Source organism: Arthrobacter sp. NPDC058127 (genome assembly GCF_042884555.1).
GTDB lineage: Bacteria > Actinomycetota > Actinomycetes > Actinomycetales > Micrococcaceae > Arthrobacter.
Genome location: NZ_JBHVTT010000013.1, coordinates 1 through 56,829 on the forward strand (window position 1 = coordinate 1; position 56,829 = coordinate 56,829).

General features: G+C 65.0%; 47 protein-coding genes, 1 tRNA gene and 2 pseudogenes (1 of these 50 only partly in view). 16 read left to right on the top strand and 34 right to left on the bottom strand.

Going from position 1 to position 56,829, the window contains the following annotated elements:
- Positions 1–204 (top strand): annotated as a pseudogene (locus tag ACFVTG_RS16435) (hypothetical protein); the annotation flags it as partial.
- Positions 205–445: 241 nt separating this feature from the next.
- Here ACFVTG_RS16435 and ACFVTG_RS16440 read toward each other — a convergent pair.
- The 4 genes and pseudogenes from ACFVTG_RS16440 to ACFVTG_RS16455 all read right to left on the bottom strand — a co-directional run.
- Positions 446–668 (bottom strand): annotated as a pseudogene (locus ACFVTG_RS16440) (IS3 family transposase); the annotation flags it as partial.
- Positions 669–1,040: 372 nt separating this feature from the next.
- A tRNA-Trp gene (locus ACFVTG_RS16445) sits at positions 1,041–1,105 on the bottom strand.
- Positions 1,106–1,620: 515 nt separating this feature from the next.
- On the bottom strand, positions 1,621–2,049 hold the full coding sequence (locus ACFVTG_RS16450; RefSeq protein WP_390281983.1) for a heme-binding protein: 429 nt from the start codon (positions 2,047–2,049) through the stop codon (positions 1,621–1,623).
- On the bottom strand, positions 2,046–4,220 hold the full coding sequence (locus tag ACFVTG_RS16455) for a malate synthase G (RefSeq protein ID WP_390281984.1): 2,175 nt from the start codon (positions 4,218–4,220) through the stop codon (positions 2,046–2,048). Before ACFVTG_RS16455 ends, ACFVTG_RS16450 begins: the two co-directional genes overlap by 4 nt.
- A gap of 512 nt (positions 4,221–4,732) precedes the next feature.
- Between ACFVTG_RS16455 and ACFVTG_RS16460 the strand changes: the two genes are divergently transcribed.
- The 8 genes from ACFVTG_RS16460 to ACFVTG_RS16495 are packed head-to-tail and all read left to right on the top strand — an operon-like array spanning position 4,733 to position 12,968.
- On the top strand, positions 4,733–5,656 hold the full coding sequence (locus ACFVTG_RS16460; protein ID WP_390281986.1) for a MaoC/PaaZ C-terminal domain-containing protein: 924 nt from the start codon (positions 4,733–4,735) through the stop codon (positions 5,654–5,656).
- Positions 5,649–7,118 (top strand): 3-oxoacyl-[acyl-carrier-protein] synthase III C-terminal domain-containing protein, encoded by a 1,470-nt coding sequence (locus ACFVTG_RS16465; RefSeq protein ID WP_390281987.1) that lies wholly within the window; start codon positions 5,649–5,651, stop codon positions 7,116–7,118. Before ACFVTG_RS16460 ends, ACFVTG_RS16465 begins: the two co-directional genes overlap by 8 nt.
- Positions 7,118–8,323 carry an acetyl-CoA acetyltransferase gene (locus ACFVTG_RS16470; RefSeq protein WP_390281988.1) on the top strand — a complete coding sequence of 402 codons (1,206 nt, stop codon included), beginning with the start codon at positions 7,118–7,120 and terminating at the stop codon, positions 8,321–8,323. The genes ACFVTG_RS16465 and ACFVTG_RS16470 overlap by 1 nt, the downstream gene beginning before the upstream one ends.
- A gap of 12 nt (positions 8,324–8,335) precedes the next feature.
- Positions 8,336–9,139 (top strand): enoyl-CoA hydratase/isomerase family protein, encoded by an 804-nt coding sequence (locus tag ACFVTG_RS16475; RefSeq protein WP_390281989.1) that lies wholly within the window; start codon positions 8,336–8,338, stop codon positions 9,137–9,139.
- A 42-nt stretch (positions 9,140–9,181) separates the two neighbouring features.
- The gene (locus ACFVTG_RS16480; RefSeq protein WP_390281991.1) at positions 9,182–9,958 is read left to right on the top strand and encodes an electron transfer flavoprotein subunit beta/FixA family protein; all 777 of its coding nucleotides are present in this window, start codon (positions 9,182–9,184) and stop codon (positions 9,956–9,958) included.
- A gap of 50 nt (positions 9,959–10,008) precedes the next feature.
- Positions 10,009–10,989: an electron transfer flavoprotein subunit alpha/FixB family protein gene (locus tag ACFVTG_RS16485; protein ID WP_390281992.1), complete on the top strand. Its 981-nt coding sequence runs from the start codon at positions 10,009–10,011 to the stop codon at positions 10,987–10,989.
- A gap of 28 nt (positions 10,990–11,017) precedes the next feature.
- Positions 11,018–12,082 carry a cytochrome b/b6 domain-containing protein gene (locus ACFVTG_RS16490; RefSeq protein ID WP_390281993.1) on the top strand — a complete coding sequence of 355 codons (1,065 nt, stop codon included), beginning with the start codon at positions 11,018–11,020 and terminating at the stop codon, positions 12,080–12,082.
- A 55-nt stretch (positions 12,083–12,137) separates the two neighbouring features.
- Complete coding sequence (locus tag ACFVTG_RS16495; RefSeq protein ID WP_390281994.1) at positions 12,138–12,968, top strand: SDR family oxidoreductase; 831 nt, start codon at positions 12,138–12,140, stop codon at positions 12,966–12,968.
- A 124-nt stretch (positions 12,969–13,092) separates the two neighbouring features.
- On the opposite strand, the gene ACFVTG_RS16500 is transcribed toward ACFVTG_RS16495, so the two are convergent.
- The 7 genes from ACFVTG_RS16500 to ACFVTG_RS16530 form a co-directional block, all read right to left on the bottom strand.
- Positions 13,093–14,220: an Mrp/NBP35 family ATP-binding protein gene (locus tag ACFVTG_RS16500; protein ID WP_390281995.1), complete on the bottom strand. Its 1,128-nt coding sequence runs from the start codon at positions 14,218–14,220 to the stop codon at positions 13,093–13,095.
- A 195-nt stretch (positions 14,221–14,415) separates the two neighbouring features.
- Complete coding sequence (locus ACFVTG_RS16505; RefSeq protein ID WP_390281996.1) at positions 14,416–16,071, bottom strand: thiamine pyrophosphate-requiring protein; 1,656 nt, start codon at positions 16,069–16,071, stop codon at positions 14,416–14,418.
- A 147-nt stretch (positions 16,072–16,218) separates the two neighbouring features.
- Complete coding sequence (locus ACFVTG_RS16510) at positions 16,219–17,823, bottom strand: ATP-binding cassette domain-containing protein (protein ID WP_390281997.1); 1,605 nt, start codon at positions 17,821–17,823, stop codon at positions 16,219–16,221.
- On the bottom strand, positions 17,823–19,808 hold the full coding sequence (locus ACFVTG_RS16515) for an ABC transporter permease (RefSeq protein ID WP_390281999.1): 1,986 nt from the start codon (positions 19,806–19,808) through the stop codon (positions 17,823–17,825). The genes ACFVTG_RS16510 and ACFVTG_RS16515 overlap by 1 nt, the downstream gene beginning before the upstream one ends.
- Positions 19,809–19,810: 2 nt before the next feature.
- Positions 19,811–21,109 (bottom strand): cytochrome P450, encoded by a 1,299-nt coding sequence (locus ACFVTG_RS16520; RefSeq protein WP_390282000.1) that lies wholly within the window; start codon positions 21,107–21,109, stop codon positions 19,811–19,813.
- Positions 21,106–21,936 (bottom strand): mycofactocin-coupled SDR family oxidoreductase, encoded by an 831-nt coding sequence (locus ACFVTG_RS16525; RefSeq protein WP_390282001.1) that lies wholly within the window; start codon positions 21,934–21,936, stop codon positions 21,106–21,108. The genes ACFVTG_RS16520 and ACFVTG_RS16525 overlap by 4 nt, the downstream gene beginning before the upstream one ends.
- A 28-nt stretch (positions 21,937–21,964) precedes the next feature.
- Positions 21,965–23,209 carry an ABC transporter substrate-binding protein gene (locus tag ACFVTG_RS16530; protein WP_390282105.1) on the bottom strand — a complete coding sequence of 415 codons (1,245 nt, stop codon included), beginning with the start codon at positions 23,207–23,209 and terminating at the stop codon, positions 21,965–21,967.
- 248 nt (positions 23,210–23,457) lie between these two features.
- Between ACFVTG_RS16530 and ACFVTG_RS16535 the strand changes: the two genes are divergently transcribed.
- Positions 23,458–23,655, top strand: coding sequence for a ferredoxin (locus ACFVTG_RS16535; protein WP_390282002.1), 198 nt, complete (start codon positions 23,458–23,460; stop codon positions 23,653–23,655).
- A 104-nt stretch (positions 23,656–23,759) separates the two neighbouring features.
- Here the strand turns inward: ACFVTG_RS16535 and ACFVTG_RS16540 are convergent, their stop codons facing one another.
- The 5 genes from ACFVTG_RS16540 to ACFVTG_RS16560 all read right to left on the bottom strand — a co-directional run bounded on the left by ACFVTG_RS16540 (position 23,760) and on the right by ACFVTG_RS16560 (position 29,525).
- Positions 23,760–24,998: a cytochrome P450 gene (locus ACFVTG_RS16540; RefSeq protein ID WP_390282004.1), complete on the bottom strand. Its 1,239-nt coding sequence runs from the start codon at positions 24,996–24,998 to the stop codon at positions 23,760–23,762.
- A 9-nt stretch (positions 24,999–25,007) separates the two neighbouring features.
- Complete coding sequence (locus ACFVTG_RS16545) at positions 25,008–26,492, bottom strand: aldehyde dehydrogenase (RefSeq protein ID WP_390282005.1); 1,485 nt, start codon at positions 26,490–26,492, stop codon at positions 25,008–25,010.
- 93 nt (positions 26,493–26,585) lie between these two features.
- Positions 26,586–27,422, bottom strand: a complete 837-nt coding sequence (locus ACFVTG_RS16550; RefSeq protein ID WP_390282007.1) for a hypothetical protein — start codon at positions 27,420–27,422, stop codon at positions 26,586–26,588.
- A 46-nt stretch (positions 27,423–27,468) separates the two neighbouring features.
- Positions 27,469–28,704, bottom strand: coding sequence for a cytochrome P450 (locus tag ACFVTG_RS16555; RefSeq protein WP_390282008.1), 1,236 nt, complete (start codon positions 28,702–28,704; stop codon positions 27,469–27,471).
- An 11-nt stretch (positions 28,705–28,715) separates the two neighbouring features.
- Positions 28,716–29,525: an SDR family NAD(P)-dependent oxidoreductase gene (locus ACFVTG_RS16560; protein WP_390282009.1), complete on the bottom strand. Its 810-nt coding sequence runs from the start codon at positions 29,523–29,525 to the stop codon at positions 28,716–28,718.
- 119 nt (positions 29,526–29,644) lie between these two features.
- Here ACFVTG_RS16560 and ACFVTG_RS16565 point away from each other — a divergent pair, with 119 nt between their 5' ends.
- Complete coding sequence (locus ACFVTG_RS16565) at positions 29,645–30,436, top strand: HpcH/HpaI aldolase/citrate lyase family protein (RefSeq protein WP_390282010.1); 792 nt, start codon at positions 29,645–29,647, stop codon at positions 30,434–30,436.
- Between the two features lie 100 nt (positions 30,437–30,536).
- Here the strand turns inward: ACFVTG_RS16565 and ACFVTG_RS16570 are convergent, their stop codons facing one another.
- From ACFVTG_RS16570 to ACFVTG_RS16590, 5 genes are all read right to left on the bottom strand, one after another.
- Positions 30,537–31,856 (bottom strand): FAD-dependent oxidoreductase, encoded by a 1,320-nt coding sequence (locus ACFVTG_RS16570; RefSeq protein ID WP_390282012.1) that lies wholly within the window; start codon positions 31,854–31,856, stop codon positions 30,537–30,539.
- Positions 31,853–32,179, bottom strand: a complete 327-nt coding sequence (gene fdxA / locus ACFVTG_RS16575; RefSeq protein WP_390282014.1) for a ferredoxin — start codon at positions 32,177–32,179, stop codon at positions 31,853–31,855. Before fdxA ends, ACFVTG_RS16570 begins: the two co-directional genes overlap by 4 nt.
- A 36-nt stretch (positions 32,180–32,215) precedes the next feature.
- Positions 32,216–34,387: an acetate--CoA ligase family protein gene (locus ACFVTG_RS16580; protein ID WP_390282015.1), complete on the bottom strand. Its 2,172-nt coding sequence runs from the start codon at positions 34,385–34,387 to the stop codon at positions 32,216–32,218.
- 65 nt (positions 34,388–34,452) lie between these two features.
- Complete coding sequence (locus tag ACFVTG_RS16585; protein ID WP_390282016.1) at positions 34,453–35,208, bottom strand: SDR family NAD(P)-dependent oxidoreductase; 756 nt, start codon at positions 35,206–35,208, stop codon at positions 34,453–34,455.
- A 30-nt stretch (positions 35,209–35,238) separates the two neighbouring features.
- Positions 35,239–36,384, bottom strand: a complete 1,146-nt coding sequence (locus ACFVTG_RS16590; protein ID WP_390282018.1) for an acyl-CoA dehydrogenase family protein — start codon at positions 36,382–36,384, stop codon at positions 35,239–35,241.
- 302 nt (positions 36,385–36,686) lie between these two features.
- Between ACFVTG_RS16590 and ACFVTG_RS16595 the strand changes: the two genes are divergently transcribed.
- From ACFVTG_RS16595 to ACFVTG_RS16605, 3 genes are all read left to right on the top strand, one after another.
- A complete protein-coding gene (locus ACFVTG_RS16595) occupies positions 36,687–37,859 on the top strand; it encodes a CaiB/BaiF CoA transferase family protein (protein WP_390282019.1) in 1,173 nt (390 codons plus the stop codon).
- 79 nt (positions 37,860–37,938) lie between these two features.
- Positions 37,939–38,751 (top strand): enoyl-CoA hydratase/isomerase family protein, encoded by an 813-nt coding sequence (locus tag ACFVTG_RS16600; protein WP_390282020.1) that lies wholly within the window; start codon positions 37,939–37,941, stop codon positions 38,749–38,751.
- Complete coding sequence (locus ACFVTG_RS16605; protein WP_390282021.1) at positions 38,748–39,254, top strand: MaoC/PaaZ C-terminal domain-containing protein; 507 nt, start codon at positions 38,748–38,750, stop codon at positions 39,252–39,254. Before ACFVTG_RS16600 ends, ACFVTG_RS16605 begins: the two co-directional genes overlap by 4 nt.
- Before the next feature lie 74 nt (positions 39,255–39,328).
- Here ACFVTG_RS16605 and ACFVTG_RS16610 read toward each other — a convergent pair whose 3' ends face one another.
- The 9 genes from ACFVTG_RS16610 to ACFVTG_RS16650 form a co-directional block, all read right to left on the bottom strand.
- Complete coding sequence (locus ACFVTG_RS16610) at positions 39,329–40,519, bottom strand: CaiB/BaiF CoA transferase family protein (RefSeq protein WP_390282022.1); 1,191 nt, start codon at positions 40,517–40,519, stop codon at positions 39,329–39,331.
- Positions 40,520–40,536: 17 nt separating this feature from the next.
- A complete protein-coding gene (locus ACFVTG_RS16615) occupies positions 40,537–41,295 on the bottom strand; it encodes an SDR family NAD(P)-dependent oxidoreductase (RefSeq protein WP_390282023.1) in 759 nt (252 codons plus the stop codon).
- Positions 41,296–41,416: 121 nt separating this feature from the next.
- Positions 41,417–43,666: an acyl-CoA dehydrogenase gene (locus ACFVTG_RS16620; RefSeq protein ID WP_390282024.1), complete on the bottom strand. Its 2,250-nt coding sequence runs from the start codon at positions 43,664–43,666 to the stop codon at positions 41,417–41,419.
- A 51-nt stretch (positions 43,667–43,717) separates the two neighbouring features.
- On the bottom strand, positions 43,718–44,464 hold the full coding sequence (locus tag ACFVTG_RS16625; RefSeq protein ID WP_390282025.1) for a hypothetical protein: 747 nt from the start codon (positions 44,462–44,464) through the stop codon (positions 43,718–43,720).
- Positions 44,461–45,315, bottom strand: a complete 855-nt coding sequence (locus ACFVTG_RS16630) for a CoA transferase subunit A (protein ID WP_390282026.1) — start codon at positions 45,313–45,315, stop codon at positions 44,461–44,463. The genes ACFVTG_RS16625 and ACFVTG_RS16630 overlap by 4 nt, the downstream gene beginning before the upstream one ends.
- A gap of 479 nt (positions 45,316–45,794) precedes the next feature.
- Positions 45,795–46,769 carry a PfkB family carbohydrate kinase gene (locus tag ACFVTG_RS16635; protein WP_390282027.1) on the bottom strand — a complete coding sequence of 325 codons (975 nt, stop codon included), beginning with the start codon at positions 46,767–46,769 and terminating at the stop codon, positions 45,795–45,797.
- Positions 46,766–48,229 (bottom strand): purine-cytosine permease family protein, encoded by a 1,464-nt coding sequence (locus tag ACFVTG_RS16640; RefSeq protein WP_390282029.1) that lies wholly within the window; start codon positions 48,227–48,229, stop codon positions 46,766–46,768. Before ACFVTG_RS16640 ends, ACFVTG_RS16635 begins: the two co-directional genes overlap by 4 nt.
- 116 nt (positions 48,230–48,345) lie before the next feature.
- Positions 48,346–49,356, bottom strand: a complete 1,011-nt coding sequence (locus ACFVTG_RS16645) for an ADP-ribosylglycohydrolase family protein (RefSeq protein ID WP_390282030.1) — start codon at positions 49,354–49,356, stop codon at positions 48,346–48,348.
- Positions 49,353–50,084 (bottom strand): GntR family transcriptional regulator, encoded by a 732-nt coding sequence (locus tag ACFVTG_RS16650; protein ID WP_390282031.1) that lies wholly within the window; start codon positions 50,082–50,084, stop codon positions 49,353–49,355. Before ACFVTG_RS16650 ends, ACFVTG_RS16645 begins: the two co-directional genes overlap by 4 nt.
- Before the next feature lie 640 nt (positions 50,085–50,724).
- Here ACFVTG_RS16650 and ACFVTG_RS16655 point away from each other — a divergent pair.
- Together ACFVTG_RS16655 and ACFVTG_RS16660 are read left to right on the top strand one after the other, a co-directional pair.
- On the top strand, positions 50,725–51,315 hold the full coding sequence (locus ACFVTG_RS16655; protein ID WP_390282032.1) for a TetR/AcrR family transcriptional regulator: 591 nt from the start codon (positions 50,725–50,727) through the stop codon (positions 51,313–51,315).
- Positions 51,316–51,336: 21 nt separating this feature from the next.
- Entirely contained in the window at positions 51,337–51,894 is a 558-nt protein-coding gene (locus tag ACFVTG_RS16660; RefSeq protein ID WP_390282033.1) for an NAD(P)H-dependent oxidoreductase, read from the top strand.
- A gap of 254 nt (positions 51,895–52,148) precedes the next feature.
- Here ACFVTG_RS16660 and ACFVTG_RS16665 read toward each other — a convergent pair whose 3' ends face one another.
- The 4 genes in view from ACFVTG_RS16665 to ACFVTG_RS16680 are tightly spaced (at most 34 nt apart) and all read right to left on the bottom strand, a layout consistent with a single transcriptional unit that may run on beyond the window.
- Entirely contained in the window at positions 52,149–52,967 is an 819-nt protein-coding gene (locus ACFVTG_RS16665; protein WP_390282107.1) for an HpcH/HpaI aldolase/citrate lyase family protein, read from the bottom strand.
- Position 52,968: 1 nt separating this feature from the next.
- Positions 52,969–53,496: a MaoC family dehydratase gene (locus tag ACFVTG_RS16670; protein WP_390282034.1), complete on the bottom strand. Its 528-nt coding sequence runs from the start codon at positions 53,494–53,496 to the stop codon at positions 52,969–52,971.
- Between the two features lie 4 nt (positions 53,497–53,500).
- Complete coding sequence (locus ACFVTG_RS16675) at positions 53,501–55,588, bottom strand: acetyl/propionyl/methylcrotonyl-CoA carboxylase subunit alpha (protein ID WP_390282035.1); 2,088 nt, start codon at positions 55,586–55,588, stop codon at positions 53,501–53,503.
- 34 nt (positions 55,589–55,622) lie between these two features.
- Positions 55,623–56,829, bottom strand: the 3' portion of a protein-coding gene (locus ACFVTG_RS16680; protein ID WP_390282037.1) for a carboxyl transferase domain-containing protein. 404 nt of this gene lie beyond the right edge of the window; the window shows 1,207 of its 1,611 coding nt (coding positions 405–1,611); its start codon lies beyond the right edge, outside the window — the gene reads right to left on this strand; its stop codon occupies positions 55,623–55,625.

Consider the following 56,829-nt stretch of genomic DNA (forward strand, 5'->3'; position numbering starts at 1 on the left):
CTCGCCCCGCAGCTCGCCCTGAGTGCCCTCCGCCCCGACATCATCGCCGTTCCGCTCACCGGCTCCCCGACGAGGAGGATCCTCCTCGCCCACCTTGCAAACCGCAGGCTCAGCCCGGCCGGACAACAGGCCGCGTCCGTATTCCTGTCGACGGCGAAGCATTTGCAAACCCCAACACTCGCCGCAAGCAACCCCAGTTCCTGAGTCCTATGAATCGCAGCGGATTATGGCCGTCTTTCCCCAGCGCGAAATGGCCGCAGTGTGCTGCCTTGATGCCTCACTGCCGGGCAACGTCTCCGCGGAATTTATCAAGCTGAACGGTACCAAGGGGAGTTAGGCGGCTAGCTGTTCGGTGTTTTCCCTGGGCTGTTGATCCACGCGGGTCCTGGGAGCGCGAGAATTTGGGGTCTCTGGTGGTGGTGAAGCGTTCGGGGAATTCCGGACCGTATTTGTCGACCATCACGTAGCAGTCGAAATACTTGCCCATGACCGTGCCGGCAAGCTTGGTGATATCCCACGTGAACACCTGCCCCGGGGCCGTGGCGACCAGTTCAGGAACGGCCCGGGACAGGTGCTTGGCCAGGCGGGCGGCGTTCCTTGACCTGTTTGTTTTCCTCCAGCACCCGATAAACGGTCGACAAGGACCCCCGGTAGATTCCCTGGTCCAGCGTATCGGTTGCGGATAACTTGGCTCGTGCCCTTGAGCATCTTGCCCATCTCAACCGTGAAGCTCCGAGCTCGGGACTGCCTCCGGTAAGACACGTTTGGAGCCCATTAGGTGAGATAAAGGTGAGTCCGGCACATGAAAATTCAAGAAACGGGTAACCGCGCGACCAAAGCCGCAGGTCGGGGCCACATTGAAACCACCGTTGAATTTGAACCGAAGAACGCCGGCCAGCCACAGCCCACACGGCCCGCCGTTTTGGTCACTAAACCCGCAGGTCAGGGCCGATACTGTTGGATCCGGACCGAGGAAACCGGCAGGAATACATCCCCGGCCGCCAGTCATCGAAAACAAACCCGCAGCTCAAACCCAAAACTGGAGCCCCCTGTCGGATTCGAACCGACGACCCCCGCTTTGGGGCCGGACGCCTACCGGCAGGCCGATAGAGTACTGTTTTGGCCGGAATCTAGGGGTTTCTGCGCTCGACGACAACTGATGAATAGTTATCGTTTGCCGTTGATTCAGATGAGTTAAAGGTGAGTCGGTTGCAAGGGCCGGCTCACTGTCGGCCCCAAAACGACACAGTGTCCGCCTAGCTTCTTCCTGCCTTCTGCGAGCTGACCTAGATGGGTCCATCTGGTCCTTTATTGCGAAGGGCGTGCGGGAGTTCATGATTTGCCCCCGACGTCACCGCAAAAGGAAGGACCGGAGAACGCGGCATCCGTGTATTGAGCATCCGCGGAGAGCCCGGCCGCGTCATGTGGAACAAGGGCCACGCTCTGTGGTCACGGCGCCACAGAAGGATTTCACGTCATTTGATTCCACTTGAACCCCCGAGTTGCTGCAACTTCACCACGGCGTTGCTGATGGTCTGGCAGTTCTTTCCAAACTTCTCGCGCGGCTGTCCCCAGCCCTCGGAGGCTTGACCTTCGAGGGCTGGGGAATCTGTCTGGGGGTCAGGCTATTTGGGCCTTGAGGCCTGCGCCATGGATGGCCTTCGACGCTGCGGTCTCGTCGTTGTCGGAGCTGTCACCGCTGATGCCGACGGCACCTTGGAGCGTGTCGTCTTGGTCCCGGATAAGCACGCCGCCGGGGACGGGAATCAGCCGGCCGCCGAGAGCTGCGGTCGCCGCGGCAATGAAGTATGCCTGGTCCTCGGCGCGCTGCATCAGAGCCCGCGAGCCCATTCCGAGGGCGAGGGCCCCGTAGGCCTTGCCGTGGGCGATCTCGAAGCGGTTGTTCGAGGCGCCGTCCTGGCGCGCGGCGGCGACGAGATGGCCGCCCGCGTCGAGCACGACGACGGTAAGTGGTTTGAAGCCCTGCTCATGTCCGGCCGTGAGGGCTTCGGTGACGATGGATTGTGCGGTGGTCAGGTCAATGCTCATGTTGCGCTCCTCGCGAGGCGGTCGGTGTGTTTCTGGTCTGCACGGTGGCGGTGCAGGACGGGCTCGGTGTACCCGGAGGGCCGAACGGCGCCTTCGAGCACGAGTTCGCGGGCCGCGAAAAAGGCCTCGGTGTCGAATCCGGGGGACATCGGCAGGTAGTCCGGGTCCGAGGCGTTCTGCTCGTCAACGACCGCCGCCATCCTCCGCAGCGAGTCCTCCACCTGCTCTTCGGTGATGACGCCGTGCAGGAGCCAGTTTGAGACATGCTGGGAACTGATGCGGCAGGTGGCCCGGTCCTCCATCAGGGCCGTGCCGTCGATGTCGGGAACCTTGGAGCAGCCAACGCCGGCGTTCACCCAACGCACGACATAGCCCAGGGTGCCTTGGATGTTGTTGTCCAACTCGTTGCCGCGGGCTTCGGCGTCCCAACCGGCTGGGTCGCCAACCGGGATGGTAAGCAACTGACGCAGGGTGGAGCGGCGCGACGCCCCGAGCCCGGCTTGCCTTTCGTCCACGTCTACCTGGTGGTAGTGGATCGCGTGCAGGGTCGCTGCGGTCGGGGAAGGAACCCAGGCACAGTTGGCACCGGCGAGGGGATGGGCGACCTTCTGGTCGAGCATGTCCGCCAGGTTGTCCGGGGCCGCCCACATGCCCTTGCCGATCTGGGCCCGACCTCGGAATCCACACTCCAGTCCGATATCGACGTTGGCGTCCTCATACGCGGCGATCCAGCTGGCGGAGCGCATGGCGGCCTTACGAACCATGGGGCCGGCGAGCATCGAGGTATGGATCTCGTCACCAGTGCGGTCCAGGAAACCGGTGTTGATGAACACCACCCGGTCGCGGGCCTCCCAGATGCACGCCTTGAGGTTGACCGAGGTCCGGCGCTCCTCATCCATGATCCCTATCTTCAGCGTCAGCGGGTCCAGGCCCAGCACGGACTCGGTTCCGGCCAGGAGGGCACAGGCCACGGCGACCTCGCGGGGACCGTGCATCTTCGGTTTCACGATGTACACCGACCCTGTCCGGGAGTTGCCACCGGCGTGCGGCCCGCGGAGGTCGTGCACGGAGCCGAGGCCGGTGAAGAGGGCGTCGAGGATCTCCTCCGGGACCGGGTTCCCGGCCGGATCGAGGACGGCGTCGCTCGTCATGAGATGGCCCACTTGACGGATAAGCAGCAGCGAACGCCCTGGCAGGGTCAACTCGCCGCCGTCGGGGGCGGTGTAGACGCGGTCGGGGTTGAGCCCTCGGATGTAGGTTCGGCCGCCCTTGCCGACCTCGGCGGTCAGGGTGCCCTGCATGAGCTGGAGCCAGTTGCGATAGCCGACCACCTTGTCCTCGGCGTCGATGGCTGCAACCGAGTCTTCGAGGTCCATGATCGTGGTGATCGCGGACTCGAGCACCAGGTCCTTTACGCCAGCGGCGTCTGCTGCGCCTATGGGGTGGGCCCGGTCGATCTGGATCTCCACGTGCAGCCCGTGGTGCACCAGCAGCACGGCCTCGGGCTCCGCGGCGGAACCGCGGTAGCCTGCCAGCTGAGCGGCCTTGTTCAGCCCGGCCACTCCGGCGGCGGTAACTGCGACCAGTGCGCCGCCATCGATCCGGTAGGCCGTGACATCCGCGTGCGAGGCGCCCACGAGAGGCAGGTGCTCGTCAAGGAACGCCCGTGCGCGGGCGACCACGGCGGCACCACGGACGGGGTTATACCCGCCCGTGCGCCCGCGCCCCTCCGCCTCGTCGATGACGTCAGTGCCGTACAGCGCGTCGTACAGTGAGCCCCAGCGGGCGTTGGCAGCGTTGGCCGCGAAGCGGGCATTCAGCAGCGGCACCACCAGCTGCGGCCCGGAGACCGTGGCGATCTCCCGATCGACGCGGTCGGTCGTGATGGTGAAGTCCCCGGGCTCCTCGACGAGGTAGCCGATCGAGCGCATGAAGTCCTCGTAGGCTTCCGGGTCCAAATGCCCCGCACCCGCAGAGCGGTGGAACTCGTCGATCTGTTCCTGCAGACGCTCACGGATGTCCAGCAGCTCACTCACCTGCGGGGAGAACTCCGCGATGAGCGCAGCGGCACCAGCCCAGAACGCGTCCTCTCCGATCTCCGTGCCCGGCAGCGCTTCGTCCCGGACGAAGGCAAAAAGCTCTTCGGCGACTGTGAGCCCGTTCGTCTTCACGCGATTCCGCATGCTTGCCCAACCCTTCATTTTTCCGCAATGCGGAATTAAGATGTCGAATAGTAAAAAAACCTAACGGGACTGCGGGCGCCTGTCAAGACTGCCATTCCACGGGATCTGCGAGGGCGCCTGGGCTTGACCATGGACTCAAGGCTGCACCATAAGGACCCACTCGGTCCCGCAGAAGCCGTACGAGATCCTCACCGCCAAGTACCTCAAGCCCGGCGCCGACGTGATCCACGATGACCGCAGCCTCGCCCTCCCCGCGCGGTGGCGGCACCCGCGCAAGTCTCCTGTGGCGGATGGAAGTGCAGCATCTGCTCCATCGTGAGCGTCTTGACGATCGGTTCAATAGTATGCTCAAATGCATACAAAACTGTGGTCAAAATGAGGTCGTGATGGCTCCGTGACGGTGCGGAGTCGCTCATCGGCCGCGCCACATCATTCTTGACCTTCCTACCGAGGGATCGTCCCCAAGGTTCGAAGATCGTCAAAGTCGACGGAGTGAGCAGATGAAAACCGAGAAGCTTCGTGATACGGGGCAAGGTAAGAGCACGGCTGGACCCGGCATGGGGACTCCCCTCGACCTCGAGAAGCTCGAAAGCCACATGCCGCTCGTCACCGAGCACACCTACACCCCGCACGACACGATCCTCTACGCACTGAGCGTCGGCGCGGGGTCCACCGGTGATGAGAGTGACCTTCAGTATGTGTACGAGGTGAACCTGGAGGCTCTGCCGACGATGGCGGTGGTGCTGGCCTATCCCGGGTTCTGGCAGCAGCGGCCGGAGTTCGGCATGGACTGGCAACGCATCCTGCACGCTGAGCAGCAGGTGTTCTTCCACAAGCCGCTCGCGCCGGAGGGCCGGGTCCGCGGAGTCACGTCCGTTGACCGCATCTACGACAAAGGTCCGGACAAAGGCGCCTTGCTGTACGTCAAAAGGGAAATTCGAAATTGCGACACCGACGAGTTGCTGGCCACGGTTGTCCAAGGATCGTTCCTGCGGGGCAACGGCGGCTTCAGCGGAACCACGCAGTCCAGTCCGAAGCCGACACCTGTCCCGGATCGCACCCCGGATGACAGCCTCGATATGCCCACGTCCGCCGCGCAGGCCATGCTCTTCCGACTGAACGGCGACATGAACCCGATCCACATCGATCCCGAAGTTGCGAGAGCAGGCGGTCTGGAACGGCCGATCCTGCACGGCCTCTGCACCTTCGGCGTCGCCTCACGGGCCGTCCTCCGACTGCTGTGCGGGGACCGTTCCGCGCGACTGCGCAGCATCGGCGGACGATTCACGGCCCCCGTGTTCCCCGGAGACTCGATCGTCACCGAGGTGTGGCGCACCGGCGTCGGCACAGGAGCATTCCGCTGCTGGGTGAAGGAGCGAGAATCGCTCGTCATCGATTCAGGGACGGTGACCTTCGATGAGTAACACCGTTGGTATCACTGCCTTCGGCAGCTACATCCCCTGGCGGCGTTTCGATCGCCGGGAAATGGCGCAGCACACTTCCTGGTACCAGAACGCCGCCGGAGCCGCCGGTGAACGTGCATGGTGTGGGTGGGACGAGGACGTGCTCACGATGGCCGTCGAGGCCGCCAGGGACTGCCTGCCCCAACCGGAGACACGGCGGGAAGTCTCCGCGGTCCTGCTCGCGTCGACAACCGCACCGTTCGCCGACCGCTCAGGAGCTGCGGTTCTCCGCCAAGCGATCAATGCTTCCGGCGACTCACTGTGTTTGGACGTCGGCGGCAGCTATCGCGCCGGCACCTCGGCCCTACTGACGGCCCTTCGGATGTCAGCTGGCCAGGGCGGCCGGACACTGTGCGTCGCCTCCGAACGGGTCACCTCTGAGCCCTCGTCCGCCGAGGAACTCCAGTCGGGAGACGCCGCCGCGGCCTTCGCCGTCGGAGTCGGAGACACGGTCATTGCCGAGTACCTCGGATCGCACTCCATCGCGACCGATTTCATTGATCATTTCCGACCTCGCAACAGCGTAGTCAACTACGCATGGGAATCGCGGTGGGCCCGCGACGAGGGCGTGCTGTCGCTGGTACCCGCAGCGGTTCAGGAGGCTTTGAAGCAGAGCGACCTCACCGCCGCCGACATCGACCGGTTCATCCTTCCCGTCCCCATGAAGGGCGCGTCGGCCTCCGTCGCCAAGAAGCTCGGGATCCGGGCGGATGCTGTAGCCGGCGGTCTGGACAACGTCGTGGGCCACTCCGGAACCGCAGCCCCGCTGCTTGAGCTGGCCCACGCCCTCGAGAGCCTCCGCCCAGGGCAATGCGTAGTGGTCGCATCATTCGGCTCCGGCTGCGACGCGCTCGTCCTGCGACGGACGCAGGCTCCGCTCCGGGCGCCTCGCCGAGGCGTCTCCGGATGGCTGGCCAGAAGGACGAGCGACAATACCTATCTGAAGTTCCTGGCAGCGCGAGAGATGGTGACCCTCAGTGGCGGCATGAGGGCGGAATTCGACGAGAAGCAGTCGATGCCTGCGCTGTGGCGCAACCAAAGCGCCCTTCTATCGCTGACCGGGGCAAGGGACGAGGCCACCGGCGAGGTGGTCTTCCCGCCACCGGCCGGGAGCCGGCCGGCGGAGGACAGCTTCTCGGGCGTCTCCCTTGCCGATCATCCAGCCACGGTGACAACCCTGACCGCCGACCGGCTCGCCTACTCACTCGATCCGCCTACCTACTACGGAGTCATCGACTTCGCCGGCGGAGGCCGGATGACAGCCGAGTACTGCGATGTCGAGCCCGGCACGCTCGCAGTGGGCTCGACAGTCCGGATGATGTTCCGCATCAAGACGCTCGACAGCCGCCGAGGGTTCCGCAGCTACTTCTGGAAGGCTGCACCGGAACCGGACGTAAGCACACAAGAGGAGGAGGACGACTAATGCCCAAAGGAATCAAGGACACGGTCGCCATCGTCGGGATGGGCTGTGTCCGCTTTGGAGAACGCTGGGACATGAGCGCCGAGGACCTCATGGTGGAGGCTTTTGAGGAGAGCCTCACCGATGCCGGGATCAGCCGCGACGACATTGACGCGGCGTGGCTCTCCGTGGGATTCGACTCAATCAACGTCGGTCCCTCCGGGATCCCAGCCGCGATGGCCCTGCAACTGGACTCAATACCTGTGACGAAAGTGGAGAACTACTGCGCATCAGGAACGGACGCCTTCCGCGGGGCCGTCTACGCCGTTGCGAGCGGCGCGAGCGACATCGCTCTGGCAATCGGGGTCGAAAAACTCAAGGACACCGGATACGGCGGCCTGCCTGTGCGCTCTCGCGGCACGAACTACGACCTCTTCGGGGTCACCGGATCGGCGCCGGGAAACTTCGCACAGCTCGCAATGGCCTACGAGTCGAAGAACGGCGTGTCGCGCCGCGACCTCAAGGAAGCCATGGCTCACATATCCGTCAAGAGCCACGACAACGCCTTGAAAAACCCTAAGGCTCACCTCAGGAAGGCCATCTCAGTCGAAACCGTACTGAACGCTCCGCTCATCGCCGACCCCCTGGGGCTCTACGACTGCTGTGGCGTATCCGACGGAGCGGCGTGTGCGATCGTGACCACGCCCGAGAAGGCCAAGGAACTCGGGCTCGACAACATCGTGACGGTCAAGGCGCTGCAACTGGCGACGTCTAACGGCTGGGAGACGCGCTCCTCCGACTGGGACGGAAGCTACGTGAACACCACGAGAGTGGCGGCCAAACGCGCATACGCCGAGGCCGGCATTGTGAACCCGAGAGAGAGCCTCGATCTCATGGAGGTACACGATTGCTTCTCCATCACCGAACTCGTCACCATGGAGGACCTGGGCGTCAGTGAACAGGGCTCGGCCTACCGCGACGTTCTGGATGGCCTGTTTGACGCGGACGGACGCCTGCCCGTTCAAATCGACGGTGGACTCAAATGTTTCGGACATCCGATCGGCGCATCGGGCCTCAGGATGATCTACGAGATGTACCTCCAGCTCCTGGGCCGTGCAGGGGAAAGGCAGCGAACGGGTCGGGTACGTCTCGGCCTGACCCACAATCTCGGAGGGATGCCGAGCCAGAGTGTTGCCGCGGTATCGATCATCGGCAGACTGGGCGATTAGGGATGGGCCGCCATGACCAATGCACATTTGGGAAAGGGAACGATGATGGAGCCTAAATACTTTGAGGTCGCCGTCGACGCCGGAATCGCGACTGTCACAATGTGCCGTGAGCCGGTGAACGCCCAGAACACCGCGTTCCGCCAACGCTGCATCGAGGTGTTCGACAATCTCAGCGACCGCGACGACGTGCGTGTAATCATCCTCACGGGACAAGGCAAGGCCTTTTCGGCCGGAGCCGACCTCACTGACCGCCCTGACCTGGAGACGCCGGGCGCGTATCGCCGGCACAACCGGACGATCAGAGACTGCTTCGACGCGATCCTCACGTGTCCGAAACCGGTCATTGCGGCAATCAATGGTCCCGCGATCGCAGCCGGATTCGTTTTGGCCTCGGTGTGCGACATCATGATCTGCTCAGAATCCTCCTGGATCTCGATGCCCGAGGTCGCCGTCGGGCTGGCCGGCGGAGTCCGTCACGTCCTGCGGCATTTCAGCCAGTCGGATGCCCGTCTCGCAATGTTCACGGGCCGCCGCATCAGCGGACCGGAACTGTTGCGGATGAACGTGGCGTCGGCCTGTGTACCCGATGCCGAACTTCTGCCTGCAGCGACTTCGCTAGCCGCCGAAATCGCAAAGAATGCGCCGCTCGCGGTCGCTGCAGCGAAGCGGTCATTCGCCGTCTCCGAAGAAATGTCAGTACACACAGGCTACAGCTTCGAGCAGAGCCAGACCGCCAATCTCGCCCGGTCCGAGGACTGCGCGGAGGCGGTCGCCGCATTCGCCCAGAAACGCAGCCCGGAATTTCACGGTCGATGACCAGAGCAGGCACACACTAATCCCCCGCATGAAAGGACCACGATGAAGATCGTCGTATTGGCGAAGCAGGTTCCGGACACCAACTCCGACCGAAAACTCAATCTCACGACGGGACTGGCGGAGCGGGATGCTTCAGATCCGATCCCCGACGAGATCAACGAACGCGCCCTGGAATCAGCGCTGAAGTACAGGGACGCTGGCAGCGATGTCGAGGTCGTGGTGCTCACCATGGGGTACGACGTCACCAAGTCCGTGCGGAAGCTGCTGTCCATGGGGGCCGACTCTGCCGTTGTCGTCGAGGACGGCTCCCTGGCCGGAGCGGACATGGTCCAGACCGCGAAGGTCCTGGCGGCAGCACTCCGGAGGACCGGATTCGACGTTGTGCTCGCCGGGAACGAGACCACGGACGGACGGGGCGGCGTCGTCCCCGCGATGGTCTCCGAGCTTCTGGGACTCCCGCTGCTGCCTTCCCTGGACGAGATCCAGATCACCGCCGGCTCCGTGTCGGGTGAAGTCCAGGTGGACGGGGGTTCCCTGTCGCTGAGGTCTTCTCTGCCGGTCGTCGTGTCGGTGACTGAGCGGTCGGCCGAGGCCCGCTTCCCCAACTTCAAGGGCATCATGCAGGCGAAGAAGAAGCCGGTGACCACGCTGTCACTCGCGGACCTCGGCATCGAGGCGGGTCCCGAGAGGCTCGGCGCCCGATCCGTCATGGTCTCCGCCGTTGAGCGGCCCGCCAAGCAGGCCGGCCCGAAAATCATCGACGATGGCACCGCTGCGGACCAGCTGGCCGATTTCCTCGCGTCGAACCGGCTCCTCTGAGCCCGTCCCGTAGCCCACCAGACTCTTCCGGATCGTAAAGGAACACCAATATGGCCAACGTCTTGGCACTGATCGAAACCACCGTCGACGGCGCGCTGAAACCGACGGCGGCCAGCCTCCTGGGCGCAGCCTCCCTCGTCGGAACCCCTGTCGCTGTCGTCGTCACGCCCCCTGGCGACGGCGGGCAACTCGTCCCCGAGCTCGGAGCCCTCGGGGCAGAGCACGTCTATCTCGCCGAGTCGGACCGAGCCGACGCGGAGCTGGGCTCCGCGCAGGTTGGGGCTCTTGCGGACGCACTGGCGGTCTACGCTCCCGTGGCAGTGCTCCTGTCCAACACAAACGACTCGAAGTCGGTCGCGGGGCGCCTCGCGATCGTCGCCGACGGCTCCGTTGCAGCAGACGCCGTGGGGCTGCGCGTTGACAGCGGCGAGGTGATCGCCCAGCATTCCATCTTCGGCGGCGACTACACGACCGAGTCCACCGTCGAGAACGGCCTCATGATCGTCACCGTCCGCCCGGGCGCTGTCGAGCAGCGTGCCGCGGCCGTCGCGGCACCGCAAGTAGCGATGGCCCCGGTGGCCACAGCAGTCGCTCCCGGCGCCACGATCACCGCGGCGACACCATCAGCGTCCGCGACGAACCGGCCGGTACTCCGCGGCGCACGGACAGTGGTGTCCGGCGGCCGGGGTCTCGGGTCCCAGGAGCAGTTCGCCCTGGTCGAGGAACTCGCCGACGTCCTCGGCGCAGCAGTCGGGGCCTCGAGGGCGGCGGTCGACGCCGGGTACGTACCGCAATCCCATCAGGTGGGCCAGACCGGCGTGTCAGTTTCTCCGCAGCTGTACGTGGCCCTCGGGATCTCCGGAGCCATCCAGCACCGCGCCGGGATGCAGACCTCCAAGATGATCGTCGCCATCAACAAGGACGAGGAAGCGCCGATCTTCGACGTGGCGGACTTCGGCATCGTCGGCGACCTGTTCACCGTCGTGCCCCAGCTCATCGAGGCCATCGGCGCCCGCAGGGCCGGGAACTGACCGGCGGCGACGGAGGAGGAGTGAAGCCATGCTGACGCCCGAGCATCCGGATCAGACGCCGGACGCCGCACCCGCGGCAACCCCGGTGAGGAAACGCATGGGAGCACCGGCCCCGGAACAGGCAGCAGCACCGCCGCCGCCCGCGGCAGCGTCACGCCCGACGCCCCCCGTCGCGAAGCCGGCGGCCCCGAATCGTCCGGCATGGCTCAAGCCCGTGCTGATCGCGGCGGGCGCTGTCGTGGCAGCACTTCTGGTGGTCCTGGTTGCGCGGTGGCTGCGGACCGTGCCCGCCGTCGAGGCCTTCATCGGCCAGTATCCAGGGCACGCTGCCCTGCCGGAGTCCGCGCCAACGGGCATCCCGGGGTGGTTGGGGTGGCAGCACTTCCTGAACATGTTCTTCATGGTGCTGATCATCCGGACCGGGCTCCAGGTGCGCCGGACCCAGCGTCCGGCAGCCTACTGGACCCGGAAGAACACGGGACTCCTGAAAACCAGGCGCCCGCCCAAGAAGATCAGCCTCGACCTCTGGCTGCACCTGACGCTCGATTTCCTCTGGGCGCTGAACGGGATCGTCTTCATGGTCCTGCTGTTCGCGACAGGGCAGTGGATGCGAATCACGCCGACCAGCTGGGACGCCGTCCCGAACAGCGTCTCAGCACTGCTGCAATACGCGTCACTGGACTGGCCCACGGAGAACGGCTGGGCCAACTACAACAGCCTCCAGGTCCTGGCCTACTTCGCCACTGTGTTCATCGCGGCGCCGCTATCCCTGATCACCGGGCTACGCATGTCCAACGTGTGGCCCGCTGACGCGAAGCGGCTGAACAGGCTCTACCCGGTGGAGCTCGCGCGTGCGGTCCACTTCCCCGTGATGGGCTACTTCGTCGCCTTCATCGCAGTCCATGTGTTCCTCGTGTTCTTCACCGGAGTACTTGCAAACCTCAACCACATGTATGCCTCCAACGACGGCGCGTCGTGGGCGGGCTTCTGGGTCTTCGCTGCCTCCCTCGCCGTCGTGGCCGCGGCCTGGCTGCTCGCGCGGCCCCTTTTCCTGCGGCCTCTCGCCGCGCTGACAGGCTCAGTAACCAAGTAGAACCGGCACCTTCTGGCCGGGATACGGAAACTCAAGAAGTGTGAAGGAGACACAGATGGTGCGCGACTGGAAGAACATGAACGCCCTGGTTACCGGAGGTGGATCGGGCATTGGCCTGGACGTCACAAGAAAGCTGCTGGGCGAAGGTGCCCACGTCACGATCGTCGGTCGCAGTGACGAACGCCTGGTCAATGCGCGCCGACAACTCGGCAACGAGGACCTCCCGGTAGACCGGCTCCACACCGTGGCTGCCGACATCAGCGTTGAGGACGAGATTGCTGCGGCGGTCGCCGCGGCAACCTCAGTCACCGGCCAACTCAACAGTGTGGTCGCCTGTGCCGGCGAGCCACGCGGACAGATGGCGCCGGTAACGCATCTGGACCTCGACCAATGGAACAGCATCTTCAACAACAACGTGGTCGGCACGATGCTGACCCTCAAGCATGGCGCCCGCGAACTCGTGCGTAGCGGCGGCGGCTCCATCGTCGCCATCTCCTCGATCAGCGGCATCATGACAGCCCGCTTCGCCAGTCCCATCTCCGCCGCCAAAGCAGCGCTCGAACAGTTGGTCCGGATCGCAGCGCACGAGCTGGGCCCCAGCAACGTCACCGTCAACGCGATACGGCCTGGTCTCGTGGAGGTGGAACGACAGGGCCCCATGCCAGAAGGCATGAAGCAGGACTGGCTCGAACTCATCCCGATGGGTCGCTTGGGCAGGCCGCGCGACCTCGCTGGAATCGCCGCATTCCTTGTCGGCCCGGAGGCGGGCTGGCTGACGGGCCAGGTCTTCAGCGTCGACGGCGGCCAGACTCTGGTCCGCGCCTTCGACGCTTCCCCATGGGTGGAGCCGATGTTCGGCAAGGACGCGATGCGCGGAGTCGTCTAACCGACGACTCGAACGCTATGCCCGAGTCTTGCGGCTGGATCGTCTGCGCCGCACCGACGGTACCCTGACACGAGCCACCGGGGCACCCGCGGCTGTAGCGGCCGTGGCCGGTGTGCCGGCCGCGTCAGCGCGGCTGCAGACCCAGCTTCAGTCCCGCCAGGCCACGCGGCCGGGCAGCGAGTTTACCGGCAATGTCCGCCAGGGCGGCGGCTGCCGGCGTCCCGGGTTCCCCAAGCACGATCGGCGAGCCGGCATCGCCCCCCTCCCGCAACAAGATGTCCAGCGGAATAGCGCCCAGCAGCGGAACATCGGCGCCGATGGTGGCGCTGAGCCTGCCGGCGAGGACCTCCCCGCCGCCGCTTCCGAACAGTTCCATCCGCCCGCCGTCGGGCATTTCCAAATACGACATGTTCTCGATCACGCCGGCCACTTTTTGTCCCGTTCGGGTGGCAATGGCACCGGCGCGTTCCGCGACGTCGGCGGCAGCGGCGTGCGGTGTGGTGACCACCAGGATCTCCGCGTTGGGCAGGAGCTGGGCCACCGAGATGGCGATGTCGCCGGTGCCCGGCGGCAGGTCCAGGAAGAGGACATCGAGGTCACCGAAGTACACGTCGGTGAGGAACTGCTCCAGGGCGCGGTGGAGCATCGGTCCGCGCCAGGCCACAGGCTGGTTGCCGGTGACGAACATACCGATGGAGATGACTTTGACGCCGTATGCGACCGGGGGCAGGATCATCTCGTCCACCCGTGTGGGCGCCTGTGTGATGCCCATCAGCGCCGGCACGGAGAACCCGTAGATATCCGCGTCCACGATGCCTACCCGCAGGCCCTGCACTGCCAGCGAACATCCCAGGTTCACCGTGACGGAGGACTTGCCCACGCCGCCTTTTCCGCTGGCCACGGCGAAAACCTTGGTCAGGGACCCCGGTTCGCTGAACGGGATGCCGCGCCGGCCGCCGGGGCCCCGGAGCTGCTCCTTGAGGGCATCCCGCTGGGCCTGACTCATGACCCTCAATTCAACTTCGACGGCGGTCACACCGGCAACACCGGACAAGGCCTTTTCGGAATCCGCCATGATGGTCTCGCGCAGGGGGCAGCCGGCGATGGTGAGCAGCACCGCGAGACGGACGCGGCCGTCGTCGGAAATCTCCACGGAGTCCACCATGCCCAGCTCGATGATGGGGCGACGCAGCTCAGGATCGATCACGGTGGCCAGTGCGGCGTGGACTGCCTGTTCCAGGGTGGCACTCATTCAGACAGGACCCGGCCCTTTCGGGGTTAAGTGGCTGCTCGATGGCGGCCGGTTCATTCTTCCTTGGCGAAGGGATGGTTTGACCACAGCACCGCCCATGGGCAACCATGGGCGGTGCTGTCGTTCCCCGCTAGTTCTTTTTCGCCGCTGCGGTGAAGACGAGGCCTCCCCCGAACGCAACGGCTTGTGCGGTTGTCAGCGCGGGATCACATCGACTGCCGCAATTCGGTGGCGCAGCGGTGCCGTGATGATTTCGAGAAGGACGGTCTCGCCGGCCTCCACGTCACCGATCGCCTTACGCAGCATCGGGCCAACGTCGCTCGGGTCGGTGATCCGGTACGACTGCGCGCCCAGAGCCGCCCCGATCTCCGCGTAGCTCCCGGAGAGCTCCTTGTGGCCGAAGCGCTCTTGTGCGATCCGCTGGTGGTCGCCGTAGCCAGTCATCTCGGAGTTATTGACGAGAACCACGAGCACGGGGATCTTGTTGCGGACGGCGGTCTCGAGCTCCATCGCGCACTGGCCGAACGCGGCGTCACCGAGGAAGCACACGGAGACCTTGTCGGGGGCTGCCATGGCTGCGCCGAGAGCGAGGCCGAGCGAGGAACCAAGAGGAGTGGAGTTCCCCCAACCAAGGTATCCTCGCGGCTTGGTCGCGCGGTAGTGAGGCGCAAGGTGGTCACGCGGGTAACCGGAGTCATGGGTGACGACGGCCTTGTCCGGGTCGAGTGCCTCGATGAGCTCAGACACGACACGGAGCGGACTAATCGGAACCTCGTCGGAGACGAAGAGCGGTGCCCACTCTTGCTTGACGTCCTCGTTGAGCTTCTCGATCTCGGCCTTGGCGTCGCGACGTGCACTCGTTGCCTTCGACGACTTGCGTCGCTCACGGAGCGCGTCGGTGAGCTGGCCGAGGACGAGCTTCGCGTCTCCGACGAGAGCGCTCGAGATCGGGTACTGCAGCGAGAGGTCGTCCGGATCGTTCGTCGACTGGATGATGGTGCGGCCTGCCGGGAGGTGGAAGGAGCCCAGGGTATTGAGCAGACTCGCACCGATGCTGAGGAAGACGTCGGCGTCGGGCACAAAGTGCTTGATTCCGGGGCTGACCGCTGTGCCGCCGGAGCCGATCGAGAGCGGATGGTCTTCCGGGAAAGCGCTCTTGGCGACGTAGGTCGTGGCCACGGGCGCACCGAGGAGCTCGGCGAACTCGACGAGCTCCTCGGTTGCCGAAGCCCACAGGACGCCATGGCCGGCCCGGATGAGGGGACGCTCCGCCGCAAGCAGCAGGTCGATCGCTTTTTCGATGTCCTTGGGGTCGGCGGCGCTGCGGTAACGGATCGGGGGCTCGTAGTTCAACACCTGCTCGACAGTCTCGTCTGCGACGTCGAGCGGCAGTTCAAGGACGACCGGCCCTGGACGCCCCGAACGCATGAGCTGGAACGCACGGCGCAAATGATCTTGAATCGTCCGTGGGTCGTCGAGCCGGGCTGCGTACTTCGTGATGGGCTTGAAGGCCTCGATAGTGTCGAAGCTCGTCCGCAGCCCTCGGGCTGACCGAGCGTCGCCCTGAGGCAGGAAGAGCAGGGGGACAGAGTCAGAGTATGCCTGGGCGATGCTGCCAAAGGCGTGCTCCGAACCGGGGCCTTGCTGGACCATGGCGACGCCGATCTTCTCGCCGTTCGACGTACGGCTGTAGGCGTCGGCCATGTTGATCACACCGCGCTCATGCCGTCCTACGATCGGCCGGATGCCGACTTCGGCGGCGGCGTCGATCATCTTGTTTGCCGGAATGCAGAATACGTACTCGACGCCTTCGCGTCGGAGCACCTCCGCGACGGCCAGACTCGCTCGCATCAGATCAGGTTCCCTTCGTATCTTGATATACCTCGGCCGTTCGTCTGCGCTCATCGCAAAGTTTCTCGGCCGTGGAAATTACTTTATCCATTTTTGCATACATTACAGTTCGGTGTTCCCCACAGACACCATCTGCAGACCAAATCGTTACCCGGCCCGCATCTCGATCCCCTCCGCGCGGCCTTCGTTCGCGGTGCCGAGGTAGAGGTCCATGACCTCGCCGCGGGCCTGGCTCGCCAGACCGCTCCAGAGCAGGCGGCCGCGCCGAAGGAAGTGACAATGATCAGCCAGCTCAAGGGCTTTGTGGACGAACTGCTCGATGACGATGAGCGACACGCCCATGTCGATCGCACGGCCTAGCCCGGCAAATACCTCATCGACGATCTTCGGGGCGAGACCAAGAGACACTTCGTCGGCGATGAGTAGCTTGGGCGGGTCGGCAAGGACGCGCGCCAGAGCGAGCATCTGTTGCTCACCACCTGAGAGTGTCCCGGCGAGCTGATTGCGGCGGTCGCCCAGCACCGGGAACATCTGGATGGCCCCGCTGATCGCAGCCGTCCGCCTCCTCTTGTCCACATGCTGAACCGCAATGTCGAGGTTCTCCTTGACGGTGAGTGCAGGGAAGACGCCACGCCCCTCCGGCAGGTAGGCGAGCCCGAGCCGGCGGATCTCGTGGGCCGGACGGCCGACAAGATCCTCCCCTTCGAACTCAATCCGCCCCGAGTCGACGGGAATCAGCCCGGAGAGGGCTCGAGCCAGGGTACTCTTGCCGGCACCGTTCGCACCGAGGAGCGCAGTCACGGAACCCTGCTGGACGCTGAAGGTGACCTCCTCGAGGGCCTGCGCCGAGCCATAGCGAACCGTGAGGCCCTCGACGTGGAGCTGCACCGGCGCCTCATGCGCCGCCAGCTTCTCCTCACGGGGGTTCACCGTGCGTGTTGTGTGCTCCAGAGCATCCTGCTCCTCGCCAAGATATGCCGCCCGTACGGCGTCGTTGCGACGTATCTCGCCTGGCGTTCCCTCTGCGATGATCTTGCCAAAGTCCAGCACATAAACCCGACTGGACAGTTCGAAGACGATGTCCACATCGTGCTCGACCAAGAGCATCGCTACCGCTTGGGAGGCAACGACGCGCGCGAGCGCGTCGGTCAGCCGGCGTGACTCGGTCGCATTGAGGCCGGAGAAAGGCTCATCGAGCAGGACGACCTTGGGGCCGGTCGCCAACGCACGACCGATCTCCACGAGCCGGCAGACTCCGAGAGGGAGTCCCCCGACTGGTCGATCGGCAAGCTCCGCCAGACCGAGCAGCTCGATCAGCTCGCCAACCACAGCGTCTTCAGCCGGATCAGGGCGCAGGTGGGCGCCGGTCAGGGGATCAGTCCAGACGCGCAAAGGGCTGACATCGAGCCGACGAGCCAGCCTGAGATGGTCGCGAACCGTCAGCGCCCCGAACACCTCCGGCTGCTGGAAGGTTCGGCCGAGCCCGCGCCTGACCCGGGCTGCGGGCGGGAGGGAGGTTGCGAGCTCCCCATCGAGCCTAACCTGACCCGACTGGTGACGGACATAGCCCGACAGGACGCCGAGAAGTGTCGACTTGCCAGCACCATTCGGTCCGATCAACCCGACCACGGTGCCCGCCTGAACCTTGAGGTCGACTCCTCGCAGGGCGTGGATGCCGCCGAAGCGGACGGTGACGGCGTCGGCAGAGAGCACGGTTGGTGCGTCGCGGATGATTTTAGTCGTTGAAGACATCAGACTCCTCCTCGGACAGAGACGGCGGGCTTGGACCGGTTCCCGAGCGCCAGGATGCGGCGGCCGAAGCCCTGGAGTTGCCGCCCGTTCAGGCTGATGACACCGCCGGGGTTGCGGGCGAGCAAAATGGCTCCGAGGCCGAACAGGACAGTCGGGACGGGCCCGAATCGGACGGGCAGGAGGCTGGAGAAGATATCGGGGAGGAAGACGAGGAACAGCCCTGAGGCCAGAGCCGCGTTGCCCGTCTTGGCGCCGTTCGTGACAAGAACAGCGAACCAGACCATCCCGACGATCGCATCGTACGAGCTCGGCAGCGCAACCCCGTTGAAGATCGCGAGCAGCCCGCCGCCGAGGCCGGCGATCGCCGCCGCGAGAGCGGTGGCTGCCACCTTCATCCGCTGCACGCTGATGCCCGTGGCCCGGGCACCGCTCTCGGAGTCCCGGATCGCGCTGAACGCCATCCCCGACGTCGAGGAACGGATCGCGGTGATAAGCAGGCTCACGACGACGAAGACGGCGAGCATGAAGTACGCCATCGTGCCGTTGTCTGGAAGGAAGCCGGGGAGCGGTACATCGACTCCGCTCCCGCCCTGGGTGAAGCGGTCCATCTGGAACACGACGGCCGAGAGCATGAGCCCAAAGGTGAGCGTGACGAGGGCAACGTACAAGTTGCCCATCCGCACAGTAAGGGCTCCAACGATGAGTCCACCGATCCCGGCGATGAAGGCGCCAAGCGCAACCCCGACAAGGGCAGGCAGGCCCCAGTCCGTCGCGACCTGTCCGGTAGTGATCGCTCCGACCCCGGCGAAAGTGATCTGGCAGAGGGAGATCAAGCCGCCCTGTCCGGTCAACAGTGTGTAGGAGAGGAAGATGATGCCCATCGCGCAGGCCTGGCCGACGAGCCCGACCCGATATCCCGAGAGCAGCAGGGGAAGGACCAGCGCTACGACGACGAAGAGGTTACGCGGTATGAGAGAGACACCGAAGCGCAGGACCCGCCCGAACCGGCCCTCTTGCGTGCGGCGACCCACTGAGACTTCATGCGCAGCCGACGGGGTGCTGTCGGCCCTGATCGCTGCATCGAGCTTCCCGCCGCGGCCCGCATCCCCGACCCGTCCGCGGAGCGAATAGTAGAGGAGGAAGACGACGACCATGATGAACGGGACACTCGCGATGACGTTCGCGGACCAGCCCTGCGAGGTCGGCAGGAGCCACTGGAGCAATGAACCGACAACGCCCATGAGCAGGCCAACGGCGACAGCCAGGGGAAGACTCCTCAGCCGCGCCGCGACCACAGCGGCGAAGGCGGAGGCCGTAAGCAGCGTGTAGTTCTCCACCGAGCCGACGTTGAGGATCGGCGCAGCAAGGACGCCGGCGAGTCCTGCCAGCGTGGTGCCGACAGCCCACACCCCGTAAGAAATCCGTGAGGGGCTGATTCCGGACAGGGACGTCATCGCCTCGGAGTCAACCGTTGCTCTGACGAGCAGCCCGACAGTCGTCCGGCGGAGGACGTACGTACCCAGACCGAGGACGAGCAGCACGCAGCCGTAGGTGAGGAGCTGGTCGAGGGTGACGACAACCTCACCTAGGTGATACACGGGCACCGGGGGCGGCGCGAGGCCAGGTGACGTCAGAATCGCCTGGTTTCCATAGAGCAACTCGGCGGCGGCGGGCAGGGTGACAGCGATCCCGATGGTCGCTACAACCTTCGTCAGCTGGGACGCCTGAGTGAGAAAACGGAAGAGTGCGAACTGCAGAAACATCCCAAGGACCGGGGCGAGAACAAGGATCGCCATCACCGCAGCAAGGATGGGATTCCAGCCCAGGGTCACGTAGAGGTAGTAGTAAGTCCTCGCGACAAAGAAGGCGAGCGCGCCGAAGGCGAAGTTGAGAACCCCTGCCGATTCATAGGTCACGACGATACTCGCGGCCGAAATGGCGTAGATGCCGCCTAGGACAAGGCCGGCCAGTATGAAGCCAAGCATGGTTACGATTCCGTTCTCGGTGGGTTCGGGAGGGCTCCGGAGCGTGGGCGGACCGTGACCGGCAAGGACGCCAAGCCGTTGAGCTGAACATGTGGGTACGGTTTGGCTGGGCCGCTGCGCTCGATGGCGTCGAAGCGCTGGATGAACTCGGCAAACAACAGCTGGGCCTCAATACGGGCCAACCCGGAGCCGAGGCAGAAGTGCGATCCGAAACCGAAGGTTGCGTGACTCGCCGTCCAGGTCCTCCGAGGGTCGAACTCGTCGGGGCGATCGAACGCCTCGGGATCTCGGTTCGCTGACGGATAGAGCATGTAGACGCGATCACCCGGCACCAGATCGACTCCGCCCACGGTGACGTTGTCGCGGACGGTCCGGACAAACCCGCGGGCGGGTGGGTCCATCCTCAGGCACTCCTCGATGACCGCGTGGAGCAGGTCGGGCTCGGCACGGCATTGGGCGATGAGTTCGGGGTTGTCTGCGAACCGCGCCGCGAGGCTGGTGAACATGAGCCGGGTCGTCCCGCCGTTGGACATAAGCGTCGAGATGTGCGCGAGAACGACGGCGTCGGAGACCGAATTTCCATCGAGATGTGCAGTGAGGAAGGTCGACATCAGGTCATTGCCGGGCGCGGTGCGCTTCACTTCGATCTGGTCTGCGAGGAACCGCTTCATTTCGTCGAACCGCTGGCCCGGCTCCTCCAAGTCGGAGGTGTCCTCCACCCGGGTGAGGTCCTCAAGGGCGTCCACCCAGGTCTGCATCTTAGGGATGTCGATGTCGGTCTCGGCGACGCCCAGGAGAGCGGACGCGACGAGCAGCGGGAGGCGCTGCGCGACCACGGTGACGAAGTCGAATGGCTCGTCGAGCGGCACGTCATCGAGGACTTCGCGGCATAGCCGCTCCAGAGTCGTTTGGAAGGTGGAGAGGTAGCGGGGAGCGAGGACCGGGGTCATGATCTTGCGCACGGCACCATGCCGAGGGGCGTCCTTCGTGATGACGAGCTCGCCTTCGGGGTCGTTGAACCGTTCGAAGGCCTCCACCGAGCCGCTGCGGGCCAACCGGACCTGATTGAGGGTGAGGCCCCCGGTGTTGGAGAAGATCTCGGGATGTGTCGAAACATAGCGAATATCGGACATCCGCGAGATGAGGTGAATATCGAGCGGCTCGTACCGGAAGCACGGGGCAACGTCACGAAGCCGGGAATAGACCGCATACTGGTCTTCGTCGTAGAAGGCAGGATCCTCGACCCGGACGAGCTCGGCGAGGTCGGCGCTCAACGGGTCTGCGGGTGTGACGGTGCTCATGAGAGAGACCCCCCGCCGTCCATGGCATAAGTACTTCCGGTGACCCACTGCGCAGCTTCTGAGACGAGGAAGAGAATGAGCGCAGAGACCTGTTCCGGTTCAAGTGCGAACAAGCCCATCGCATTGTGGCTGCGTGCAGACTCTTCGAAGTCCTCGCGGGTCGGATTCTCCAGATCTGGCCGGAATAGTCGATACATGGGTTCATTGAGGATCATTGGGGTCTGCACTCCGCTCGGATGGATCGTGTTGACACGGATCTTCTGGGGCGCGAGCTCTTTGGCGAGCACCTTCATCAAGCCGACTAGTCCGTACTTCGACGCCGTGTAGTGGGCGATGTTCTCGGACGTCATCGTGGTGGCTGCCGAGCTAGTCAAGATCACCGAACCTCCCCGGCCGCCCTCGACGATGTGGGGGATCGTTGCCCGACAGGTCTTCCAGGCTCCGGTCAGGTTGATGTCGATGGTGTCCTGCCAGACTTGCTCGTCCATGGTCAGGGTCGGCGACGGGGTACTGATCGCGGCGTTGGCGAGAACGATGTCGAGCCGGCCGAGTTCAGCAACGGCCGCATCAACTGCGGCCTTGAGACCCTCCGCGTCCCGAACGTCGACGACGGCCGGGATGACTCGCCCGCCGATCGCCTCAATCTCGGCGACTGTCTGGGCGAGATCGTCCTGCGTGGCGAGCGGGTAGGGGGCCGTGGACACCTGTGCGCAGGAGTCGATGGCAATGATTGCTGCGCCCTCTCGGGCGAGCGCGAGGGCGTGGCTACGTCCCTGCCCCCGGGCTGCCCCGGTGATGCAGGCAACCTTGCCGGCAAGCGTACTCATCGTTGAGTCCTCTCGTTCTGGTGTCAGACTAGGAGTTCTTCGTGCCGGGGATCGGCTCGATCTTGATCGGCTTGTCACCGGTGACCGACACGAAGTCATTGCCCTGGACCTTCACCATCCACGTGCAATTACCGGGGAACTGCTGTGCGGTCGTCCCGAACTTGGAGTAGTCGACCGGGCAGGTGAGGCCGTCGTGGTTGTCGTCAGTCACCGTGCGCAATGCCTGGACGAAGGACTCCCGGGTCACGTCCTTGCCGGCTTTCTTGATCCCGGCGATCGCGGTGTCGGCGGTGAACCAACCCCATTGGAAGCCCGCCGCCGGATGTGGCGAGTCCCAGCCCGCGTACTTCTTGAGTGCGTCCTTCATCTTCTGCACGCCCGGAGTGTTCTGTGACCACGGCATCGTCCCGGAGGTGGCGGTCAGGCCCTGTGCGGCCGCAAGCGACGAGGGGTCCTTGAGCAGTTCCTGGCCGTAGGCGCCCTGAACGAACGTGCTCTTGAGGGCGACGCCGGCGCTCTTCACTGCTGTGTAGAGCGCGATCGCGTCAGCGACCTGGATCTGGGCGGCGAGGATGTCGCAGCTTGACTGCTTGATGGACAGGGCAAGTGCCGAGAAATCGGCGGCCCCACGAGGCATGGCGAAGTTCGTGTATTTCACCGGGATGCCCGCCGCCGCGACTGAGCCCGCCATCGCCTTTCCGTTCGCCGAAGGTGAAGGTGCGTCGTAGCTGATCCCGCAGTAGCTCGTTCCGCCCTGCTGCTTGAAGTACTCCGGCAGGCCCGTGTAGCTCTTGAAGTCGTTGTCCGAGCTTCCGAAGGTAGCGAAAATTGTCTTGTTCGCGGAAGACCCGCACTCGGGCCCATCGATGCAGTCACCTACGACCGGAATGTTCTGCTGGACCGCGTACCGGTACGAGCCCCAGAAGTAGACGCCTGCCGCGAGAACGACCGTAGCGTTGTCCTGTTCAGCGAGGCGTTTGAGCGCGTTGGTCGAGGTGTCGACGCTGGTTCCCTCGTCCTGGGTGACGAGTTTGAGCTTCACGCCAGGTATCTCGTTGGTGTCGTTCGCGAGTTGAATGCGGGCGTTCGCGGCATCGAGCGTGTGCTGGCCAAAGGAGGCGGAAGCCGGTCCGGTCAGGGGGGTCATGATGCCAATCGTGACCGTCTTCGTTCCATCAGGGCCGGTTGCGTTCCCAGCGCCGGCTGTGTTCCCAGCGCCGCACGCGCCAAGCGTGCTGCCAATCACGATAGCCGTTACTGCCATGGTCAACATCTTTGTCGATCTCACGTTTTACCTTCCAATTTGAATGTTACAAGCCTCCGCCGAGGGCGAACACGCTGGGTATCCAGGCCTTCTTCGCCGTCGGCGACCGACCCCATGTCCTGAGGCATCGCGCCCCCCCACGTCTGCGACCCGGTCGCCACAGGCGACTCCGAGTCATCGGAGGAGCCCTGGGTCCTCAGATGAGGCAGATCACATTGTGTTTCATCAATGTACACATATTTGCGTACACTGGGAAGATGACAATGAAAATTCGGGTCGACCCCGATATCTGCGAGGGCCATGGCCTCTGTGCGATCGACGCCCCCGGCGCCTTTAAGCTCGGCGACGGCGGGATCGCCACCGCGATCGATACACCTGTCCCAAGCGAACTCGAGATCTCTGCCAGAGCTGCAGCAAAGGGTTGCCCGGCTGCTGCGATCATGCTTTTCGAGTAACCGCGGTCGGACCGGGCGCATGCCCGGGACGCTCCGAGGTCACATCGCCGGGCCGTGCTTGACCTGAGTCGCCCCGAAGCCGCCGGCGATGTGCCTCGGCGCGATCAGGTCGAGAAGATGACCGGGACGGAATGAAAGCCGTTCCGGAGGACCTGGTGGATTCGCTCCGGCTCGCCGGAAATCTCCAGAGTCGAAAAGCGGCGCAACAACGCGGCCAAGAGCGACCGGGCCTGGGTTCGCGCCAAGTGCGAAGCAACACACGCATGGACTCCAAAGCCGAACGAGAGATGCTTCTTCGCCTCAGGCCGTTCGACGTCGAACGTCCACGGATCAGGAAAGACCTCGGGGTCACGGTTCGCCGCATCAAAGAGGAGATAGACGCGCTGGCCTGCCTGGATTGGCACACCCCGGATTTCCGTGTCCTCAAGGGCCGTGCGAAGGAATCCCCGGGCCGGAGTGACCCAGCGCAACGACTCCTCGACGGCCCCGTCAACGAGGTCCGGGGCGGCCCGAAGGCTCGCCCACGCATCGGGTCGCTCGGCGAGCGCGTGGATCATGCCGGACAGCAGTCCTCGGGTGACATCGCTACCCCCGGCGATGAGTGTCTTGCAGTAGGTGAGCAGGGTTTCGTCAGGGACCGGGGAACCGTCGAGTTGAGCCGTAAGGAGTCCGGAGATGAAGTCCTCGCCGGGTGAGGAGCGTCGTTCCTCGATCTGTTCGCGGATGAAGTCGTCCATCGTCGCAAAGACACCGACAAGACCTTGGATGGCCTCAGCGCCGCGTACAAGCTTGACTTGTTCGAGCGCGTCGCTCCAGACTCGGACGCGGTCATCCTGCCCGGGCGGCAACCCCAGAAAGTACTCGATCGTGCGCACCGGCAGCACCGCGGCGAGTCGGCCGACTGCATCGACCGGCTCGCCGACGGGCAGGTCGGGGACGAGGCGCTCGGCCTCCGTGGCGACATACGCCTCCACGTTCTTTGTCCGCCCCGGAGCGAAGCTGCGCGAGATGACTGCGCGCAGCTCGCGGTGACGCGGCGGATCCGCGAAGACGAGCTGCTCGCCAGCGCCGTAGAAGCCCGAATAGGCATCCTTCTCCGGTTCGGTCAGCCGCAGCTGGGAGAGGTTGAGCCCGTGACCTGAGCTGAACACCTCCGGCGTACGCGCAGCGAACCGAACGTCCTCATGCCGGCTGAGCACGAAGACGTCCAGGGGCTTGTAGTGGAATACGGGCGCCTCCTGCTGGAGGCGCCCGTAGAGGCGTTCACGACCCTCCCCATACATCTCGGGGTTCTCAATCTGCACGTTCTCTGACGTGAGCTCGGGCAGGGAGGAGTTGGTCATCGATGCGTCTCAGACAGCGTTCTTCGGCTCTCGATCCAGGATGATGACCTTCGTTTCGGTGTAGGGCATCAGGCCTTCGCGTCCACCCTCACGCCCGATGCCGGACTCCTTGAAGCCGCCGAAGGCAATCGCGTGAGAATTCCGGTGGGCATTGTGGCCGACGGTGCCGGACCGGATCTGGCGGGCGAACTCCCAGGCCCGGTCTTCGTCATCGGTGAAGACTGCGGCATTCAGGCCGTACCGGCTGTCGTTCGCGATCCGGATCTGGTCCTGTTCGTTGTCCGCCGGGATGACGCTGAGGACCGGGCCGAAGATCTCGTCGCTCGCGACGACGGAGTGGTTGTCGACGTTTCCGAGGATGGTGGGCTCGATGAAGTAGCCGCGTTCGAGTCCTTCGGGTCGACGGCCACCGGCGGCCAGGGTTGCACCCTGCTGTATGCCTTCGGCCACGAGTTGATTGACCTTGTCCAGTTGGCGCTCCATCGCGACGGGGCCCATGTCGGTGTTCGCGTCGAATTGGTTCCCGACGCGTACCTTGGCGAATTCGGCGCTCAGCGCCTCGACGAGCTCGTCGTGTCGGTGGCGGCTGACGATGACGCGGGTCAGTGCCGAGCAGACCTGGCCGGTGAGCTCGGTCGCCGATCCTGCCAACGAGGCTGCTGCGGTGGCGACGTCGTAGTCATCGAGTACGAGGGCAGCCGACTTGCCGCCGAGTTCGAGGTTGACCCGGGCCACACGCTGGGCGCAAATCTCGGCGATCTTCTTGCCGGCCACTGTGGAGCCGGTGAAGCTGATCTTGTCGATTCCCCGGTTGCGGACCAGGAGCTCGGAGACTTCGCGATCGGCAGTAACGATGTTCAGGACACCGGGCGGCAGGCCGACGCTGTGGGCGACTTCGGCGAGCAGGTACGCGCTCACCGGCGCCTCCGGCGCTGACTTCAGGACAACGGTGCAGCCGGCGATCAGGGCCGGGGCGATCTTGAAACTCGCCGCTACGATCGGAGCGTTCCATGGGATGATCGCGCCGACGACGCCGACGGGCTCCCGGAGCAGCAGGCCGAAGCCGCCGCCCGCCGGCTCGTGTCGCTCGGTCCAGTCGAAGGTGTCGGCGAATCCGGCGTAGGTCTCGTAGATGCCCGGGATCCGCGCTCCGCGGGTCACCGCGTCGACGTGGAGAATGCCCATCTCCGAGGCCCAGATTCCGGCGAGGTCGTCGGTTCGCCTGCGCAGCTCGTCGGCCATGGCGCGCATGTACCCGGCGCGTTCCTTGTGGGTCAGACGGGGCCAGGGACCGTTGTCGAAGGCCTCCCGCGCCGCTGCGACGGCACGGTTCATGTCCGACTCGCGGGCGAAGGGGACCGTTGCATAAACGTCTTCCGTGGCGGGTTGGATGACCTCGACCGAGTCGTCACTCGATGGCCTCACCCACTCTCCTCCGATGTAGAACGCGTCGAGGTGTGTCAAAGGCACGGACGTGCCGGTAACCGTGGTCATCAAGTCTCTCCTGTGATCAGGCGTCCGCCGCCGCCAAGCGGCTGCGGCGCATTTGGTTCGTGTAGCAAAATGTCGGTTGGTGAGGTTCTCGGTTCAGGCCTGTTGGGGCGTCGGCAGCCCGAAGACGACGGCCTGGGTCTCGGCGTTTCCTTCGATGCGGAGGTTCTCGCCGATCCCGGAGAAGACGACAGTGCGCGCACCGACCGTCTCGCCGTCGATCTGGGCCTTTCCGGAAATGATCCACATGAGCTGAAGCCGCTCCGGTGTCAGTTCGAGGATCCCGCCGTCGTGCCAGCGGTAGTTGGCGACATAGACCTCGTCCTCGGTGAAGGTGCCCAGGACCTTCCCCTCGACGCCCTCCCCCGCCGGGCGCCAGCCGAAGCCCTCCGGATCCATGAGGACCGGCTGACCGTAGCGGGGAGTCGGGTAGACCATGGTCTTGCCGGTGAAGGTCTCCCACACTGCGTTGCGGCCGTCCGCGCGGACCTCGTTGCCGTGCTCGTCCTTCGTGACGTAGTAACCGTCCTTGAATTCCCCGGTCTCGAGCATCTTCGCGTACGTGGCGTCATGGTCTGCCCTGTTCATCCAGTCCGGGCCCCACTGGATGAGCATGACTTCGGCCTCGTTGATGACCTGGGGACCGTAGTACGCTCCGGCAGGGAAGTATCCCGATTGCCCGTCAGATCCCTCCTGACCGTTTCCGAAGTCGGCCGTGCCGCTGACGATGTACCGGATCTGGTCGAAGGTGTGGTGGTGTCGCGGCGTTGAGAAGGGGGTGCCCTGCCCGCCCTCGTAACGGACGAGGTCGGCGGTAAAGCCGATGCCCGGGGAGACTTCGCCCTCCTTGACCAGCTTTCGGACGATCCGTCCGGGCCGGTTGGCCTTCGAAACCAGCTCGTAGGGCGTGGCCTCGGTGTCGACTATGTACATGGTTAGCTCTCCTTCGTCTGGGTGCTGGTGGTCGTTGCGGGTCGGCTCATCGGGCAGAGGGATCGAAGACGACCGGCATGTCGTGCCAGCCGGCGCGGAGCAACTGGCGGATCTCCCGCGGCTCCCCCGCCAGTTCCACCCGCTCGAATCTGTCGAGCAGTGCCGAGAGCAGGATTCGCGCCTCAAGACGGGCGAGGTTGCCGGCGATGCACTGGTGAATCCCGTAGCCGAATGCCATATGCGGGATCGGAAGCGGCCGGGTGATGTCGTAGGTCCACGGGTCGGGGATCACTTCGGCATCCCGGTTGCCCGCGTCGAAGAGCAGGTAGACGCGCTGGCCCTCCTTGATCTCCACGTCCCGGATCTGCGTGTCCTGGACGGCTGTCCGCATGAAGCCGCGCGCCGGGGTCGTCCACCGCAGGGACTCCTCGACCGCAGCCTCAACGAGGGACCGATCGGCGCGCAGCAGCTCCCACTGGGCGGGGTGCTGGATGAGGGCGTGCAGCATGCCTGAAAGGAGCGACCGCGTCGTGTCGCTGCCCGCAGCTAGGAAGGTTCCGCAGTAAATGAGCAGGTTTGCCTCCGACAGGGGCGCCCCGTCCAGTTCAGCCTCAAGCAACGAAGAGATGAGGTCCTCGCCGGGATGCTCCCGCTTGTAGGCGATCTGCTCCCGGAAGTAGTCGTTCATCGTCCCGAGCTCGGCAACTGCAGCACGCAGGTTATCGGGTCCGTGCACAAGCTTGAGCGACTCGAGCGCGTTGCTCCACCGCAGGACCTGGGGCTCGTTGCCTTCCGGCAAGCCGATGAAGTCCTGGGCAACTTGTATGGGAAGGACGGCGGCAACGGCGGAGAGAAAATCCACCGGCTCGCCGGGCTCGATGCTGTCGAGGAGCCGGGCGGTATGCTCCTGCATCCGAGCCGTCAGACGGGCCAGCGAACGGGGAGCGAAGCTGCGTGACGCGATGCCGCGCAACTCACGATGGCGCGGCGGGTCCGCGTACGCGAACTGCTCTCCGTCCTTGTGGTAGATCGTCGCGTAGACAGCTTTCTCGGCCGGGTCCAGCCGGAGTTCATGGAGGTGGAGTCCACGCGAAGACGAGAAGATCTCGGTTTCCCGGGCCGCATGCCGGATGTCTTCCTGCTTGGACAGGACGAAGATGTCGAGCGGTTCGTAGCGAAAGACCGGAGCTTCGGCATGCAGCCGGGGATAGACCGTCTCACGGTCCTCGATGTAGAAGTCGGGCGACTCGAGGCGGACCACGTCGCTGTTGAGTGCAGACATTTCGTCCCTCACTATCCGTTGGCGTTCGTACTGATTGGAGTGGACCGCTCAGGGCGGACCGGGCCGAGCGTCTGCCCGCCATCGACGACGAGCGTCGTGCCGGTGACATAGCTGGATTCCTCGCTGGTGAGGAAGAGAGCGGCGTCAGCGATTTCACGAGGTCGCCCGATGCGCGGCACGGCCATTCGCCCGAAGAGCGCATCGAGGTCCCGGCTGGCGAAGTCGGACCGCGAACTCATCGCGGTCTCAACCCCGCCGGGGAGAATGGCATTGACCCGGATCCCATACTCGCCAAGCTCATGGGCTGCCAGGTTCACGTAGCGGATGCTGGCCGCCTTGCTCACCGCGTACGGCATATAACCGGCTGCTCCGGTCGTTGCCGCGATCGACGACAGGACGACCACTGCCCCGCCCCCGGCATTCTTCATGGCAGGCACGCAGGCCGCCGTCCCGAGCACTGGCCCGAGGAAGTTGACCTCCCACGCATGGGCGACGGCGGTGAGGTCCGGACCCTCCACCGTGCCGGGGACCATGACGCCGGCGTTGTGCACGAGCACGTCCGGGCCGCGGCCGAAGGCCTGTACCGCGGCTGCGACCGCCCGCCGCCATCCTTCTGCGGAGCGAACGTCCAACTCGACGGGCAAGACCCGGTCCTCCCGGTCATCGAGGAACACGGCGGCAAGGTTGAGGGCGAGGTCGGTGACGACGACGTTTGCTCCCTCTTCCCAGAACCGTTGCGCGATGGCAGCGCCGATCCCCTGTGCAGCGCCCGTGACCAACGCGACTTTCCCGGCCAGCCGACCTTCACCGATTCTGCCCACATCCCACCCTTTTCTGTTACATGCAAAAATGCATACACTTGACTATATGGTTGACCCGATCAAGTCGTCAACTGGATAAGCAACTGCGTCCCCTCATCCAAAAAGAAAGGCAGACAGACATGCGCGACAACAAGGTGAAGTCACTGATCCGCTCGGGAGGCACCGCCTTCGGGGTTGCGCTGACCGTCACCGATCCGCTCGTCGCCGAAATGATCGGCGGCGCCGGCCTCGACTTCGTCATGGTCGACACCGAACATGCCCCGGTGAACAGCGAGACGCTCCAGAATCAGCTCATCGCCCTCCGGAGCGCCCCCGGCACGAATCTCGTCCGGGTCCCCGACTGCGACCCGGTAGCCATCGGCCTCGCCCTCGACCTCGGCGCCGAGGGTGTCGTCATTCCCGGGGTGGTCGACGGCGCGTCATGTGCGGCGGCGGTGGCGGCAACGCGGTATCCGCCGGCCGGCGTCCGCGGCTTCGGGCCGCGGCGCGCGGCCCGGCTCGACGGCGGACGGTCCTCCTACATCGCCCGGGCGGACGAGGAGATCCTGACCGTGGTCATGGTCGAGAGCCCAGTCGCGGTGCGGAACATCGACAAGATCCTCGCAACCCCCGGTCTGGACCTGATCATGGTCGGCCCGGCAGACCTGGCCGTGAGCATGGGCCACCTCACCCAGCTGAAGCACCCCGACGTGAACGCAGCGATCGAGACCGTAGCCTCGGCCTGCGCCCGCCACAAGGTCCCGTTCGGTATCTTCGCAGCTGCAGAACCCGATGCACGAGGGTGGACCGAGCGCGGGGCTGCCTTCGTCGTCATCGGAGCCGATCTGCAGTTCCTCGACCAGGGGCTGGTCCGAGTCTCATCGCTGGCAGCCGACCTCCGGCCGGGGGTGGAGTCGCCAGTGTCCGGTTGAGCCCCACGCACGGATGTGGCGTGCCCTCCAGGATGGGCACGCCACATCGGGCGAGGCAGGGCCGGCTGCGTCCGGCGCCCACCGTCCGATCAGAGGAGCCTCACGGCTCAGTCCGCAGCGCTAGTTCGAGCAGGCGGGCGCGATTGTGGATCTTGACCCGCCCGCGGTCGAGCGCCTCGCCATAGGCGACTTCCGCGTTGTCGATAGCGCGCCACCCGGCCCAGTCGACGACGCCGGACACGTCGGCAACGACGTCAGGTATGTGCGGCGGACGTCCAGCCCCGCCGATCCCTCCGGAGCGCCAGTCTTCGAGCAACGCCTCGACCGTCTCCATGGCGCACCGACGGTTCGTTCCGATCACTCCGTTGGGCCCTCGCTTGACCCATCCGGTGACGTAGAGGCCGCGCGCGGTATCGGAGCCGTCGAGCACCCTGCCCCGCTCATTGGGCACTGTCGCCGTACGCGGGTCAAAGGGAACCCCTTCAAGGGGATCACTGCGGAATCCGATCGACCGGAAGACGAGGCCGGCGTCAATGTCGACCACCCCCCGAGGCGACGTGCAGCGAACGCCGGCGACCTGTCCATCGCCGAGGAAGGCCTCGGGAGCGAGCCCGAAGCGGAGGTGTATCCGCCTCGACGCGTCCGGACGCCCGGACTCCCCGAGCTCCTTGAGGATCTCAATCCGCCGACGCATCTGGGGGTTGGCGTCCACTAGCGCTTCCTGTTCGGCGTCGAGCTCAAACTCTGCCGGCTCGAGGACCACGCGCGCGTCCTCCATGTGCGCCAGCTCAAGGAGCTCCTTGTTCGTGTACTTCGCGAAGGCAGGTCCTCGGCGCGCAAGGACGTGGACATCGGTCACCGGGCTCACCGCCAGGGCCTTGACGACGTACTCAGGGACATCGGTCCGGCGGAGTTCCTCCGGGGTCCGGCACAGCATCCGGGCAACATCAAGGGCCACGTTTCCAGCCCCGACGACCACCACGCCCTTGGTGGTGAAGCGCAGTGCATCCGGCCGGCCGTCCGGATGACCGGAATACCAGTCAACGAGGGCACGCGCCGGATGAATCCCCTCCAGACCCTCGCCGGGGACGCCGAGAGTCCGGTCGGACCGGGCACCGTGCGCGAGAATGACCGCGTCATAACGATGGCGGAGTTGCTCCAGAGTGATATCGGCGCCGATCCTGACGTTTCCGAAGAAACGCACTTTCGGGTCCTCGAAGATCTCATCGAACGAGGAGGTGATCGACTTGATCTTCTCGTGGTCCGGGGCGACGCCATAGCGCACGAGCCCGAACGGCGTCGGGAGGCGTTCGAAGACGTCGATGCGGACATCCAACCCAGCTGTCTCGCACAACTCACCGACACAGTACGCCCCGGATGGACCTGAACCTACGACAGCGACCTCGAGACGTCCGCTCATGAGCCCGTCCCCTTTGCGGGAAGTGCTGCGACCCCGGGAACGTCCCGACCCGACTTCCCGAACTTCCGGGCCGACCGGGGCGAACCGATCTCGGCGAAGAACTCCTCGTTGTAACCGACGAACTGCTCCAGTTCGGCAGGTACCTCCGGGGAAAAGTAGATCGCCTGCACGGGACAGGCCGCCTCGCACGCACCGCAGTCAATGCACTCCATCGGCTGGATGTACATCATCCGCTCGCCCTCATAGATACAGTCGACCGGGCACTCGACAATGCAGCTGTTGTCCTTGATATCGACACAGGCTTCGGTCACGACGTATGGCATTTTTTCCTCCTTATTGGCTTCAATTTTGCATACACTTTACGCCGGAAGGACCACGGCATCAAGAGCAAAGCATTCGGTCCGGTCACCACGGCGGACCAGGCGCAGCGGGTTGATCTCGATCTCCGCAATGTCCGGACGCGAGGTGAACACCTCGGCGAGCGCGGTGACGACGTCGCCGAGTACCGTCACGTCGTAGCCCAACGCTCCCCGGAAGCCCTGGATGAGGGGGAAGATCCGCAGATCGCGCAGGGCCCGCCCCAACTGCTCCATGTCAAAGGGGACCGCGAGGTGGAGCACATCCTTGGCAAGCTCCGTGTCCACTCCACCTGCGCCGAGGGTGATGACCGGGCCGAAGACCTCGTCGTTGTGCGCGCTGAGGAGAAGATCGACGCCCTCGCCGATCATCTCCTGGACGTAGGCCCCGTCCGCCTCGAAGCCGTAGGGGGCCAGCCTGCCGGGGTCGGTCATCTCGCTGAACACGGCCCGTGCCTGCTGTCCGCCGAGGACGCCGAGGCGGACCCCTCCGACCTCGGTCTTGTGGATGAGCCCGGGAGCGGAGAGCTTGATGGCGACCGGCCCGCCGATCCGCTCGGCTGCTGCGGCCGCGCCCGACGCGTCCGTCTCGAAGGTCTCCTGGGGAAAGCGCACCCCGGTCGGCAGGAGCAACTGGACCGAGTCCGGATAGGAGAAGGCGCCCTCGGCCGTCGACTTGTGCGCGGAGCCGTTCACGCTGGCCTCGGGGACCTCCTTCGGCGAACCGGTCCGGGGGGCGGCGAGCCTGCGCCACTGGCTGAGCCGCGCGAGCGCCAGGACCGCGCTTCGGGAACTGGCGAAGGGAGCCGTGCCCGCCTTCTCGAGAAGCTCGTAGCCTGCACCCCGGCGCGGGGACATCCAGACCGGCACCAGCAGCGTTCCCGTCGCCGCGCAGATCTCGACCGCCTCCCTGCTGACCTCGACGGTGTTCCGCCCATAGTCTGCGGGGACGGCCAAGAGGATCGAACCGACAGACTGGTCGGCGCAGATCGAGTTCAGGACCGCCCGGCTCAGGTCCGGGTCAGTGAAGACGTCGGTGGTCAGGTCGACCGGGTTGTCCACGAAGCCGAAATCCGGGGCCCGGTCCCGGATCACCTTCAATGTCTCGTCCGAGAACTCGGCCAGCGTCAGCCCGGCGGCGCCGATCTGGTCGGCGACCAGCGACGCGGCGCCCCCGGAGAAGGTAAAGACACAGGTCTGGCCCGGGTCGACCCCGGGCCGGCCGAGGGCGGAACCCGCGCCGTCAAGCTGTGCGGCCCGGGAGAACAGCATGAGCGTCTCGCCGAGCTCGTCGATATCGTCAACGCGGACCACGGCGTGCTGGTCGAAGACCGCCGAGGCGACTGCGTCGTTCCCGGCGATCGAGGCGGTGTGCGAGGCTGCTGACTCCTGTCCGTACTCGGAGCGGCCGATCTTGAGGATGACGATCGGTTTGCCGATCCGGCGCGCCTTGGCCGCAACGGCGAGGAACTTCGGTCCCTGGTTGAAGCCTTCGACGACGGCGCCGACGACCTTGAGCCGGTCGTCGTCGAGCATGTGGTTGATGAAGTCCGCGACGTCGAGATCGGCCTCGTTCCCCGGCGAGCACCACAGCCCGATCCCGAGGCCGCGGTCCATCCACTGCATGACCGCCCGGCCGATCCCGCCTCCCTGGGTGACGAGTCCGACACAGCCGCTCGTGCGGTCCTGCGCGGCGACCGGTGACATGCTCAGAAGCGCACGGTCTGCGACATTGGCCAGTCCCGGAGAGTTGGGGCCATAGATCCGGATGCCGGCTTCCCGGGCCCGCGCGAGGACCTGTGCCTGGAGCCGTTTGCCCTCTGGGCCTGCCTCGGAGAAGCCGGAGCTGAGCAGGACGAGGTGCTTGACCCCGCTGCCGGCACAGTCATCGACGACCTCGGGGACGCGTCCGGCAGCGACGAGGACGACAGCGACGTCGACCGGATCGCCCGGGATATCGGACACGGCAGGATAGCTGGGGTCGCCAAGGACCTCCGTGCAGCCGGGATTGACTGCGAAGACCCCGTCCGGGATCTCCGAGTTGTCCCGTAAATTCTCATAGGTGGACCGGCCGAGCGAGCCCTCGCGGCCGGAGGCGCCGACGACGGCGACCCTGCGGGGCCGTACCAGATAGGTCAGGTCGGCGAACTCGGGCGCGGATACAAGAGTTGTCATGTTTCCCCTTTCATGTGGGCGGTGCCGGCGTCGAACGCCGGGTCTGTAGTGGGCATTCGGTTCGGTCATCCGAAGCGGCCGCCGGAGACGTGGACGACCTCGCCGGTGATGAAGCCTGCGTCAGGAGAGGCCAGGAACCGGATCGCGGCGGCTACGTCGCCTGGCTCGCCGAGACGCTTCACCGAGTTGTCCCGGATGGCACGCTCGGCGATCTGCTCGAAGCGTTCGAGCCTGCGCAAGGATTCCGTCTCGACCAGACCGGGCGCGATGGCATTCGCCGTGATGCCGCTGCGGCCGAGTTCCTTGGCGACGGACTTGGTCAGACCGACCACGCCCGCCTTGGCCGCGGAATAGTTTGCCTGCCCCGGATTGCCGTGCCAGGCCCGGGACGCGACGGTGATGATCCTGCCGTAGCCGCGTTCGACCATGTGCCTGGCCGCGGCCCGGATCGGCACGAAGGTGCCGGTCAGGCAGACCGCGATGACGTCGGACCATTCCCGGTCCGACATCGCCAGCAGTCTCGCGTCCCGCGGGAATCCATGTGCGGTCACGAGGATGTCGAGCCTGCCGCGCGCCGCCACGACGCCGCCGAAGGCATCCTCGACCGAGGCAGAGTCCGTGACATCGACGACCCGGGAATCGACCTGCGCACCCGGCACCTGGCCCCGGACGAGGTCGGCGGTGGCATCGAGCCGGCTTTGGTCGATGTCGACAATGACGACGCCGGCGCCCTCCCGGGCAAGCTCGACCGCTGTCCTGCTCCCGAGTCCGCCGGCACCGCCGGTGATGACGGCAATCTGACCGTCGAGTTGATTGGCCATGCTTGTGCTCCTCCTGTTGCTGGTGATCGCTCAAAGGGTCCGGGCGATGATCTCTTTCATGACTTCGTTGGCCCCGCCGTACACCTTCTGCACGCGTGCGTCGGCGTACATCCGGGCGATCGGATACTCCTCCATGTATCCGTATCCGCCCCACAACTGAACACAGCGGTCAATGACCTCGCACTGAATGTCGGAGAGCCACCACTTGGCAATCGACGCGGTCTCGTTATCCAGCGTTCCGGAGGCGTGGGCGAGGATGCAGTGATCAAGGAAGACCCGGGCAACCTTGGCCTTGGTCTGGCACTCGGCGAGCTCGAAGCGGGTGTTCTGCTTCTCGAAGAGCGGCTTGCCGAAGACGTTCCGCTCCTTGACGTACTCGACGGTGAGCCGGACGGCCTTCTCAGTCTGGGCGACGGCGTTGACTCCGAGGATCAGCCGTTCCTGGGGCATCTGGGTCATCAGCGCGGGGAAACCGGCGCCCTCCTCGCCGATCCTGTTCTCGACCGGGACCCGGCATTCATCGAAGAAGAGTTCGGCGGTATCCGCCGCGTGCTGGCCGATCTTCCGCAAAGGCTGGCCGCGATGGAAGCCCTCGGTCCCCGCCTCGACGACCAGGAGTGTGATCGCCTTGGGGTCCCCTGACCCTTCCACCTTGACCGCGACGATGACGAGGTCGGCGGTAAGGCCATTAGTGATGAAGGTCTTGGTGCCGTTGACGACGTAGCAGTCCCCTTCGCGCCTGGCGCGCGTCACCATCGCCCGTACGTCGCTGCCGGCGCCCGGTTCGGTCATCGCGATCGCCCCGATGATGCTGCCCTCGACCATGCCGGGAAGCCAGCGGTTGCACTGCTCTTCGGTGCCGTACTTGAGAAGGTAGTCGGTGACGACACCGCTGTGGACGTTGTTCCCCCAGCCCTTCTCGAGAACGCTGGACTGCTCTTCGACGATGGCTACCTGGTGCAGGATCGTTCCGCCGGCTCCGCCGAACCGCTCGGGAACGGTCGGGCACAGGAGCCCGAGTTCGCCGGCGGCCAGCCAGAAGTCGCGGTCGACGAACCGCTGCTCGGACCATTTGGGCATAGCAGGGGCCGCGACGTCCGTGAAGAACTTTCGGGCCATGGCGCGCAGGGCAGCCAGTTCGGGGTCCATCCACGGTGAGACGTAGGTCGAGGTCATGAGGTCTTCCTTTGGGCAAGAGGGGCGCAGCGCGCTTCATTTCGGGTGATCAAGGTGCCTTCTTCACAATGGACGGTCCGGTTGAGGTCGGCGGACGGTGCCGCCGTATGTCCTGTCGCGTGCGAGGGGCGGCAGTCTGAATCCGATGCCGGGCCTACCATGCACCGCTGCCTCCTCATTGATCAGGTATTACCCATGGTATAACTTTGCATGCGATAATACATACACTTTTGAACACGAGCCCTACATGCGTCTCGACCGTCGCTCCGCGGCACCGCCGCCCAACAGTACGAGGTATCCGAATGTCTGCCCCCACTCCCCCTCTGGCCGGACTGAAAGTCGTCGACTTCTCCGAGCAGGTGCCCGGGCCGCATGCCACCCGCCTTCTGACGGCGCTCGGCTGTGATGTGATCAAGGTGGAGCGGCCAAGCGGCGACGCGATCCGGCTGCGCGAGGGAATCTTCAACGCCGAGAACCGCGGAAAGCGGAGCATTGCTCTGGACCTCAAGACCCCCGAAGCACGCGGCATCGCCCTCGACCTCATTGCGCAGGCGGATGTCCTCGTCGAGGGGTTCCGCCCTGGCGTGATGGAGCGCCTGGGGGTCGGGTTCGACGCCGCTCTCGAGGTCAACCCGAAGATTGTGTACGTCTCGATCTCCGGGTACGGCTCCTTCGGGCCCTACCGGGACCTACCGGGACACGACTTCCAGTACCTGGCTCTGGCGGGCGCGATCCCCAGACCGGCCGAAGGCACAGTGGCGGACTACGTGCCAACGACCCTGCCCGTCGCCGACTTGGGCAGTTCTCTGTACGCGAGCCTAGGCATCGTTCTCGCCCTCCTGCAGAAGCAACAGGACCCCACCGGGTTCGCAGGTCAGCACATCGATGTCGCGATGGCGGACTGTGCCCTGGCCATGATGGAACCGCGGCTAGCCGAGTCGATCCATCTCATGACCAACGACGCGGCCATGGCCCGACCCGGCTACGGCATCTACGCCACCGCCGGCGGCGGGCACGTCTCGATAGGTGCCCTCGAGGACCACTTTTGGGTCCGCCTCACCGAGGCCCTTGATCTGCCTGATCTGCGATCCGAGGAGTTCGGCACCTTCGCCCAACGTCGTGAGCGGGTCGGAACGATTGATGCGATCCTGCGACCGCGCGTCGCCCGGTTCGGACGCGATGAGCTCGTCGAGCTGCTCATCGCCCATGACGTCCCTGTCGCCCCGCTCAACGACCTGCTCGAGCCGGCCAAGGACCCGCACTTCATCGCCCGCGGCATGGTCCGCGACAACGGCTCAGAGGGCACACCCCGAATCGCCGAATGGCCGCTGGCCCTGGCGCCCTTCACCGACGAGCGGCTCCTCACCGCGGCACCCACGATCGGCGAGCAGAGCCGTGAGATCCTGCGCCAGCTCGGCCGGACGCCCGAAGAGGTCGATCGTCTCTTCGCCGAGGGGACCGTCCACGGGGCCTGAGCGCGCCGTGCGGGACTCCACCACCACCCCGAACCCAAGCAAATCGCCCACTCAGGTGGGCCCACGAAAGGCATGTGACATGGACTGGTCCTCATACACCCGGTTGACCTTCGAGTACCCCTCGGAGGGGGTCCTGCTGCTGAAGATCAACCGCCCGCACCGGAAGAACGCCATGGACGCGATCCTCCACGGCGAACTGAGCAAAGTGTGGCGGGACATCGCCGCCGACGAGATGTGTCGGGTTGTGATCGTGACCGGCGAGGGCGAGGCCTTCTCCGCCGGAGGCGACTTCGAGATGGTTGAGGACACCCTCGGCAACTACGACACCGTCCACCGGCTCTTCTCCGAAGCATCGGAAATCGTCTACGACATCGTGAACTGCCCGAAGCCTGTCATCTCGGCGATCAACGGGGTCGCGGTCGGAGCCGGCCTTGCGGTTGCCCTGATGGCAGACATCAGCATCATCGCCGAGGATGCCCGGTTCACCGACGGACACATCCGTCTCGGGGTCGCCGCCGGAGACCACGCGGCAATCATCTGGCCCCTGCTGACGAGCCTCGCGAAGGCAAAGTACTACCTGCTGACCTGCGACTTCATCGACGGCCGCGAGGCCGAGCGGATCGGACTCGTCAGCAAATGCGTCCCCGGGGCCGAACTCCAGGCCGAGGCGCTTCGGATCGCCGAGAAGCTCGCCCGCGGGCCCGCCCACGCGATCACCGCCACGAAGCGGTCCCTCAACCTCTGGATCAAGCAGGCGGCTCCGATGTTCGAATCTGCCCTTGCGCTGGAGATGCTCGGCTTCTTCGGGCCCGATGCCCGCGAGGGCTTCACTGCCATGCAAGAGAAGCGCCGTCCCGTGTTCCCGAGCAGCTCCCCCGCCTTCCAGCGATGAACGGCCCGGCAAGCGACCCGGTCGCTGACGCGCTCTGCCGAGCGATCTACTTCGATGACATCCCGCTCCAGCAGGTCTTCACGACACCGGGCAGGACGATCACCGAGGCCGACGTTGTCGGCTTCGCCGGGATCTCCGGCGACTTCAACCCCCTCCACGTCGACGAGCACTTCGCCCGCTCGACCCCGTTCGGGGGACGTATTGCCCATGGGCTCCTCGTCCTGTCCATCGCCTCGGGGATGACGACGAGGCTGCCCGTGTTCGCGGCACTCCAGCCGGCCCTGCTCGGGATGACCTCGGTGACCTGCTCCTGGCCCGCGCCGACCCGGATCGGGGACACGTTGACCATCGACCTCGTCTTCACGGAGGCCACGGTGACCCGGAGCGGGACCAAGGGTCTGGTCACGGAACAGCGGGTCGCGAGGAACCAAGACGGTGTCGTGGTCCTGGAGAGCACCTGGTCGCTCCTCGTGGCCCGGCACGCAAGGAACGTGACCGTCTAGCGTGACGGTCCAGGAAGACGCCGGGCACAGCTAAGGGTCGCCGGCCGGGATGCCGGCCGGCGACCCTTACCTTGTCAGAGGGCCGCTCCCCCGTTGCGGAGCCGCCCGATTTCATCGGGTGTGTAGCCGAGCTCGCCCAGGACCGCGTCGGTGTGCTCGCCCGCGGCCGGCGGATACCCCCAGGGCCGGGCCGGAGTGTCATACATCCGGATCGGGTTGTTCACCGTCACGATGTCGCCGTGCCGGGGATGCGAGAGCACGAGGGACATCCGGTTGTGGACAACCTGTGGGTCGGTGAAGACCTCGTGGAGTCGGTTCACGGGGCTGCACGGCACATCTTCGGCGTCGAGCAGCGCGTGCCAGTGCCCGGTCGGCTGAGCACGGAAAGCGGCAGACAGGTCGGATATGAGCTCCTCACGGTGGGCAACCCGCTGGGCGTTCGTGCGGTACCGAGGATCATCGAACAGATCAGCTCTCTCGAGCGCGCGGCACAACGCGGCCCAGAACTTCTCAGTGAGGCAGGCGACGACGATCCACCCGTCACCCGTTTCGAAGACCTGATAGGGCACGATGTTGCTCGTCGCCCCTCCCTGCGGCTCGAAGGGAGCACCGGTCCGGTGGTAGGCGACGCTGAGATTGGACAACAACGCAACCTGGCCATCCAACAGGTTCACCGAGACCTCCTGGCCCACCCCGTCACGGTCCCGCACCCGCAGGCCCAGGAGGATCGCATTGCAGGCCAGGAACGAGCCGACGAAATCGGCGACCGCCGGGGCCACCTTGACCGGCGAGCGCCCGGGTTCGCCGGTCGTGCCCATGGTGCCCCCGCGGGCCTGGGCGAGGATGTCCATGCCGGGCCGGTCGGCCAAGGGCCCGTCGCCGCCCCACCCGGTGATGGAGCAGACGACAAGCCCGGGGAAGGCATCCGCGAGGCTGGCGTGGTCAAGTCCGAGCCGGCGCACGGCCGCCGGTCGCATCGACGTCACGAGAACATCCGCCGTCTTGAGAAGCCGGAGGAGGACGGCCTTGCCGTCAGCGGTCTTGAGGTCCAGCCTGATCGAGCGCTTGCTCCGGTTGACGGCGAAGGAGTAAGCGCTCTCGCCGGGCCCGAAGGCCTCGTCGACCTGGCGCAAGGGGTCCCCGGCGGGGGGCTCGACCTTGATCACGTCGGCGCCGAAGTCGCCGAGCAATGATGTTGCGAAGGGTCCGGCGGCGATCTGGCTGAGATCGACGATGCGGACTCCGGCGAGCGGGAGGTCTTGCATGGCTACAGTCCGTTTCCTCAGGTGTGCAGGTGGTACCCGCCCGAGACACAGAGCACCTCGCCGGTGATGAAGCTCGCCTTGTCGCTGGCGAGGAAGGTCACCGCGTTGGCGATGTCCTCGGGCATTCCTGGCCGGCCGAGGGGCGTCTTGCGCGCCATCTCGTCGACGTATTCCTTGCTGTAGATCTTCTCGAGGAACGGGTTCCATGTCAGTCCGGGAGCCACCGCGTTCACGCGGACTCCGAAAGGTGCCGCCTCGATCGCGGCGGCCCGGGTGAAGCCCATGACTCCGGCTTTCGCGGCGGCATAGTGGGATTCCCCTACGGCCGGGGCCATCCAGCCGGCGATCGAGGCCATGTTGACGATTGTGCCCGAGCGCTGTTCCCGCATGACGTTCAACGCCCGGCGCGTCACGAGGAAGGGACCGGTAAGCGATACGTCCATGACGAGCTGCCAGGTCGCCGTTTCCATCTCGTGGATCGGGGCGAGCTGGTTGAGTCCGCTGTTGTTCACGACGACGTCCAGCCGGCCGTGCCGGCCGACGATGCCGGCGATCACGTCGTCGATCTGGTTCTCGTCGCGCACATCGCAGGCGACCCCGGTCACGTCCGCTCCGGTGTCCTCGCGGATTTGCTGGGCAACCTTCGCGGTGCGCTCGGCGTGTTGATCGCTGATGATCACCGTCGCGCCTTCCGCGGCGAATGCGCGGGCGACGCCTTGGCCGATCCCCGCGCCTGCGGCTGCGGTGACGAAGACGACTTTGCCTTCGAATCCCATGTGTCTGTCCTTTTCAATAGTCAAAGATGAGTGAGTCGTTCCTGCTCCGGTCGCCTCGGGCTACCGGTGGCGCCTGCGGGACGGGCAGGTCATCGGCCGGACCTTCGAGCACCTGTGCTGCTCAGTCGGCACCCGTGATCAGTCCCCAGGCGCCGCGGGCACAGGCTGCCTGGCCGAGTTCCCGCGCCCAGGATGCCGTCCCGCCGTCTTCGAGGGACCACGCCCACAGGCGGCGGCTGAGCCGCTGGAGCGGGTACTCCATCGTGACGCCGATGGCGCCGTGGACCTGATGGATCGTGCGCGCCGCCGAGATCGCCGCGTCCCCGGCCAGGACGCGGGCAGCACCGATCGTCGTGGCGGCGTCGAGGATTCCGGTCGAAGCCCGTTTGCGCGCGGCGTCGACGGCGACGGCGACCCGCTGGGCCTCGCACGCCACCCGGACGAGATGGGTCTGGACGGCCTGGAAACGTGCGATCGGCTGGCCGAACTGCTCCCGCTGGTAGGCGTAGCCGATGCCCAGCTCGGCGGTCCGTTGGATCGCCGCCGCAAGCGCAACCGACCGCCCGAGGGCCGCACGCAGCCGCAGTTCTCCCATGACTTCGGCCAACCGAGTTTCGATGCGGCCCACACGGCTGGCGGCCATCCCGCCGAGATGGGCTTCCCTGAGCACAGGCTCGCCGGCGATCGTCGCCCCGGCCGTCCCGGCCAGAGCACCGGCGGGGACAACGGTCACGGTGACCGGGCCGGCGTCTGCGCCGGACACGAAGACCACCGGAGTGCCCTCATGGGCCCAGGGAATCTCCCCGGGGCCGTTCAGGCGCAGACCGGAGAGGTCTGAATCCACGGAGAGCTCTGCTGAGTCAAGGACGCCGCCGAAGACCGCCGGCTCGGTGAGCCAGTCGAGGTGGATCCCGGCCTGGGCCGCGATCCAGCCGGCAGTCAGCGGGCCCTCGATGGCGGGCAGGCTCACCCCGCTGTAGGCAGCCGCGGCGATGACATCGAGGATGTCATCCAGCGTTCCTCCGCCGCCCCCGAGTTCATCAGGAATGCCGACGCCAAGGAAGCCCTCGCCGGCCAGCCGCCCAGCGAACCCGACCGAGTGGGCGTCGAGGGCATCGCGAGGCACCGAGCCGGTGCCGTGCTCGAGGAGATCCTCGGCGACGGTCGCAACAGTCTCCGCGACCTCGGAAGAGAGAGCCCAGGCACGCCGGCCCTCGGACCATTCGCGCAGCTGGCGTCCCACGAGCAAGCGGAGGACCTCGTTCGTCCCGCCCGCGGTGGTGAACACCGGCGACCGGAGCCGGTTGATGTCAAGGAACTCGTGGAACCGGTCCCCCCCGGGGCCCGGCGCGAGCGGCTCTGCCCGGTAGGGCCACAACTCGTCAACGAGCAGTTGCTCAAGTTCGGTCCCGAGGTCCTTGGCCATGGCGGCCTCCGCCACGGGCGAGCCGCCGTCATCGACCAGACGGGCGATCGACAAGGTCATCTCGCGAAGCCCGATCTGCTGCGACACCACACGGCCGATGAGCTCCCACGCCTGGCCCGGGTCCGGCGCCAGCCGGCGGGAATCAACGAAGGCCTCGAACATGGGCATCGTCGTGAGGTAACGTTCGGGCCCGGCCCGCTCCAGCGCAAGCTCGGCGGTAAGCTGCTCCCAGCCCGCCCCGGGGGTGCCGATCAGCCAGTCATCACGGGCGAACACCTCATCGAGAATGACCTCGTTGAAGTGCCGCTCGCCGTCCATCCCCTCGATCGGGTGGACCTCGATGCCGGGGGCGTCCATCGGGACGACAATGAGGCTCAGGCCTTCGTGCTTGCGCTCGCCGTCGCTGGTGCGGCAGAGGACCTCGATGTAGTCGGCCTGGTCCGCGTCGGTCGTCCAGATCTTGCGTCCCGTGATCCGCCAGCCTCCGTCGGCGCGGCGGGCCCTGGTTCGTACGGAAGCGAGATCGGATCCGGAGTCAGGTTCGCTGAATCCGCCCGCGATCAGACAGCTCCCGGCCGCGATCCGGGGAAGGAGGAGCTGGCGCAGCGATTCGGGACCGTTGATGAGCAGGCTTGGTGCCGTCTGCCGGTCCGCCGTCCAGTGCGCGCCGAGCGGGGCGCCTGCTGCGAGCAGCTCGGAGACGACAAGTATCCGTTCGACGGTGCTCCGTTGCGTGCCGCCGTACTGCAAAGGGATCGTCATCCCGACCCAGCCGCGCTCGGCGAGTTCGGTGCTGAACTCCCGGCTGAACCCTCCCCGGGTCGGGCTCGCGGCCGACGGCGGGAAGTTGCGTGCGCGGGCAAAGGAGCGGACCGAGCGGACGAGGTCGCGCTCATGCTCGCTCAGATCGACAGGAGGGAAGCCGAGTTTTCGAGTGGTGACCATCGTTGGCCTTCCTTGGTTGTGTCGGATGGGGGGCAGGTTGCCGGCAACACGTCAGCCCTGGGCACGGAGCAGGCCGTCCGGATCAACGGAGGACCGCAACAGCGTCAATTCCTCCTCGGTCGGGTGGAACCGTGGCGGGCGCTGCTCCTGGAACGACCAGCCCGTCCCGGCCACCACCTCTGACCAGGGCCGGTCATCGAACGCGAGGTCCGGACGGAAGGCACCGTCTGCGTTCGGGCGCATGAGCACGGCAGGGGTGAACAGCGCAGCCGGGCCGGTGTTGGGCAGCCCGAGTTCGGACCGGGTCCGCCCGCGCCGGGCGTGGCCGATGACCGAAGCGAAATCGACCGAGCGGACGAGCGTGCGGGGGTCGTGGCGTTCGGTGAAGAGAATGGTGCGTTTCGCGGTGTGTCCGAGCATCGTGTTTGCCATCCCCGGTCCGCGCAGCGGCCCCTTGGGCGTGGTTACCTCGTGGACGTTGACGCAACCGAACTCGTCGATCTGCATCCCGCCATAGAACATGACGTCGATTCCCAGCTCGGTGATCGCGAAGACGTCCCCGAGGTCACCGACCGCGGTCGGCCTGCAGTCCCATCCCGCGGAGAACTCGGGAACGAGGCGCTGCGGGTTGATGTAGACGCCGGCCCCGAGCACGGTCAGGCCCGGCGCGTGGGAGCGCTGCGCCAGCAAGCTCGCAGCAAGGGGCACGGCCGAGGCTGCCCCTGTCAGGACGACTTCGTGGTCGCCCAGCTCGCGGGACATCGCGATCGCCATCCGCTCCCGGAACGTGACGCTCATGCCCTCGCCTCCGCGGCGAGTCCGGCCAGGACCGCGTCTGAGACCCGGTCAAGGTACTCCTCGTGGCTGACCTGGCAGTTCTCCGCAAGATAGTCCGCGAAGCCCCCGCCGCGGACCTGCTCGGCGTACCGACGCAGGTGCTCCAGGTCCGCGACGTAGCCTCCCACGCTGCCAAGAGGATGCGCGCCAAAGGGGACCTCCACGACCTCATCGACGAGGTAGCCCGGGATACTCACCGCCCCGACTTCCTCGGCGCGGGGAACGAGCCGGTCGACCTGGACGACGACGCGTCTGGCCGCCCTCGCGATAAGCAAGTCCGCCCAGCGGCTGCCCGCATGAACAAGATTGCCGGCCGGGTCCCCGACCGGAGCATGAAGGAACGCGACATCGATCGTCAGCGCGCCGACGCCCCGAAGGCCACCGACCTGTGTGACCAGCGGGTTCCCATCGATGAGATCGTTGGTGCCCAGGTGCTCCAACGGCTGAATCGGCGCCCGGTGGTTGGCCGCAAGAAAGCCACCAAGCAGCAGTGCCTCGTCACAGGCCTCGTACTCGACCCCGGCAGCGCCCTCGGCGTGCCGGGCGGCAGGGGCCAGCCCGATGCCTGCCAAGGAGATGTGCGGGATCCGGACACGACTGACCCGTCCGGCCCCGATCAGCACATCGGCATCCCAGGACGCAGCCGGCGCGGAAGTCAGGAACAAGCCCCTCGCACCGGAGCGCAGCAGGGCACGCACAAGGGCGCTCGGCCGGTTCTCCAGCAGCATCCCGCCCAGAGCGACACTCCCCACACCACCCAGGGAAGCCTCCAGAGCTTCCAGAGACGTGACCTTCGGTCCGGGTACCGCCATGGATCCACCACCACCTTGTTTTGACCACAGTTTTGTATGCATTTCAGCATACTGTTGGGCCAGCGGGGCGTCAACACAACACCACCACCGTCTTGCCTGAATTCGCGGAGATGCCCCACCAGCAGTGTCCAGTCGTTGATCTCCTCGGGCATGCGGTCCTTCCTTCCTTGCTGTCCAGCAAGGAAGGAACTTTGGGAGTCAGCGGAAGAATTCGCGGGTCATTCCGAAGGGAACCTGATCGGATAGCTCAACCGTGTAATGGCCTAGCCTGTGGCGGGTGATGAGGATCCCCCGCGTCCTTTCTTGCAGGCAGTCTCCTGAAGGTCCTGGACGGCAGCGGCGAGATGATCGTCGAGGGCGCGTCGGGTTTCGCTTGGATATCGATGCGATCGATGACGGTGAACATGGGATGTCTTCCCTTGGTGCTGTTAGGCGGCGAAGATGCGCCATGATTCATCGTTCGGTGGTGAAATGCGGGGTCAGTCAGCTGGCGAGGCGGCCGGTATCAGAGCGTCAATCTGCGCTGTGGTTGGCGAAGTCGCAGGACCGCGACGTGAAACGGCAAGGCCTGCTGCAACGTTTGCACGTCGGACCGCTGCGAGGAGGTCGCTGCCGGCGGCCAGTGCCGCGCACAGAACTCCACAGTGGGCGTCTCCGGCCCCATTGGTATCGATTGCATCGACGCTCAGCGCCGGTATGTAGGTAGTTGCCTCGATTTTGCTCCCACTCTTTGACCACTCAACCGTCACCGAACCGGCGGCCCCGGCCCGTAGAACTACCGTGCAGCTAAGGAGCTGAGCCAGATGGGCAGCCTGGGCGGTCACGTCCATAACTGGAGACAGGGGCGAACCTAGAAGTGCTGCAATAATCTGGGCCTCTCTGGCATTTGTGCTCCAGAGTGAAGTGTGGCCAATAACAGCGCGCAAGACATCTACAGGGATCTCTCCCAGGATCGGAGACGGATCAACGATGACGCTTAAACCAGCGGGTAGCTCCGGTAGCCACTCAAGGAGCGCTTTCCTACTTGCCTCGTGCAGGAGCGAGTATCCGGACACATAGACGACATCACCCGTTCGTGGCGCGGCCGTTCGGTAATTGTCTGCTGTTACCTCTCCTTCCGCGCCGAGCGTTGATACAAAAGTCCGTTCAGCGCTGTCATCGACCAGAGCCACACAGAAGCCGGTATCCCGGACCTGGCTCGCGGACGTCAATACGGTCACGCCTGCCGTCGTCATGGCTGCGCGCACCATGTCGCCAAAAGGTCCGGTTCCATGGCCGCCGGCGTACAGGACTTCGGCGCCGTCACGGGCTGCTGCCGCCATGACGTTGAACCCGCCGCCTGGGGTGAATTCGTATCGTCGGGCGAAAGTGTCTCCACCTGGTTCCGGGATCCGCCCTACTTCCATGACCAGGTCTACGATGGCTTGGCCGGTATGGATTACGCGCCCGTTCATCGTGCCGCGGCCTTGCCTGCGCCGCCAAGGATTGCGTAGGCGGCTGCCCCGAACACTCCTGCAATTACCCATGCCATTCCGTTCTGGCCGATCCAGGTCTCGTGGAGGGGTCCTGTGTACCAGGGGGTGTCGCCGGGCTGCACCTTTATGAAGAGCGCTCCGGCAGCAATGGCGGCCAGCCATGAACCCAAGGCGCGCCATTCAATTCCGTTCCGATACCAGTACCCCGAGCCGGGGCTCAAGTCCAGCAATGCTTCGGGGTCGTAGCTCCGGCGCCCGACCATGTCGACGAGGAAAATGCCGACCCAGGCGATGATGGGAACGGAGAGCAAGGAGATGAAGGTGATAAAGGGTCCGTAAAAGCCGTCGGCAATGAGAAGGAAGCAGAGTGAGGCAGTCGTGGTGACCACGACGTCGACGATCACTGCATAGACCCGCCTGATCCGAACCCCCAGCGTGAGAGTGGTCAAACCGGCGGAGTAGACGGAGAGATGGTTCGACAAGAGCAGTCCCACGAACGACACGATCAGGTAGATCACGGCCACCGCCGGGGGCAAAGTATTGCGGATGGCGTCCAACGGGTTTGCCGCGCCCAGGACTCCCGAATTGGAAGCGCCCAGCAGGGAACCCATCGCGATCATGAGGACCAGCGGGATTCCTGCTCCTGCAGCTGCAGAAGCCACAAGGGCACCTGCCTTGGCGGCCGGGGACTGGTACCTTGCCATGTCGGCGCCGGAGTTGGCCCAGCCGATGCCAGTACCCGCAGCGATCATGCCGATTCCTGTAAGCACTGCTTCGAGGTTGCCTGATGGAGCTTGGGCTACGGCCGCCCAGTTAACGCTGGTAACCAGGAACGCAAGGACGACGAGGTTAATTGCGCCGAAGATCCATGTAGACCATTTCTGTACCGTGAGGATGAAGGCATGCCCCAGCCCCGAAACGGATACGGTACATGCGACGAACAGCACCACTCCCAGGACCGTCACCATGGGGACATCCTTGGCACCTGCGCCGGTGTTGAATAGGAGCGAGCATATGGTCACGAATGCCAGGGCAGCCGTAGACGTGTTTACGGTCTCCCAGCCAAGGCGTGAACACAGCGTCATTGCGGTTGGGCCGATGTTTCCCCGCACCCCGAAAATCGCCCTGGATAGCGTCAGGCTGGGAGCACCACCGCGTCGGCCTGCGATCGAGACAAGGCCGACAATCGCGAAGGATCCGAACGATCCAAGGGCCGCTACAGCGACCGCCTGCCATATGGAAAGGCCGTTAGCCACCAGGGCGACGCCCAGGGGCAGGCCGAGAACGGAAATGTTGGCCGCGAACCACACCCAGAACAGCTGTAGCGGGTTTCCTGTACGTTCGCTGACGGGAACAGGTTCTATGCCGCGTTGTTCCACGGCGCCCAGTGACGGTGCTGGTTTCAGTGTCGGGTCGCTGCTTAAGGTGTCTCTGGACATGATTTTTCTCTCCGTTGAGGTGTTGTTTTTGGGCACGCCCGTCCACGGGGGGCGCCCATCCTTGGTGCAAAGTGATCATCAGCTAGGCACCGATTATGTTGCGGTAGTAGCGACGGCTATCTGCGAAGCTCCAAGAGCCTGTGGGAGAGCAGCCGAAGATTCAGTTCCGGGTTGGCGGAGATGAGCCCGTCATGCACGGATTCCGGGAAGGCGGTTGAACCGGAGCAGGCGCCGAGGACGGCACCGGCAATTGCGGCGATCGTATCGGTGTCCCCGCCCAGGGAGGCCGCGACGCACAGTCCATTGAAAGGCGCGTCCTGGTACCTATCGATGATGAGCAAGGCACTGACGACGGACTCCTGCGACTGAACCGAGGTCCCGACGACTTCATAGAGGAAGTCGGAGAACTCCGCGTCCCCAAGAGAACGTGCAAGCGGACGGAGGCCAAGGTAGCGCCGTGCCACGGAGGCTCCCGCCACCCAATGTCCCAGGACCTGGCCAGCAAGCGCCGCATCTATTGCTGCGTCAAGGGCCTCGGGAACCTCCGCCCCGTCGATCCCTGCGCTGACGCCCGCGGCAACCGCTGCGGCAGCAGAAATACCAAGTCCGGTGTTATGTGTGACCTGGCAGGCCTCTACAACCGCAGACATAAGCTCGGGCCCACGGCTGTACATGATTCCTACCGGGCTGATACGCATCGCCGCCCCGTTTGTGGTGCCGTAACGGCCGGCCTCGTCGATGCTTTGTCCCGCTTGCAAAGCGTTCAGCGAGGCTTTCGTGGAGGGGCCCAGGAGGTCTCTGGATCCTCTCTCAATCATCGACTGCTCCCATTCCAGGAGGGCAGCGGCGAAACGACCTGCCTCAATGTGCCCTCCTCCGGAGAGCAGCAGTTCGCCGACCAGGATGGCCTGTTCCGTGTCGTCGGTGACCGAGCCCGCCGGCATCCCCGGCGCGATCGGCTGATCGTGCGTAGCGTCGACGAATCCAGTCAGAAGACCGTAACGGTGGGCGATAGCTTCCTGAGACATTGACTGCGTGGGCATGCCGAGTGCGTCCCCGATGGCCAGGCCAAGCAATGCCCCGTAGGCCCTGTCTGTTGCAGTCAAGAGCGTTGATTGGGTGGTCATGCTTCGTCTCCGAACGTCAGCTTCAGGGTGAAGTGGGCAGGGTCGAGCAATGACAGTACGTGTTCGACAAATTGGCCATCCGCGTTGAAGGATGTCCGGACCGTGCGCAGGAAGGAGGTGCCAGCGGGGCGGCCAAGGATGGCAGCCTCGCGCTCATCCAGCGCGTGGACGTCCACGCTTTGCTGCCCATTCGTTGCGATCAGTCCCTCAGCTCTGAGGGAGGCCCACAACGAGCCGTCCTTGAGGCCTTGGTTCGGAAGATCGCGCAGTGACCCGATTGCCGGCACGGAGGAACATTCGAAGGACACCGCCATCTGGGAACCGTCCTCCCCCGACGTAGTGCGGACACGGCGCACTGCTATCGCTTCGGCCAGGGTGACTTCGTCGGGGAGTTCGGGGATATTGGCACCGGAAATGGCTTCGATGCTCAGGACGCGTGTGGTGACGTTGCTTCCAGTCTCAGCAAGGGCCTGCGCCCACCCCAGACGCTGATCCAGGGCATGTCCGTCGAAAGTCACGAAGGAACCTATCCCGGATCGAATCGAAATGAGTCGACGACGCTGCAATTCACCCAGGGCCTGGCGGATTGTCCCGCGGGACACATCGAACTCCTCGGCGAGCCGGTGCTCTCCGTCCAGCCGCTGGCCAGGAACAATCTCCCCACGGCGGATCTGGTTCGCAAGCTTCTCAACGACGAGCTCACGCTTACTGAATACCTGACTAGTCATGTATATACATGTACAGTCCTGTACAGTCGCTTGTCAAGCTTTTTACCGATTCCCAGCGTCATGGATTGAAGCCACAGGCTGCGGCATTCTTGTCACACGGGTCAACCACACTACCTTCGAGGTCGCCCTCGGCCGTCCAAAGCATCGACTCCCTGCGGATACCCGTAACCATCACCACTGGGGGGGATTCAGCATCACCACCCAGCTTCCGCCTGAACGGTGGGTCGCATGCCCGGCCCTCGGAGAGGAACCTTCTGCGACTCCCGGACGAGCGCAAATCCAGATTGATCATTGCGGTTGACGAGATCCATGCCGCGAATCGTAACGAACCATTGACGCGGCCCGCCGCCGCCCTCTACCCGAGCGTCACCGCCGGCCATCCGAGACACCGTTAGCATTGTCAGCAACGGCGGAGCTCCATAAATGTCGCATTCGGGGGCTCATCACCGTGGTGTGACGGACATGGACTTGGATTGCCGGTCCGGAGAAGCGGGCCCGTCCCGCGACTGGCGCCTTGAAGCCCAGCCACAGTGGTTGGAGTTTCGGCAAATACCGACCGGCACGAGCGGTTCCGAGCGTAAAGAAACTCCATTGGCCTCCTTATTCATACAGACTAGTCTGTATGAATAAGGAGGCCAGGATGACTGTAGGTGTGCAGCCCAAGAAGCGTCGGACCGGGAGTGCAGAGAAAATTCTCGCTGCGGCAGCCGGTTTGTTCCACGCAAACGGGATCCGAGGTGTCGGCATGGACCAGGTCATTGCTGAGTCGGGCGTCGCCAAATCGACACTGTACGCGCACTTTCCCACCAGGGATGCCCTGATCGGCGCCTACCTTCGTAGCACCGACATTTCCTGGCGGTTGCAGTTGAGGACCGCAGCGGAAGCTTCAGGGCCTGACCCGCAGACTCAGCTTGTGGGCCTCTTTGATGCGCTGCGTGGCTCATTTGACCGGCACGGATTCTTTGGATGTCCCTTTATCAGCGCAGCAGTTGAAACAGCACTCGATTCCGAAGCCCGGGCGCTGACGATCGAACATTCCCGGCGCCGCAATGAGTGGCTCCTCGAACTGGCCCGTCGGACCGGATCGAAGCGACCCGAGAGCCTGGCCCGCCAGATCGGCGTCCTGATCGACGGCGCGCTTGCTACCGGCCGGCTCCTGCAAGACGCGCGGGTGATCGACGACGCCCAAGAAGCCGCCGAGGCGCTCGTGCGGCAACACTTAAGCAACTAGAAATCGCAAAGGACAAAACATATGAGCACAAGCCGTTCCATCCTCATCATTCTTGCTCACCCCGATCTGGGTTCTTCCAGGGTCAATGCGGCCCTCGTCAGCGCCATCGAAGGCGCTGAAGGCGTCCAAATACGCCACCTCACAGAGCTCTATCCCACCAACGTGATCGACATCCCGGCGGAGCAGCACGCTCTCAGCAATGCCGACGAGATCGTCCTTCAATACCCCACCTACTGGTACTCCGCCCCCGGCATCATGAAGCAGTGGCTCGATGAAGTGTTGACCAGGGGCTGGGCCTACGGAACTGGAAAGCCTGGTGCCCTGGCCGGGAAGAGACTGCGGGTTGTCACCACCACCGGTGGAACCCAGGACGCCTATGCCACTGACGGATCCCACGGCTGGGATTTCAACGACATCCTGATCCCCCTCCAGGCAACAGCACGGAGGCTGGGCATGCTATGGGATGAGCCGCTTGTGATTCACGGCGTCAGGGACATCACCGATCCGCAACTCGCCGACCACGGGAAACGCTACGAGGCCCAGCTGCTGGAGGGAAAAAGCCCGGCCCAGGCAGCCTGACTCCCGCAGCAACGCGAACTCTCGAGTTGCGCCAACCGGGGCAACAGCTACGACAGATGACCCAACCACGCAGTCCGGCTTGTTCGTGGGCCAAGTTAGATGAGAAGGGACACCATTCACCACCACCGCCCTAGCGCTGGCGGCTCAACCCGCCGCCGATCCTTTCCCGATGGGTTTCCGATCTACTCAATGGTTGTTCCCCTGGTCTCGAATGTTCTCAAATTCTTTCAATGAACGACTTGAGCAGGGACGTGCTACTTCCACAGTTCCTGGCCCTCTGCATGTTTGGCTCGTGTGAGTGTCTTCCGGGCGTGCCGCAGGACGGGCTCGTCCACCATCCGTCCCTCGAAGGTGAATACTCCGCCGGATTGTTCCGCGGCCGCGAGGATCCGCTCGGCGTGGTCCACCTCTGCGCGGGTTGGCAGGAAGGATGCACGGATAATTGGCATCTGATCGGGATGGATGGATGCCTTCGCTGCAAAGCCCGAAGCAACGGCGTCCTCTGACTCGGCCGTCAGTCCGGCAATGTCTTTGATATCTAAATAGACAGAGTCCAAGGCTGGCTTCCCCGCGGCACCTGCGGCGAGAAGAACGTGCGAACGGGCGTGCAGCGCGACGTCCCGGTACTTACCGTCGGATCGGCGGCTGGACGTGCCGCCGAGTGAAGCGACCAGATCTTCAGCGCCCCACATGAGTGCCACGACGTTGGGTGCCGACGCAATCGCCGCTGCGTTGACGATGCCCTTGGCCGTTTCGCACAGGGCCACCACCGAGTACCCCTTCAACCGTGCCAGGGACTCAGGTTCCTCGGTCTTGGCGAGCATGACGTGTTTGTATCGGGTCTGCTGGAGTGCACTCAGGTCTAACGCGAAGTCTTCCGTTTCCATCGGGCTGATCCTGACGATGCTCCGCTCCGGATCCATGGGGTTCGCTATGAGGGCCTGTCGTGCCTGTTGCCGGTCCTGGGGGGCCACGGCGTCTTCGAGGTCCAGGATGATTGCGTCGGCCCTGTCCATCGCCTTGCCGTAGCGATCCGGCCGGTCGGCGGGGCAAAAGAGGATCGCCGGGCCCATTTCAAAATCTGTCACGGCTACCCTTCCCCGCCAATACGGTGGCTTCGTGGGCCTCCCTGGTCCACATCAGGCAGGTGCGGGTTGCCTCGGCCCCCACCACACCGTGCTGGTTGCGGCCGGTGTGCTTCATGCTTACGACCCCCTGGCCGGGGCGGGATGCTGACGGACGGACCTCCGTCACCTGTGTCTCGGTGTATAGGGTGTCGCCGTGGAACATCGGATGCGGGAAACGGACGTCGGTCAGGCCGAGCTGGGCGATGATGGTTCCTTCCGTCATCTGGGGAACCGACTGTCCGATCATGGTGCCAAGGGTGAAGAGGGAGTTCATGAGTCTCTGGCCGAAGGGCTGAGTGGCGCTCCATGCGGCATCGAGATGCAGGCCCTGGTTGTTCATGGTCAATGAGGTGAAAAGAACGTTGTCCGTTTCCGTGAGGGTCCGTCCGGGCCTGTGGGCATAAACCGCGCCCTCCTCGAGCTCATCGAGGTAGAGTCCGCGCTGCTGGATTCGCTTGATGTCCGTGGTCCTCATGATTTCATCCCTTCATTTCTTCGAGTTCTTGGGCCGCCGCTTCGACGCCGACTACTTCACCGTCGGCGGGCTCAAGGGAGAGCGGCTCCACTGTTGCCACGATTTGAGCGGCTTTGACCAGGTCGCCTACTTTCAGGCTCAGCCGCACGACGCCGGAGACCGGGGCCGTCAGTTGGTGCTCCATCTTCATGGCCTCGATGGACAGCAGCGGCTGTCCTTCGTCCACGAAGTCGAGGTCGGTGACGGTGACCGCGATGACGGTGCCCGGCATCGGTGAGCGGATCTCGGGGGAGGCCGTTCCGGCCTCGCGGTCCAAGGAGGCGAGCCGGCGCTGGAGCTGCTCCTGACGGCTGAGCTGACGGGCAGCCCCGCCCCATCCGTCGATGCTTAGCCACGCTGTGCCGTCGGCCGAGACGGCGGTGACCATCCGGCGTCGGGCGCCGTTCACTTGGGCTGAACCGTCAGCCAAGGCCTCGACGCGGAACGATTCACGGTCGACGTCGAACGTCTGCCCCTGTGCGTCCCTGGTGGCGCTCAAGCTGTGTGTTTCCCCGTCGACCTCCAGCTGGATCGACGCTGTGGCTTTTCCGCCGACCCGCCAGGCGTCCTTGGTTCCCCAGGGACCGCGATCGTTTGCCTGACGAGTTGTCAGGGCGTGGGCCGCGATGGCCAGGTCCTCCCCTGTGAAAGTCCGGAACGGCATGGAGGAGATTTTGCGGTCGATCAGGGTGGTGTCCAGACGGCCTGCGGCGACGTCCTCGTCTGCAATGAGCAGCCGCAGGTATTCGACGTTGGTCTTCACTCCCAGCACGACCGTCTCGGCCAGGGCCCGGTCCAGAGTGCGGAGTGCCCGCCCGCGGTCTGTGTTCCAGGCGATGACTTTGGCGATCATGGGGTCGTAATGCGGCGATACTTCCAGGTCGTCGGTCAGGGAGCTGTCGACACGGACGCCGGAACCGGACGGTTCGCGGATCTCGAGAAGGCGGCCGATGGACGGCAGGAAACCATGGGACGGGTCCTCCGCGTAAACACGCGCTTCGATCGCGTGACCTTCGAGTACGACGTCGGACTGCGCGACGGTGAGGATCTCGCCGGCGGCGATGCGCACCTGCCATTCGACGAGATCCAGCCGCTCACCGTTGACCCGGACGACCTCTTCGGTGACGGGGTGCTCGACCTGAAGCCTGGTGTTCATTTCCATGAAGAAGAACTCGTCCGGGGCCTCGTCCGAAACCAGGAACTCAACAGTACCGGCTCCCACGTAGTTCACCGAACGGGCGGCATCAACGGCCGCGGCACCGATCCGTGCCCGGATCTCAGCGCCGTCGGGCAGGCCCTGCAGCAGCGGCGCGGGGGCCTCCTCGATGACCTTTTGGTGCCGGCGCTGCAGGGAGCATTCACGCTCGCCCAGGTGGATGGTGTTGCCGTGGCGGTCGGCCAGGACCTGGACCTCGATGTGCCGGGGGGAGCGGACCAGCCGTTCCAGGAAGAGGGTGTCGTCACCGAAGGAGCTCTTCGCCACCCGGCGGGCGGTTTCCAGGGTGGCTGGCAGATCCTCGGCCCGGTCCACGACGTGCATGCCTTTGCCGCCCCCACCGGCGGAGGGCTTGATCAGCAGGGGGAAGCCGACGGTCTCGGCGGCCGCAATCAGCTGGTCATTGCTTAGGCCCGGTTCGGCGATGCCCGGAACTACGGGAACACCGTAACTAACCACGTGGTTCTTGGAGCGGATCTTGTCACCCATCATGTTGATGGAATGGACGTCCGGACCGATGAAGGCAATCCCCGCGTCCGCCAGAGCACGGGCGAACTCAACGTTTTCGGAGAGGAATCCGTACCCCGGGTGCACGGCCTCGGCGCCAGTGTCGCGGCAGGCCTGGAGGATCGCCTCGATCTTCAGGTAGCTTTCCGCCGCAGCGGCGGAGCCGATGCAGACGGCAATGTCGGCCTCCCGCACATGGCGGGCATCGGCGTCAGCTTCCGAGTACACTGCGACGGACTTGGTTCCTAGGCGCCTCAGCGTACGGATGACGCGGCAGGCGATTTCGCCGCGGTTGGCGACCAGGACGGTGTCGAAGGTACCTGGGGTCATGGCGTTTCTTCCTTGCGCTTGATTTGTCATGGGGTCACATCCGGAAGATGCCGAAGGCGGTTTCCCGCAGCGGCGTGCGGGAAACGACGTCGAGCGCCATGCCCAGGACGCGCCGGGTGTCTGCGGGGTCGATGATGCCGTCGTCCCAGAGCCTTGCGGTGGAGTAGTAGGGACTGCCTTGGTCCTCGTATTGCTGCTTGATCGGGGCCTTGAAGGCTTCCTCGTCCTCGGCGGACCATTCCTCGCCGCGGGCCTCGTACTGGTCACGCTTGACGGTAGCCAGCACGCTGGACGCCTGGTTCCCGCCCATCACCGAGATCCGGGACGCCGGCCACATCCAGAGGAAGCGCGGCGAGTACGCCCGCCCGCACATCGAGTAGTTTCCGGCACCGAAGGAACCGCCGATCACCACCGTCAGTTTCGGCACGCGGGCGGTGGCGACGGCGGTGACCATCTTGGCGCCGTTCTTGGCGATGCCGCCGTGCTCGTAGTCCTTGCCGACCATGAAGCCGGAGAGGTTCTGCAGGAAGACCAGCGGGATGCCGCGCTGGTCGCACAGTTCAATGAAGTGCGCGCCTTTGAGGGCGGACTCGCTGAACAACACACCGTTATTGGCGACGATGCCCACAGGATGGCCATGCAGCTTCGCGAATCCCGTCACCAGGGTGGTGCCGTAGTTCTTCTTGAACTCGTGGAATTCGCTGCCGTCCACTAGCCGGCTGATGACCTCCCGGACATCGTATTGCGCGTTCACGTCCACCGGGACCACTCCGTAAAGTTCCGCCGGGTCCGCCAGGGGCGGCAGGACGACGTCAGACACGTCCCACGCCGGGGCTGCCGGCTTTGGCAGGGTGGAGACGATGTCCCGGACGATCTGCAGGGCATGTTCGTCGTTTTCGGCGAGGTGGTCCGTCACACCGGAAATCCGGGAGTGGACGTCCCCGCCGCCGAGTTCCTCGGCCGTCACGATCTCGCCGATGGCGGCCTTCACGAGGGGCGGTCCGCCCAGGAAAATGGTGCCTTGGTTGCGGACAATGACGGTTTCGTCGCTCATGGCGGGCACGTAGGCGCCACCGGCCGTGCAGGATCCCATGACCGAGGCGATCTGCGGGATCTTCGCCGCTGACATCTTCGCCTGGTTGAAGAAGATCCGGCCAAAGTGCTCCTTGTCCGGGAACACCTCATCCTGCCTGGGCAGGAACGCTCCCCCGGAATCCACAAGGTAGACGCACGGCAGCCTG

What these genes read in the sequence shown, in the direction of transcription:
- ACFVTG_RS16450 (WP_390281983.1), bottom strand. Translation starts at nt 2,049, where the DNA reads ATGAGCATTGACCTGACCACCGCACAATCCATCGTCACCGAAGCCCTC.
- ACFVTG_RS16460 (WP_390281986.1), top strand. Translation starts at nt 4,733, where the DNA reads ATGAAAACCGAGAAGCTTCGTGATACGGGGCAAGGTAAGAGCACGGCT.
- ACFVTG_RS16465 (WP_390281987.1), top strand. Translation starts at nt 5,649, where the DNA reads ATGAGTAACACCGTTGGTATCACTGCCTTCGGCAGCTACATCCCCTGG.
- ACFVTG_RS16470 (WP_390281988.1), top strand. Translation starts at nt 7,118, where the DNA reads ATGCCCAAAGGAATCAAGGACACGGTCGCCATCGTCGGGATGGGCTGT.
- ACFVTG_RS16475 (WP_390281989.1), top strand. Translation starts at nt 8,336, where the DNA reads ATGACCAATGCACATTTGGGAAAGGGAACGATGATGGAGCCTAAATAC.
- ACFVTG_RS16480 (WP_390281991.1), top strand. Translation starts at nt 9,182, where the DNA reads ATGAAGATCGTCGTATTGGCGAAGCAGGTTCCGGACACCAACTCCGAC.
- ACFVTG_RS16485 (WP_390281992.1), top strand. Translation starts at nt 10,009, where the DNA reads ATGGCCAACGTCTTGGCACTGATCGAAACCACCGTCGACGGCGCGCTG.
- ACFVTG_RS16490 (WP_390281993.1), top strand. Translation starts at nt 11,018, where the DNA reads ATGCTGACGCCCGAGCATCCGGATCAGACGCCGGACGCCGCACCCGCG.
- ACFVTG_RS16495 (WP_390281994.1), top strand. Translation starts at nt 12,138, where the DNA reads ATGGTGCGCGACTGGAAGAACATGAACGCCCTGGTTACCGGAGGTGGA.
- ACFVTG_RS16500 (WP_390281995.1), bottom strand. Translation starts at nt 14,220, where the DNA reads ATGAGTGCCACCCTGGAACAGGCAGTCCACGCCGCACTGGCCACCGTG.
- ACFVTG_RS16505 (WP_390281996.1), bottom strand. Translation starts at nt 16,071, where the DNA reads ATGCGAGCGAGTCTGGCCGTCGCGGAGGTGCTCCGACGCGAAGGCGTC.
- ACFVTG_RS16510 (WP_390281997.1), bottom strand. Translation starts at nt 17,823, where the DNA reads ATGTCTTCAACGACTAAAATCATCCGCGACGCACCAACCGTGCTCTCT.
- ACFVTG_RS16515 (WP_390281999.1), bottom strand. Translation starts at nt 19,808, where the DNA reads ATGCTTGGCTTCATACTGGCCGGCCTTGTCCTAGGCGGCATCTACGCC.
- ACFVTG_RS16520 (WP_390282000.1), bottom strand. Translation starts at nt 21,109, where the DNA reads ATGAGCACCGTCACACCCGCAGACCCGTTGAGCGCCGACCTCGCCGAG.
- ACFVTG_RS16525 (WP_390282001.1), bottom strand. Translation starts at nt 21,936, where the DNA reads ATGAGTACGCTTGCCGGCAAGGTTGCCTGCATCACCGGGGCAGCCCGG.
- ACFVTG_RS16530 (WP_390282105.1), bottom strand. Translation starts at nt 23,209, where the DNA reads ATGTTGACCATGGCAGTAACGGCTATCGTGATTGGCAGCACGCTTGGC.
- ACFVTG_RS16535 (WP_390282002.1), top strand. Translation starts at nt 23,458, where the DNA reads ATGACAATGAAAATTCGGGTCGACCCCGATATCTGCGAGGGCCATGGC.
- ACFVTG_RS16540 (WP_390282004.1), bottom strand. Translation starts at nt 24,998, where the DNA reads ATGACCAACTCCTCCCTGCCCGAGCTCACGTCAGAGAACGTGCAGATT.
- ACFVTG_RS16545 (WP_390282005.1), bottom strand. Translation starts at nt 26,492, where the DNA reads ATGACCACGGTTACCGGCACGTCCGTGCCTTTGACACACCTCGACGCG.
- ACFVTG_RS16550 (WP_390282007.1), bottom strand. Translation starts at nt 27,422, where the DNA reads ATGTACATAGTCGACACCGAGGCCACGCCCTACGAGCTGGTTTCGAAG.
- ACFVTG_RS16555 (WP_390282008.1), bottom strand. Translation starts at nt 28,704, where the DNA reads ATGTCTGCACTCAACAGCGACGTGGTCCGCCTCGAGTCGCCCGACTTC.
- ACFVTG_RS16565 (WP_390282010.1), top strand. Translation starts at nt 29,645, where the DNA reads ATGCGCGACAACAAGGTGAAGTCACTGATCCGCTCGGGAGGCACCGCC.
- ACFVTG_RS16570 (WP_390282012.1), bottom strand. Translation starts at nt 31,856, where the DNA reads ATGAGCGGACGTCTCGAGGTCGCTGTCGTAGGTTCAGGTCCATCCGGG.
- fdxA (WP_390282014.1), bottom strand. Translation starts at nt 32,179, where the DNA reads ATGCCATACGTCGTGACCGAAGCCTGTGTCGATATCAAGGACAACAGC.
- ACFVTG_RS16580 (WP_390282015.1), bottom strand. Translation starts at nt 34,387, where the DNA reads ATGACAACTCTTGTATCCGCGCCCGAGTTCGCCGACCTGACCTATCTG.
- ACFVTG_RS16585 (WP_390282016.1), bottom strand. Translation starts at nt 35,208, where the DNA reads ATGGCCAATCAACTCGACGGTCAGATTGCCGTCATCACCGGCGGTGCC.
- ACFVTG_RS16590 (WP_390282018.1), bottom strand. Translation starts at nt 36,384, where the DNA reads ATGACCTCGACCTACGTCTCACCGTGGATGGACCCCGAACTGGCTGCC.
- ACFVTG_RS16595 (WP_390282019.1), top strand. Translation starts at nt 36,687, where the DNA reads ATGTCTGCCCCCACTCCCCCTCTGGCCGGACTGAAAGTCGTCGACTTC.
- ACFVTG_RS16600 (WP_390282020.1), top strand. Translation starts at nt 37,939, where the DNA reads ATGGACTGGTCCTCATACACCCGGTTGACCTTCGAGTACCCCTCGGAG.
- ACFVTG_RS16605 (WP_390282021.1), top strand. Translation starts at nt 38,748, where the DNA reads ATGAACGGCCCGGCAAGCGACCCGGTCGCTGACGCGCTCTGCCGAGCG.
- ACFVTG_RS16610 (WP_390282022.1), bottom strand. Translation starts at nt 40,519, where the DNA reads ATGCAAGACCTCCCGCTCGCCGGAGTCCGCATCGTCGATCTCAGCCAG.
- ACFVTG_RS16615 (WP_390282023.1), bottom strand. Translation starts at nt 41,295, where the DNA reads ATGGGATTCGAAGGCAAAGTCGTCTTCGTCACCGCAGCCGCAGGCGCG.
- ACFVTG_RS16620 (WP_390282024.1), bottom strand. Translation starts at nt 43,666, where the DNA reads ATGGTCACCACTCGAAAACTCGGCTTCCCTCCTGTCGATCTGAGCGAG.
- ACFVTG_RS16625 (WP_390282025.1), bottom strand. Translation starts at nt 44,464, where the DNA reads ATGAGCGTCACGTTCCGGGAGCGGATGGCGATCGCGATGTCCCGCGAG.
- ACFVTG_RS16630 (WP_390282026.1), bottom strand. Translation starts at nt 45,315, where the DNA reads ATGGCGGTACCCGGACCGAAGGTCACGTCTCTGGAAGCTCTGGAGGCT.
- ACFVTG_RS16635 (WP_390282027.1), bottom strand. Translation starts at nt 46,769, where the DNA reads ATGAACGGGCGCGTAATCCATACCGGCCAAGCCATCGTAGACCTGGTC.
- ACFVTG_RS16640 (WP_390282029.1), bottom strand. Translation starts at nt 48,229, where the DNA reads ATGTCCAGAGACACCTTAAGCAGCGACCCGACACTGAAACCAGCACCG.
- ACFVTG_RS16645 (WP_390282030.1), bottom strand. Translation starts at nt 49,356, where the DNA reads ATGACCACCCAATCAACGCTCTTGACTGCAACAGACAGGGCCTACGGG.
- ACFVTG_RS16650 (WP_390282031.1), bottom strand. Translation starts at nt 50,084, where the DNA reads ATGACTAGTCAGGTATTCAGTAAGCGTGAGCTCGTCGTTGAGAAGCTT.
- ACFVTG_RS16655 (WP_390282032.1), top strand. Translation starts at nt 50,725, where the DNA reads ATGACTGTAGGTGTGCAGCCCAAGAAGCGTCGGACCGGGAGTGCAGAG.
- ACFVTG_RS16660 (WP_390282033.1), top strand. Translation starts at nt 51,337, where the DNA reads ATGAGCACAAGCCGTTCCATCCTCATCATTCTTGCTCACCCCGATCTG.
- ACFVTG_RS16665 (WP_390282107.1), bottom strand. Translation starts at nt 52,967, where the DNA reads ATGGGCCCGGCGATCCTCTTTTGCCCCGCCGACCGGCCGGATCGCTAC.
- ACFVTG_RS16670 (WP_390282034.1), bottom strand. Translation starts at nt 53,496, where the DNA reads ATGAGGACCACGGACATCAAGCGAATCCAGCAGCGCGGACTCTACCTC.
- ACFVTG_RS16675 (WP_390282035.1), bottom strand. Translation starts at nt 55,588, where the DNA reads ATGACCCCAGGTACCTTCGACACCGTCCTGGTCGCCAACCGCGGCGAA.